The 55,405-nt window shown below is 68.0% G+C and carries 59 protein-coding genes (2 of these 59 running past the window's edge); 25 read left to right on the forward strand and 34 right to left on the reverse strand.

Going from position 1 to position 55,405, the window contains the following annotated elements:
- On the reverse strand, positions 1-1,620 hold the 5' portion of the coding sequence (ligD, locus tag GGR03_RS16585; protein ID WP_183209859.1) for a DNA ligase D. The gene continues 1,026 nt to the left of window position 1, outside the view; only the first 1,620 of its 2,646 coding nucleotides appear in the window; the start codon lies at positions 1,618-1,620; its stop codon lies off the left edge, out of view.
- A gap of 8 nt (positions 1,621-1,628) precedes the next feature.
- Complete coding sequence (ku, locus tag GGR03_RS16590; RefSeq protein WP_183209860.1) at positions 1,629-2,552, reverse strand: non-homologous end joining protein Ku; 924 nt, start codon at positions 2,550-2,552, stop codon at positions 1,629-1,631.
- A 223-nt stretch (positions 2,553-2,775) separates the two neighbouring features.
- On the opposite strand from ku, the gene GGR03_RS16595 reads away from it, so the two are divergent.
- The 4 genes from GGR03_RS16595 to GGR03_RS16610 all read left to right on the forward strand — a co-directional run bounded on the left by GGR03_RS16595 (position 2,776) and on the right by GGR03_RS16610 (position 9,680).
- Entirely contained in the window at positions 2,776-3,894 is a 1,119-nt protein-coding gene (locus GGR03_RS16595) for a metallophosphoesterase family protein (protein WP_210292164.1), read from the forward strand.
- A 1-nt stretch (position 3,895) separates the two neighbouring features.
- Positions 3,896-6,535: an ATP-binding protein gene (locus GGR03_RS16600; RefSeq protein WP_183209861.1), complete on the forward strand. Its 2,640-nt coding sequence runs from the start codon at positions 3,896-3,898 to the stop codon at positions 6,533-6,535.
- Positions 6,536-6,900: 365 nt separating this feature from the next.
- On the forward strand, positions 6,901-8,112 hold the full coding sequence (locus tag GGR03_RS16605) for a porin (protein WP_183209862.1): 1,212 nt from the start codon (positions 6,901-6,903) through the stop codon (positions 8,110-8,112).
- Positions 8,113-8,411: 299 nt separating this feature from the next.
- Complete coding sequence (locus tag GGR03_RS16610; protein ID WP_183209863.1) at positions 8,412-9,680, forward strand: hypothetical protein; 1,269 nt, start codon at positions 8,412-8,414, stop codon at positions 9,678-9,680.
- A 327-nt stretch (positions 9,681-10,007) separates the two neighbouring features.
- Here GGR03_RS16610 and GGR03_RS16615 read toward each other — a convergent pair whose 3' ends face one another.
- Positions 10,008-12,215, reverse strand: coding sequence for a lytic transglycosylase domain-containing protein (locus tag GGR03_RS16615; protein ID WP_183209864.1), 2,208 nt, complete (start codon positions 12,213-12,215; stop codon positions 10,008-10,010).
- 286 nt (positions 12,216-12,501) lie between these two features.
- On the opposite strand from GGR03_RS16615, the gene dapA reads away from it, so the two are divergent.
- From dapA to GGR03_RS16630, 3 genes are all read left to right on the forward strand, one after another.
- Positions 12,502-13,383 (forward strand): 4-hydroxy-tetrahydrodipicolinate synthase, encoded by an 882-nt coding sequence (gene dapA, locus GGR03_RS16620; protein WP_183209865.1) that lies wholly within the window; start codon positions 12,502-12,504, stop codon positions 13,381-13,383.
- An 85-nt stretch (positions 13,384-13,468) separates the two neighbouring features.
- Positions 13,469-13,939, forward strand: a complete 471-nt coding sequence (smpB, locus tag GGR03_RS16625) for an SsrA-binding protein SmpB (RefSeq protein ID WP_183209866.1) — start codon at positions 13,469-13,471, stop codon at positions 13,937-13,939.
- A 6-nt stretch (positions 13,940-13,945) separates the two neighbouring features.
- Positions 13,946-14,506, forward strand: a complete 561-nt coding sequence (locus GGR03_RS16630) for a redoxin family protein (protein ID WP_252920284.1) — start codon at positions 13,946-13,948, stop codon at positions 14,504-14,506.
- Between the two features lie 13 nt (positions 14,507-14,519).
- On the opposite strand, the gene GGR03_RS16635 is transcribed toward GGR03_RS16630, so the two are convergent.
- Complete coding sequence (locus GGR03_RS16635) at positions 14,520-15,209, reverse strand: uracil-DNA glycosylase (protein ID WP_210292165.1); 690 nt, start codon at positions 15,207-15,209, stop codon at positions 14,520-14,522.
- Positions 15,206-15,802, reverse strand: coding sequence for a LabA-like NYN domain-containing protein (locus GGR03_RS16640; RefSeq protein ID WP_183209867.1), 597 nt, complete (start codon positions 15,800-15,802; stop codon positions 15,206-15,208). The genes GGR03_RS16635 and GGR03_RS16640 overlap by 4 nt, the downstream gene beginning before the upstream one ends.
- Positions 15,803-16,027: 225 nt before the next feature.
- On the opposite strand from GGR03_RS16640, the gene rpoZ reads away from it, so the two are divergent.
- The 8 genes from rpoZ to recO all read left to right on the forward strand — a co-directional run bounded on the left by rpoZ (position 16,028) and on the right by recO (position 23,384).
- Positions 16,028-16,444, forward strand: coding sequence for a DNA-directed RNA polymerase subunit omega (gene rpoZ / locus GGR03_RS16645; protein ID WP_183209868.1), 417 nt, complete (start codon positions 16,028-16,030; stop codon positions 16,442-16,444).
- Positions 16,445-16,556: 112 nt separating this feature from the next.
- Complete coding sequence (locus tag GGR03_RS16650; RefSeq protein ID WP_183209869.1) at positions 16,557-18,776, forward strand: RelA/SpoT family protein; 2,220 nt, start codon at positions 16,557-16,559, stop codon at positions 18,774-18,776.
- A gap of 55 nt (positions 18,777-18,831) precedes the next feature.
- Positions 18,832-19,410 carry an orotate phosphoribosyltransferase gene (pyrE, locus tag GGR03_RS16655; RefSeq protein ID WP_183209870.1) on the forward strand — a complete coding sequence of 193 codons (579 nt, stop codon included), beginning with the start codon at positions 18,832-18,834 and terminating at the stop codon, positions 19,408-19,410.
- A gap of 112 nt (positions 19,411-19,522) precedes the next feature.
- Entirely contained in the window at positions 19,523-20,131 is a 609-nt protein-coding gene (locus tag GGR03_RS16660; protein ID WP_183209871.1) for a DUF2062 domain-containing protein, read from the forward strand.
- A gap of 85 nt (positions 20,132-20,216) precedes the next feature.
- On the forward strand, positions 20,217-20,951 hold the full coding sequence (lepB, locus tag GGR03_RS16665) for a signal peptidase I (RefSeq protein WP_183209872.1): 735 nt from the start codon (positions 20,217-20,219) through the stop codon (positions 20,949-20,951).
- Positions 20,939-21,652, forward strand: coding sequence for a ribonuclease III (rnc, locus tag GGR03_RS16670; protein ID WP_183210080.1), 714 nt, complete (start codon positions 20,939-20,941; stop codon positions 21,650-21,652). Before lepB ends, rnc begins: the two co-directional genes overlap by 13 nt.
- On the forward strand, positions 21,649-22,602 hold the full coding sequence (gene era, locus GGR03_RS16675; RefSeq protein ID WP_183209873.1) for a GTPase Era: 954 nt from the start codon (positions 21,649-21,651) through the stop codon (positions 22,600-22,602). The genes rnc and era overlap by 4 nt, the downstream gene beginning before the upstream one ends.
- Before the next feature lie 44 nt (positions 22,603-22,646).
- Entirely contained in the window at positions 22,647-23,384 is a 738-nt protein-coding gene (recO, locus tag GGR03_RS16680) for a DNA repair protein RecO (RefSeq protein ID WP_183209874.1), read from the forward strand.
- Between the two features lie 9 nt (positions 23,385-23,393).
- On the opposite strand, the gene GGR03_RS16685 is transcribed toward recO, so the two are convergent.
- Positions 23,394-24,626: an MFS transporter gene (locus tag GGR03_RS16685; RefSeq protein ID WP_183209875.1), complete on the reverse strand. Its 1,233-nt coding sequence runs from the start codon at positions 24,624-24,626 to the stop codon at positions 23,394-23,396.
- Between the two features lie 180 nt (positions 24,627-24,806).
- Between GGR03_RS16685 and panC the strand changes: the two genes are divergently transcribed.
- Together panC and panB are read left to right on the forward strand one after the other, a co-directional pair.
- On the forward strand, positions 24,807-25,676 hold the full coding sequence (gene panC, locus GGR03_RS16690; protein WP_183209876.1) for a pantoate--beta-alanine ligase: 870 nt from the start codon (positions 24,807-24,809) through the stop codon (positions 25,674-25,676).
- Complete coding sequence (gene panB, locus GGR03_RS16695; protein WP_183209877.1) at positions 25,673-26,491, forward strand: 3-methyl-2-oxobutanoate hydroxymethyltransferase; 819 nt, start codon at positions 25,673-25,675, stop codon at positions 26,489-26,491. Before panC ends, panB begins: the two co-directional genes overlap by 4 nt.
- Positions 26,492-26,527: 36 nt before the next feature.
- Here panB and GGR03_RS16700 read toward each other — a convergent pair whose 3' ends face one another.
- The 5 genes from GGR03_RS16700 to ygfZ all read right to left on the reverse strand — a co-directional run bounded on the left by GGR03_RS16700 (position 26,528) and on the right by ygfZ (position 29,654).
- The gene (locus GGR03_RS16700; RefSeq protein ID WP_252920285.1) at positions 26,528-27,154 is read right to left on the reverse strand and encodes a hypothetical protein; all 627 of its coding nucleotides are present in this window, start codon (positions 27,152-27,154) and stop codon (positions 26,528-26,530) included.
- On the reverse strand, positions 27,151-27,501 hold the full coding sequence (locus GGR03_RS16705) for a type II toxin-antitoxin system Phd/YefM family antitoxin (protein WP_183209878.1): 351 nt from the start codon (positions 27,499-27,501) through the stop codon (positions 27,151-27,153). Before GGR03_RS16705 ends, GGR03_RS16700 begins: the two co-directional genes overlap by 4 nt.
- 97 nt (positions 27,502-27,598) lie before the next feature.
- Positions 27,599-28,114 (reverse strand): tyrosine phosphatase family protein, encoded by a 516-nt coding sequence (locus GGR03_RS16710; RefSeq protein ID WP_183209879.1) that lies wholly within the window; start codon positions 28,112-28,114, stop codon positions 27,599-27,601.
- A 32-nt stretch (positions 28,115-28,146) separates the two neighbouring features.
- The gene (locus GGR03_RS16715) at positions 28,147-28,791 is read right to left on the reverse strand and encodes a YfbR-like 5'-deoxynucleotidase (RefSeq protein ID WP_183209880.1); all 645 of its coding nucleotides are present in this window, start codon (positions 28,789-28,791) and stop codon (positions 28,147-28,149) included.
- Entirely contained in the window at positions 28,788-29,654 is an 867-nt protein-coding gene (gene ygfZ / locus GGR03_RS16720) for a CAF17-like 4Fe-4S cluster assembly/insertion protein YgfZ (protein WP_183209881.1), read from the reverse strand. Before ygfZ ends, GGR03_RS16715 begins: the two co-directional genes overlap by 4 nt.
- 74 nt (positions 29,655-29,728) lie before the next feature.
- On the opposite strand from ygfZ, the gene GGR03_RS16725 reads away from it, so the two are divergent.
- Positions 29,729-31,066, forward strand: a complete 1,338-nt coding sequence (locus GGR03_RS16725; RefSeq protein ID WP_183209882.1) for a dihydroorotase — start codon at positions 29,729-29,731, stop codon at positions 31,064-31,066.
- Between the two features lie 38 nt (positions 31,067-31,104).
- The gene (locus tag GGR03_RS16730) at positions 31,105-31,641 is read left to right on the forward strand and encodes an ankyrin repeat domain-containing protein (protein ID WP_246368104.1); all 537 of its coding nucleotides are present in this window, start codon (positions 31,105-31,107) and stop codon (positions 31,639-31,641) included.
- 9 nt (positions 31,642-31,650) lie between these two features.
- Here the strand turns inward: GGR03_RS16730 and GGR03_RS16735 are convergent, their stop codons facing one another.
- From GGR03_RS16735 to GGR03_RS16750, 4 genes are all read right to left on the reverse strand, one after another.
- Positions 31,651-32,487 (reverse strand): hypothetical protein, encoded by an 837-nt coding sequence (locus tag GGR03_RS16735; RefSeq protein WP_183209883.1) that lies wholly within the window; start codon positions 32,485-32,487, stop codon positions 31,651-31,653.
- 67 nt (positions 32,488-32,554) lie between these two features.
- A complete protein-coding gene (locus GGR03_RS16740) occupies positions 32,555-32,815 on the reverse strand; it encodes a hypothetical protein (protein ID WP_163043408.1) in 261 nt (86 codons plus the stop codon).
- 104 nt (positions 32,816-32,919) lie between these two features.
- Positions 32,920-33,366: a TIGR02301 family protein gene (locus tag GGR03_RS16745; protein ID WP_183209884.1), complete on the reverse strand. Its 447-nt coding sequence runs from the start codon at positions 33,364-33,366 to the stop codon at positions 32,920-32,922.
- Between the two features lie 97 nt (positions 33,367-33,463).
- Positions 33,464-33,892, reverse strand: a complete 429-nt coding sequence (locus GGR03_RS16750; protein ID WP_183209885.1) for an NUDIX domain-containing protein — start codon at positions 33,890-33,892, stop codon at positions 33,464-33,466.
- A gap of 53 nt (positions 33,893-33,945) precedes the next feature.
- Here GGR03_RS16750 and GGR03_RS16755 point away from each other — a divergent pair, with 53 nt between their 5' ends.
- Complete coding sequence (locus GGR03_RS16755; RefSeq protein ID WP_183209886.1) at positions 33,946-34,704, forward strand: SOS response-associated peptidase; 759 nt, start codon at positions 33,946-33,948, stop codon at positions 34,702-34,704.
- 16 nt (positions 34,705-34,720) lie between these two features.
- Here GGR03_RS16755 and GGR03_RS16760 read toward each other — a convergent pair whose 3' ends face one another.
- Complete coding sequence (locus tag GGR03_RS16760; protein WP_183209887.1) at positions 34,721-34,903, reverse strand: hypothetical protein; 183 nt, start codon at positions 34,901-34,903, stop codon at positions 34,721-34,723.
- Positions 34,904-35,300: 397 nt separating this feature from the next.
- Here GGR03_RS16760 and cysS point away from each other — a divergent pair, with 397 nt between their 5' ends.
- Positions 35,301-36,827 carry a cysteine--tRNA ligase gene (cysS, locus tag GGR03_RS16765; RefSeq protein WP_183209888.1) on the forward strand — a complete coding sequence of 509 codons (1,527 nt, stop codon included), beginning with the start codon at positions 35,301-35,303 and terminating at the stop codon, positions 36,825-36,827.
- A 389-nt stretch (positions 36,828-37,216) separates the two neighbouring features.
- Here cysS and GGR03_RS16770 read toward each other — a convergent pair whose 3' ends face one another.
- On the reverse strand, positions 37,217-37,651 hold the full coding sequence (locus GGR03_RS16770; RefSeq protein ID WP_343058843.1) for a type II toxin-antitoxin system VapC family toxin: 435 nt from the start codon (positions 37,649-37,651) through the stop codon (positions 37,217-37,219).
- Positions 37,633-37,878 carry a type II toxin-antitoxin system Phd/YefM family antitoxin gene (locus GGR03_RS16775; RefSeq protein WP_183209890.1) on the reverse strand — a complete coding sequence of 82 codons (246 nt, stop codon included), beginning with the start codon at positions 37,876-37,878 and terminating at the stop codon, positions 37,633-37,635. Before GGR03_RS16775 ends, GGR03_RS16770 begins: the two co-directional genes overlap by 19 nt.
- A gap of 131 nt (positions 37,879-38,009) precedes the next feature.
- Between GGR03_RS16775 and pip (GGR03_RS16780) the strand changes: the two genes are divergently transcribed.
- From pip (GGR03_RS16780) to rarD, 4 genes are all read left to right on the forward strand, one after another.
- Positions 38,010-38,975: a prolyl aminopeptidase gene (pip, locus tag GGR03_RS16780; protein WP_183209891.1), complete on the forward strand. Its 966-nt coding sequence runs from the start codon at positions 38,010-38,012 to the stop codon at positions 38,973-38,975.
- A 63-nt stretch (positions 38,976-39,038) separates the two neighbouring features.
- Complete coding sequence (locus tag GGR03_RS16785; protein WP_183209892.1) at positions 39,039-39,509, forward strand: GFA family protein; 471 nt, start codon at positions 39,039-39,041, stop codon at positions 39,507-39,509.
- On the forward strand, positions 39,506-40,471 hold the full coding sequence (gene pip, locus GGR03_RS16790) for a prolyl aminopeptidase (RefSeq protein ID WP_246368105.1): 966 nt from the start codon (positions 39,506-39,508) through the stop codon (positions 40,469-40,471). The genes GGR03_RS16785 and pip (GGR03_RS16790) overlap by 4 nt, the downstream gene beginning before the upstream one ends.
- Positions 40,472-40,583: 112 nt before the next feature.
- A complete protein-coding gene (rarD, locus tag GGR03_RS16795) occupies positions 40,584-41,561 on the forward strand; it encodes an EamA family transporter RarD (protein ID WP_183209893.1) in 978 nt (325 codons plus the stop codon).
- Here rarD and GGR03_RS16800 read toward each other — a convergent pair.
- The 16 genes from GGR03_RS16800 to GGR03_RS16875 form a co-directional block, all read right to left on the reverse strand.
- Positions 41,531-43,081 (reverse strand): carbon-nitrogen hydrolase family protein, encoded by a 1,551-nt coding sequence (locus GGR03_RS16800; protein WP_183209894.1) that lies wholly within the window; start codon positions 43,079-43,081, stop codon positions 41,531-41,533. The genes rarD and GGR03_RS16800 overlap by 31 nt on opposite strands.
- Positions 43,082-43,193: 112 nt before the next feature.
- Positions 43,194-43,799, reverse strand: a complete 606-nt coding sequence (locus GGR03_RS16805; protein ID WP_183209895.1) for an LOG family protein — start codon at positions 43,797-43,799, stop codon at positions 43,194-43,196.
- 213 nt (positions 43,800-44,012) lie between these two features.
- Positions 44,013-44,771, reverse strand: a complete 759-nt coding sequence (locus tag GGR03_RS16810; protein ID WP_246368106.1) for an ABC transporter ATP-binding protein — start codon at positions 44,769-44,771, stop codon at positions 44,013-44,015.
- Entirely contained in the window at positions 44,728-45,516 is a 789-nt protein-coding gene (locus GGR03_RS16815) for an ABC transporter permease (protein ID WP_183209896.1), read from the reverse strand. Before GGR03_RS16815 ends, GGR03_RS16810 begins: the two co-directional genes overlap by 44 nt.
- On the reverse strand, positions 45,506-46,501 hold the full coding sequence (locus GGR03_RS16820) for an ABC transporter substrate-binding protein (protein ID WP_183209897.1): 996 nt from the start codon (positions 46,499-46,501) through the stop codon (positions 45,506-45,508). The genes GGR03_RS16815 and GGR03_RS16820 overlap by 11 nt, the downstream gene beginning before the upstream one ends.
- A 112-nt stretch (positions 46,502-46,613) precedes the next feature.
- On the reverse strand, positions 46,614-47,204 hold the full coding sequence (locus tag GGR03_RS16825; protein ID WP_183209898.1) for an energy-coupling factor transporter transmembrane component T family protein: 591 nt from the start codon (positions 47,202-47,204) through the stop codon (positions 46,614-46,616).
- The gene (locus GGR03_RS16830) at positions 47,201-47,875 is read right to left on the reverse strand and encodes an energy-coupling factor ABC transporter ATP-binding protein (RefSeq protein WP_183209899.1); all 675 of its coding nucleotides are present in this window, start codon (positions 47,873-47,875) and stop codon (positions 47,201-47,203) included. Before GGR03_RS16830 ends, GGR03_RS16825 begins: the two co-directional genes overlap by 4 nt.
- Positions 47,876-47,898: 23 nt before the next feature.
- Positions 47,899-48,462 (reverse strand): biotin transporter BioY, encoded by a 564-nt coding sequence (locus tag GGR03_RS16835; RefSeq protein WP_183209900.1) that lies wholly within the window; start codon positions 48,460-48,462, stop codon positions 47,899-47,901.
- Positions 48,463-48,608: 146 nt separating this feature from the next.
- On the reverse strand, positions 48,609-49,004 hold the full coding sequence (locus GGR03_RS16840) for a type II toxin-antitoxin system VapC family toxin (protein WP_183209901.1): 396 nt from the start codon (positions 49,002-49,004) through the stop codon (positions 48,609-48,611).
- A complete protein-coding gene (locus GGR03_RS16845; RefSeq protein WP_183209902.1) occupies positions 49,004-49,285 on the reverse strand; it encodes a type II toxin-antitoxin system VapB family antitoxin in 282 nt (93 codons plus the stop codon). Before GGR03_RS16845 ends, GGR03_RS16840 begins: the two co-directional genes overlap by 1 nt.
- 115 nt (positions 49,286-49,400) lie before the next feature.
- Positions 49,401-50,888, reverse strand: a complete 1,488-nt coding sequence (gene glpK, locus GGR03_RS16850; protein ID WP_183209903.1) for a glycerol kinase GlpK — start codon at positions 50,886-50,888, stop codon at positions 49,401-49,403.
- Positions 50,889-51,033: 145 nt separating this feature from the next.
- The gene (locus GGR03_RS16855; RefSeq protein ID WP_183209904.1) at positions 51,034-52,824 is read right to left on the reverse strand and encodes an ABC transporter substrate-binding protein; all 1,791 of its coding nucleotides are present in this window, start codon (positions 52,822-52,824) and stop codon (positions 51,034-51,036) included.
- Positions 52,825-52,912: 88 nt separating this feature from the next.
- Entirely contained in the window at positions 52,913-53,194 is a 282-nt protein-coding gene (locus GGR03_RS16860; RefSeq protein WP_183209905.1) for a DUF2160 domain-containing protein, read from the reverse strand.
- Positions 53,194-54,024 carry a carbohydrate ABC transporter permease gene (locus GGR03_RS16865; protein ID WP_335631207.1) on the reverse strand — a complete coding sequence of 277 codons (831 nt, stop codon included), beginning with the start codon at positions 54,022-54,024 and terminating at the stop codon, positions 53,194-53,196. The genes GGR03_RS16860 and GGR03_RS16865 overlap by 1 nt, the downstream gene beginning before the upstream one ends.
- A gap of 56 nt (positions 54,025-54,080) precedes the next feature.
- The gene (locus GGR03_RS16870) at positions 54,081-54,968 is read right to left on the reverse strand and encodes a carbohydrate ABC transporter permease (RefSeq protein ID WP_183209907.1); all 888 of its coding nucleotides are present in this window, start codon (positions 54,966-54,968) and stop codon (positions 54,081-54,083) included.
- 3 nt (positions 54,969-54,971) lie between these two features.
- Positions 54,972-55,405, reverse strand: the 3' portion of a protein-coding gene (locus GGR03_RS16875; RefSeq protein WP_183209908.1) for an ABC transporter ATP-binding protein. It continues 640 nt past the right edge of the window; 434 of the gene's 1,074 nt are visible here — the last part of the coding sequence; the start codon falls outside the window, past its right edge — the gene reads right to left on this strand; it ends in the stop codon at positions 54,972-54,974.

Consider the following 55,405-nt stretch of genomic DNA (forward strand, 5'->3'; position numbering starts at 1 on the left):
GACGCCGTGGCGGATCGAGCCGTCGGCGGTGATCTCGGCGAACTCGATCTCGGCGACCAGCACCGGCTCGACGAAGCGCGAGCCGCGCCGGACGTCCGTCGGCAGGGTCGTGAAGGGCGAGGTCATGCGCTTGTGCGCCGCAAGGCGCTCGGCGAGGTCCGCCATGTTGGCCTCGTCGAAACCCGTCCCCACGCGGCCGCGATAGGTGAGCTTGCCGTCTTCCATGACGCCGAGCAGGATCGAGGCGAAGGGCCGGCCGCGCTTGTCGGATGGGCGGAAGCCGCCGATGACGAATTCCTGCCGGCGCGAGCATTTGACCTTCAGCCAGCTGCGGGTGCGGCCCGAGCGATAGGGCGCATCGGCGCGCTTGGCGACGATGCCCTCGTGGCCGGCCCGGCATATCTTGTCGTGCACCGCCGGCCCGTTGCCGGTCACGTGGTCGCTGTAGAGCAGCGTGTCGGAGCCGGTCCGCTCGATGAGGTCGCGCAGCATCGCCTTGCGCTCGGTGAGGGGACGCTTGGTCAAATCCTCGCCGTCGAGCGTCAGCAGGTCGAAGCAGAAGCAGGCGAGGGGCCCGCCGTCGGAGAGGTTGTTCTGCAGGGTCGAGAAGTCGGTGCCGCCATTGTCGTCGAAGGCGACGATCTCGCCGTCGATCAGCGCGTTGCGGCAGTCGAGCGTGCTGGCCGCCTCGGTGATCGGTCCGAAGCGGTCGGTCCAGTCCTTCTCGTTGCGGGTGAAGCAGCGGACCTCGCCGCCGCCGACGGCGATCATCACCCGGTAGCCATCATATTTCATCTCGTGCAGCCAGTCGCGGCCGTCCGGCGCCTCGTCGACCAGCGTCGCCAGCTGCGGGGCGACGAAGCGCGGCAGCGGCAGGGGCTTGCCGGCGGGCTTCTTCCTCTTGGCGGCGGGGGCGGATTTCGCCGGCCTCTCGGCCGTCGTGGTCTTCGGGGCAGCAGCGCTCTTCCGCCCCTTCGCGGCCGGCTTGGGAGCCGGCTCTGCCGCGTCATCGTCCCGGGAATTGTCCCAGACCTCGTCGCCCTTGGCGATCGCGGCCATGGTGCGGCCGGTCTTGATGCTGGTGTCGGCGGTGAGGAGGTTGCGGCGGCGGTCGACCGCCTCGTCCTTCTCCTTGATCAGCAACCAGTTCTCGCGCTTCTCGCCCGGCCGGGGTTTCATCCGGATCAGCGCCCAGTTGCCGTTCATGCGCTGGCCGAGGATGCGCATCTTGAGATTGCCCTTCGCGAGGCCCTCGTCGGCATCTTCCAGCGGCTCCCATGTGCCCTGGTCCCAGAGCATCACGGTGCCGCCGCCATATTCGCCCTTCGGGATCGTGCCCTCGAATGTGCCGTAGTCCATCGGGTGGTCCTCGGTGCGGACCGCCAGGCGCTTGTCGGCGGGATCGAGGCTGGGGCCGCGGGTGACAGCCCAGCTCTTCAGGACGCCTTCCCACTCGATGCGGAAATCGTAATGCAGCCGCGTCGCATCGTGCTTCTGGACACAGAAGAACAGCCCGTCGGCCGCCTTGGCGGAAGCCTCCGAGCCGGAGGGTTCCTGCGTCTTCGAGAAGTCCCGCTTCTTTCGATAGGTGTCGAGAAGCGCGTCGCCGCGAGCCGCCATCGCCCGCCTCAGGCGCTCTTGCGGCGGGGTGCCGCGCTGCCCGACGGCGCCTTCTTGGCCTTGGCGGGCTCGGCGGACTTGGCCTTACTCGCCGCCGGCTTCCGCCGCGCACCAGCGGCCTTGCCGCCGGCATCGCCGCTACCGCCCTCGAGGCTCTGCTTCAGCGCCGCCATCAGGTCTACGACATTGCCCTTGGTGCGCGGCGCCGGCTCGTCGTCCTCGATCGACAGCGTCGCCTTGCCGCCCTTCTTGCGCTTCTCGGCGATGAGCGCCTTGAGCGCCTCGGTATAGTGGTTCTTGTAGGTCTTGGCCTCGAACTTGGCGGTCTTCTTCTCGATCAGCTGCGTGGCGACGGCGAGGAGATCCTCCTCAGCCCCGTCGTCGGAGATCTCGGCGAAGAGCGGCGCGGATTTGCGGATCTCGTCCTCGTAATGCAGCGTGCTGAGCAGCAGGCCGGAGCCGCAGGGGCGCAAGGCCACCAGATATTCCTTGCCGCGCAGCGCGAGCTGGCCGAGCCCCGTCTTGTGCGACTGGCGCAGCGCGTCGCGGATCACCCGGAAGGCGTCTTCGGCCAGATCATCCTGCGGCACGACGTAATAGGGCTTGTCGAAATACAGCGGCGGGATCGCATTGGAATCGACGAACTGCACCAGCTCAAGCGTCTTCTTGGTCTCCAGCTTGACGTTCTCGATCTCCTCGTCGGTGAGGAGCACGTATTCGTCCTTGCTGACCTCGTAGCCCTTGACGATCTCGTCCTTGTCGACCGGGCCGATCCCCTCGACGACCTTTTCGTACTGGATGCGCTTGCCGGACTTCTCGTGGATCTGCCGGAAGGCGATCGAGGCGCCGGAGGTGGTGGCCGAATACATCTCGACGGGGATGGACACGAGGGAAAGCCGGATCTGGCCTTTCCAGACGGGACGAGGCGCCATTCTTGAACTCCAGACACAGTGACTGCCGCAACGTGACTCAACGGCCTCGTCGCGGACTCGTTCCGGTTGCGTGACGGTCCCGAAAAGGCTTGGTAAAGACCGCCCGAAAGCGGTTGATAAGACTCATGTGGCCGCCCCCGAGCTTGCGATTTTCGGGGGGAGCGCCCAGCACGGGCATGGCCCGCGCGACGCAACCAGTGGATCAGGAACCGACGACCCTATCTTGACCAGGATTCTGCATACGGCCGACTGGCAGGTCGGCAAGCCGTTCGGCGGCTTCGAGCCCGACCGGCGCGGCGAGCTGCGCGCCGAGCGCTTCGCCGTGGTCGGGCGGATCGCGGATTTGGCGACCGCGCGCGGCTGCGACGCCGTCCTGGTCGCGGGCGATGCCTTCGACGACAACATGGTCAGCGACCGCGAGATCCAGCGCACGCTCGACGCGATGACGGCGTTCCGGGGTCCGTGGGTGATGCTGCCCGGCAACCACGACGCGGCGCTGGGCGTCAGCCTGTGGACGCGGCTGAAGCAGCGCGCCGGCCCGGCGCGGATCATCGTCGCCGACAGGCCGGAGCCGATCCTGCTCGAAGACCAGGGCATCGCCCTCCTGCCGGCGCCGCTGACCCGCCGGCACGAGGGCGCCGACCTCACCGCCTGGTTCGACCATGCCGAGACGCCCAGCGGGCTGGCGCGCATCGGCCTTGCCCACGGCTCGGTGCAGAACCGGCTGCCGGAGGCCGCCGAATCCGGCAACCCGATCGCCGACGACCGGGCGGCGCGGGCAAGGCTCGACTATCTGGCGCTCGGCGACTGGCACGGCTTCGTCGAGATCGCGCCGAAGACGGTCTATGCCGGCACGCCCGAGCCGGACCGCTATCCGGCCAACGCGCCGGGCCATGTGGGGATCGTCGAGATCAACGCGCCTGGTGCGGCGCCGCGCATCGAGCGGGTGCGCACCGCCCGCTTCGACTGGCGCACGCTGGCGCTGCGGCTCGACGGCGGCGTGGAAGCGGTGGACGAGGCGCTGTCGGCGCTCGCCCAGCCAGGCGAGACGGTGCTCGAACTCGTCCTCTCCGGCAGTCTGTCGCTGCGCGAGCGGGTGCGGCTAGAGGAGACGCTGGCGCTGTGGCGCGCGAAGCTCTTCGACCTGAGACTGGTGGATGCGGCGCTGATCGACGCCCCGGACGACGAGGATCTCGACCGCATCGACGTCGGGGGCTTCGTGCGCGTGGCGATCGAGAAGCTGCGGGCGCGGGCCGCCGATCCGGCCGATCCCGAGCGCGCCGCGGCGGCGCTGGCGCTGCGGCTCGCCTATGTCGAGCATCGCCGGCTGGGAGAGCGCTGAGATGTATCTGCGATCGCTCAAGCTCACCGATTTCGCCGGCATCAGCTCCGCCGAACTCACGCTGTTCGAGCCGGGGCTGAACGTCATCGTCGGGGACAACGAGGCCGGCAAGTCGACGCTGCTGACGGCGTTGCGCGCGGTGTTCTTCCAGCGCCACCGCGCCACCGGCGAGGCGGTCAAGGCGCTGGCGCCGTACCAGCGCCAGGCGCGGCCGGAAATCCATGTCGACTTCAAGCTGGCGGACACCGTCTATTCGCTGCGCAAGGCGTTCCTGCAGCGGCCGGAGGCGGAGCTCACCTGGCCGGGCGGCAGCCTGACCGGCGACGCGGTCGAGGAGCGGCTCGCCGAACTCTTCCGCTTCGCCCATCCCGGCCGCGGCGAATCCAAGCTGGATTCGCACCAGGGCGCCTTCGGCCTTCTGTGGGTGGAGCAGGGGCGCTCCAACACCGGCGGGCTCGACATCGGCGTCGGCAAGGATGCGGTGACGGCCTCGCTGGAGGGCGAGGTCGGGCAGATCCTCGGCGGCGAACGCGGCCGGGCGATGATCGGTGCCGCCAAGACGCTGCACGACCGGTTCTTCACCGACACCGGCCGCGTCGCGCAGGCCTCGCCGGTGCGGCAGGCCGAGCAGCTGATGGAAGACCTGCGCCGCGAACTGGCAACCAAGACGGCGGCACGGGCCGATTTCGAGGAAAAGCTGCAGCGGCTCGACGCGCGCCGCGCGACGCTGCGCTCCTACGAGCGGGACGACGCCGTCGCCAAGGCAGAGGCAGCGCTCGACGCTGCCGAGGAGCGGGCGCGGCAGGCAGCAGGGCTGGAAGGGGCAGCGCGCGAGGCCGAACGGGAACTGCAGCATTCTCTGGCCCGCCGCGATGGCGCAGCCGAACGCCTGAGGCACCGCGACCATTTGACCGCAGCTGCCGCCACGGCGCGGCAGGCGGCAGAGGCTGCTGCCGCTGCTCTCCTGGATATCCACAAGGCGCGCGACGGGGAACGCGCCGCGATCGTGGCGGCCGAGGCCGAGCGGGCGGCGGCCAAGCTCGCAGCCGAGGCGGCGGAAGCGGCGGACGACGCGCTGCGGCTCGGCATCGAGCGGGCGCGGATCGCAACCGAGGCCGAACGGCTGGACCGACGACTGCGGGAAGCCCGTGAGATCGAGACGCGGCTGGCTGCCTTGCAGGCAGAATCTGCCGGTCCCGCGATCGACGCTGCGGCGATCAAGGCGCTCGAAGCCGCCGAGCGCAAATGCCGGGACGCGGCGATCCGGCTGTCGGTGACGGCGCCGGTGCTGATCTTCGCGCCGTCCGCGGATCGCTCGGTGCGGGGTGCCGACGGCGCGGCAATCGCGGCGGGGGCGCCGTACCGCGTCACCGGACGCGAGAGCTTCGAGCTCGACGGGTTCGGCAGCCTCACGGTGGAGCCCGGCGGCGACGCTGCGATGCTGCGCCGCGAGTGCGATGCCGCCGAGGCCGCGCTTGCCGCGCTGCTCGGCCGCCTCGGCGCCGTCTCTATAGAAGAATCGCGGGCGCGCGCGAGCGCGGCCGAAAATCGGCGGATCGAGACGGCGACGCTGAAGGCGCAGGCCGCGGCGCTTCTGCCGGAGGGGCGGGCGGCAGCCGAGGCGGCGCTCGCCGAGCTTGCCACCACGCTGGCTTCGTCGCCGGCGCCCGCGCCGGACGGACCGCCGCCGAGCCCCGCCGATCAGGCCGCTGCGCGTGCCGCCCGCAATGCCGCGCGCACGCGGCTGGAGACGGCGACCGCGACGCTCGAGCGGATGCGCCGCGCGGCGAGCGACGGGCTCTCGACGATCGCCCGCGCCGAGGCCGACGACGCCCACCGGCGCGCCGAGGCCGAACGGCTGCGCCGCGAACTCGGCGAAGCCGAGGCGGTGCGGCCGCGCCCGGCGCTGGCCGAGGATCTGGCGGCCGCCGAGCTCGATCGGGCGGCGAAGGCCGCCGTGGTGGAGCGGCGGCAACGCGATCTCGCCGCTGTGGAACCGGAGACGGTGCGGCTGACGCTCGAGGCGCGGCGCCGGGCGCTGGCGGAGATTCGCCGCACCGTCGCGGCCTTGAAGGAAGAGACGCTGCGGCTGGAAGGCGAACTCGAGGCAACGGGCGCGACGGCGCTCGGCGAGGACGTCTCCCGGCTGGAGGGCGAAATCGGCGCCGGCGAGGCGCGGCTTGCGCGGCTGCGAATCGAGGCGGCGGCCGCCGCCATGCTGCACGCGACGCTGATCGCTGCCCAGCGCGAGGCGCGCGAACACTGGCTCGGGCCGATCAAGACGCAGGTCACGCCGTATCTGAAGCTGATCCATCCAGGCGCCGTGATCGAACTCGACGATTCGACGCTGGAGATCCGCAGCCTGCACCGCGCCGGCATCGAGGAAGACTTCAAGCGATTGTCCGCGGGCGCGCGGGAGCAGGTCGCGGTGGTGACGCGGCTTGCACTCGCCCAGGTGCTGAAGAAGGGCGGGCACCCGACGGCGGTCATCCTCGACGATGCGCTGGTCAATACCGACGAGAAGCGGCTGGAGCGGATGCATCTCGTGCTTCGCAAGGCGTCCGAGACGCTGCAGATCATCGTCCTGACCTGCCGCGAACGCGATTTCCGCGACTTGGGCGCTCCGATCCAGCGCCTCTGACGCAAAAGCGGCGAAAGCCGGCGAAACGCCCCTCGAATCGCCGGTATTCGGCCCCAATCCGCCAAACGGCAGGGTTTGGCGCAGCGGGCGAGGCCGCCGTCAGCACTGTCCCGGCCCCGGATTCCCCAATGGTTAACGAGGCATGAAGCGAAAAGTGGCTTCGGTGCAACAGGGGTGTGTCCAAAGGACCCCAGGAGCCTCAATGTGGCATTTAGGAGATTGCACCAAATCCGCTGCCGGGTAATGTCGCGTCAGAAAGAACGCAGGGCAACGCGCTTCGGACTTTCGAACAGGGGATGGGGCAGGGAAGGCTGTCCTTCATACAAGGCCCAACCCTAACCTATAAATTGACTGGAGGTCAGGACATGAACATTAAGAGCCTTCTTCTCGGCTCCGCTGCGGCCCTCGTCGCAGTTACCGGCGCCCGCGCTGCGGACGTCATCGTGCCGGTCGCGCCGGAGCCCACCGACTATGTGCGCGTCTGCGACGTGTACGGCAGCGGCTTCTTCTATCTTCCCGGCACCGAAACCTGCATGAAGATCGGCGGCTACGTCCGCTTCAAGTACATCGTCAACGGTGACCAGGCTTTCGACAACGACGAAGGCGACAACTACGACTCGTTCAGCCGCGTCCGCGTTCGTCTGAACTTCGACGTTCGTGAAGAGACCGAGCTCGGCACCCTGCGTGCTTTCGCTCGTCTGCAGGCCGAGAACACCGGCTCGAACGACGACGACTTCGAGATGGAGCAGGGCTATATCCAGCTCGGCGGCCTGACCATGGGTTATCTGGACTCGCTCTGGGTCGAGGGCTCGGGCCTTCTGACCGACACCGACTCGATCGTCGGCGACATCGACGTCAACCGCATCTCCTACACCTACGCGGCTGACGGCTTCTCGGCGGCTCTGTCGCTCGAAGACGACGACACGGGCGACTTCGCTCCGAACGTCGTCGGTCGTCTGGCCTACGAGGGCGGCTGGGGCTCGATCTTCCTCGCCGGTTCGTATGACGAGAACGGCTTCGGTGCCCGCAGCTTCGGCGATCTGATCGTCGACGGTTCGGATGCAGATGACGATGATGGCGGCTTCGCCCTGAAGGCCGGTGCTTCGCTCAAGGACCTCATCGCCACCGACTCCGAGTTCAAGGTTGAAGGTAGCTACGCCTTCGATCCGTCGTCCTACTCGACGATCGGCCTGTTCTCGGGCGATGTCGATGGCGCAGATTTCGCCTTTGACTTCGACGGCGACGGCGTCATCGACGACATCGACGGCTTCAGCTTCAACGACGACGTGCCGGTCGAGTGGCAGGCTGGTGCTGGCTACGCCCAGGCATTCGGCAAGCTCGGCGTCGCAGTGTCCGGTCTGTATGGTGAAACCTTCGACTTCACGGGTTTCAACCCCTTCACCGGCACCTTTGATAGCTTCGATGGCGGCGAGTACTACCGCTTCGTCGGTAACGTCGGCTACGAGATCACCAACAACTTCGACGTCCTCGCCGAAGTTTCCTACACCAACATCGACTTCGGCGGCGACGAAGTCGACCAGACGGCTGGCTTCCTCCAGTTCGTCCGCTCCTTCTAATCGATCGAGCCTCTAGTCAAAGGAAGCCCGGCGTTCGCGCCGGGCTTCTTTCGTTTGTGGGGTCTGCGGTCCCTGCAGTCTCGAATGGTCCGCCCTTGACGCCTGGTCTCTTTCGGTCACCGATGGCGGATGCTCGATACTCTGATCGACCTTCTCCCGTTCGTGCTGGTCGCCCTGGCGGCGGGCTACCTGTTTGGCCGCTTCGCCTGAGCGATCGGGGTGCGGCGGCGGAGAACGGTTGCCTCCCTCGCGCCAATCCCTAGCTTCGGGACATCGGGTTCGCCCAGCGGAGGGTTTCCATGCTGTCGTTTTTCGGAAAGGTCTTCCTGCTCCTCGCAGCAGCTTTCGGACTCGGCGCGCTCGCGGGCAAGCGCAAGAGGTCCGACGGGGCCGTACCGGAGCCGGTGGCGACGCCCGAGAAGCGGAATACGCCGCAGGCAGCGCCTTCGCCTGCCGCCGCGGTGGCAGCAGGGCCTGCCGAGTTTGCCCCCGTTCCGGCGACGGGATTGACGAACCCCCCATCCGGCGCGGCGCCCGAGCCCGAAATGCCGGCGGAACTGCCCGAACCAGTCGTGGCAGGCCCAGGCGGTCAGCCGGCGAAGAAGCCGCGCGCCGGCCAGCGCGAGGACCCGCTGGCGGCTAAGCATCGCGCGGCAGCCTTCGACCGCGACTTCCGGACGCTCGACTACCGATCCCTTTCCAAGGATGCGGCCGCTCGCGAAAAGGAGCGGCGGGCACGCCAGCATTCGAGCTGGCAGGCGAAGGATCCGGAAGCCCAAGCGCCATCGCCGCCGCTGCAGAATGCCCAGTTCTCGCAATTCGGCGGCAGCTTCGTATCAGCCGAGATCATCCGGGGCCGCAGCACCGAGCGGGTGCCGGATCTCATGCCGACCTTGCCGGGCGACGGCGCCGAGCCTTCGACTGCCGAGCCCCCGGCGCGTCGATCCCTCGCAGGTCCCGATCCCCGGGGACCGACACCGAAGCGCGAGGAGCGCAGGCACTTGCCGGAGGATCCGCTAGCGGCAAAGCACCGGGCTGCTCCCTTCGACAAGGATTTTCGCACGCTCGACTACCGCAAGCTGGGGTCGGGACCGCGGCCGGCGCCGTCGCCGACGGGGTCGAGCGAACAGGCGGGGCACGAGACGGCTGGCGCGGAGGTCGCCCCGGCGCACGCGGTCTTCCGGATTGCTGGCGCCGCCGGCACCGTGCCCGCCGTGGACGTCGACAATCCGGCAGCCGGCGGCGAGGCAGGCGGGCGTGAGCCGCCGGTGACGGGGGAGGCGGTGCTTGCCGAAGAGATCATGGTCCGCGAGCCTGCCCGGCTCGACGCGCCGCGGGCCGGTACGCCGGACGATCTGACCCGCATCGACGGCATCGGGACGAGCCTTGAGCGCCTGCTCTTCGAGAACGGCATCTACCACTATGACCAGATCGCCCGCTGGGGCGCCGGCGAGGCCCACTGGTTCGAGGCCAAAAGCGGGTTTCCGGGCCGCGTCACGCGGGAGCGCTGGGTCGAGCAGGCGCAGGCTTTGGTCGATGATCGCGCGACGCCGCGGGCGGTGGTTTAAGGGAAGGCGCCAACGTACCCGTGGGGAGAGCTTTGCCGCTCCCTCATTCCTGGCGCCATCCCGGGCTTGACCCGGGGATCCATGCCCGATCGCCGAACGCGTCAGATCCGGTACATTGAAGGCGGCTTTTCTTCCACGACGCGGCGGCGTCGGAGGAATGGGTCCCCGGGACAAGCCCGGGGATGACGCCGCTGAGAGGCGGGAGCCATGGTTGGCGCCGAGGCGGCGGTGGGCTCAGATCCGCTGGTCACGTGACAGCCCCCGCGATGCTGTGGTCTTAGCCAGCAGCATCTTACCTTCTTCGGCTGGCCTTCCGGCCGCGCGACCTCACCCGGTGCGGCCGAGGCGGAGGTCTTTTTCGATGTCGAATCCGGCGCCGAGCCGCATCTTGTAGACCTGGTAGTTCTCCATCACTCGCTGCACATAGCCGCGCGTCTCGGTGAAGGGGATGCGCTCGACCCAGTCTATGACCTGGTCCAGCGATTTGCCGCGCGGGTCGCCGAAGCGCTCGATCCATTCCCGCGCCCGGCGGGGACCGGCATTGTAGGCGACGAAGGTGAGCACGTAGGAGCCGTCGAAGGCGCTGATCTGCTCGCCGAGGAAATGCGCGCCGAGCGCGGCGTTGTAGCCGGGATCGCTGGTAAGCCGCGCCGGGGAATAGCTGACACCAACCTTGGCGGCGGTCGCCTTGGCGGTGCCGGGCATCAGCTGCAAGAGCCCGAGCGCCCCGGCCGGCGACTTGGCGGCCGGATTGAAGGCGCTCTCCTGCCGGGCGATGGCATAGGCGAGCGCCTTGCCGGAGGCCGAGATGTTGGCGCTCGCCGGGATGACGCCGATCGGGAAGGCGAGGGCGGGCGCGTCGATGCCGCGCCAATAGGCCTTCTTGCCGACCTCCAGCACGAGATGATGGTCGCCGCGGCGCTCGGCCATTACCGACAGGAGCGCCAGTTCGCCGGGGCTGGTCAGCTCGTCGGCCAGCGAACGGTACAGCCCGTCGGCCCGCCAGCTGGAGCCGATCTGCTCGAGCCGCTTGATCGCCCGCACCGCCTCGCGCTGCTCAAAACGCTGGCGATCGGCAGCGCTGGCGCTGGGGAACTGGATCGCGCCTGGTCGCCGGCCGAGCTTGGCGGCGGCGAGCTGGCCGTAATAGGTCGCGCCGTACTGCGCGGCCTTGGCATAGGATGCGCCGGCATTGCCGGGCCCGCCAGCCTCCGCGGCGCGCGCGAGCCAGTAATGGCCCCGCGACACCGACAGGGGTCGGCTCGAGGAGTCGAGAATCCGGGCGAAGTGGGCCGCGGCCGTGCGCGGGTCGTTGAGGAAGCGCAGCGCGATCCAGCCGGCGTGGAACTCCGCCTCAGCCGCCTCGGTGGCGCTTTCGGCCGAATGCGTCGCCGCGACGCGGTAGGCGAGCTGGTTCTTGCCGAGGTCGAGAAGATCGCGCGCGACGATGCGGCGATCGTTCCACCAGGCATCGGGATCGACCAGCGACGCGGCATCGCGCGGCGCGCGCATCAGGATCTCAGCGGCCTCATCGATCTTGTTCGACTTGCGGTAGCGCTCGACCAGCGCGTGCTGGTAGCCGGGGTCGGCGCGCTGCGCCTGCGGCACGGCGGCCAGCAGCTTGCCGGCATTGGCTTCGCCGCGAATGACGGCGGCGCGGGCGGCATAGAGCTGCTTCGCCCCCGCCATGTCGGCGACGCGCCCTGCATCCCCCACGCGGCGGGCGTAGAGCAGCTTGTCCATCCGGAATTTGTGGTCGGCGCGGGTGAGCAGCGTGCCGAAGGTCTTGAGCACCGCGCGTTCGGTCGCTTCGTCGAGCCGCTCCTCGCGCCAGACCTTGGCGATCAGCTGCTTGGCGCGGCCCGCTTCCCCGGCGGCGATGTAGGCCCTGGCCAGGGCCATCGCGCCCTGCGGGCTCTCCGGCTGGCTGGCCTGGAACGCCGCGATGACCTCGCGCGCCGGCGGCTCCTCGCGATAAAGCGCCTGCTCGCTGTTGACCCGCAGCGTCTTCATGCCGGGCCAGCCCTCGAGCTGGCGCGCGGCGAGGGCGATCTCGGCGGCCGGCACGCCCTTGCCGCCCCGCAATGCGATCGCCCAGGTGAGGATGTTGCGGTCGAGCGAGCCGGGCATCATGCCCTCGCGGATGCCGCGGGCCTTCGTCGGGTTGCCGTCTGACAGCGCCTGCAGGCCGTCCTTCAGCTCGCCGCGGATCGGGGTGACGGAGCCGATGCGCGGCGCCATGGCCGCGATCGACGCGGTGAAGGCGCTGGCATTCGCCGGCACCCCAGCCGTCGCTGCAGGCCGCAGCACGGGATTGGGTTGCGGCACCGTCACCGCCCGCCCGAACCGCCATGGATCGACGCTCACCGCGGCGCCCGGGGCGCTTGCAGCGACGCTGCCGACATGGCCGGGGCGGGCGGCCGGCGTCGGGCCCAGCAGGGGCAACGCCAACTCGTTGGCGATCGACTGTCCGGGCAGCATGGTGATCGCGAGCGCGCCGAGCAACAGGCGGCGTGCGGTGGTTCTGGCGGTCATGGCAAACCTTTCGGACAATCTCGTCATGGGGCGTCCGGCGAAAGGCCGGCCCGCTTGCCGGCGGGAATGGTTTGCAAATCTCTCACGAGCGCGATTAAAGCCCCGTTACCGGACGCCGTCGAGGGGCGCCGACAAACGCGCAGCCGTCTGTTCTTGTTTCGCTATCGCCGCTTCACTAAGGTGCCGCGCTGCCCGGAGACCGGGCGCTGCCGTGCCGGTCGCGGCCGGGAAGCAGGCGACAGCCGGATGGCGGCGCCTTCAGGCAAGTGTGGGAGTAGGGCAGGGCATGTTCAAGGGTTCGATTCCGGCGCTGGTCACGCCCTTCGCCGAAGACGGCTCGCTCGACGAGGCGGCGTTTCGCGCCTTCGTCGAATGGCAGATCGCCGAGGGCTCGTCGGGTCTGGTGCCGGTCGGCACGACCGGCGAGAGCCCGACGCTGACGCATGACGAGCACAAGCGCGTGGTCGAGCTCTGCGTCGAGACGACAGCCGGGCGCGTGCCGGTGATCGCCGGGGCAGGCTCCAACAACACCGCCGAATCGATTGATCTCGCGCGCTTTGCCGAGAAGGCCGGCGCGGACGGGCTGCTGGTGGTCACGCCCTATTACAACAAGCCGAACCAGAAGGGGCTCTACGCCCACTACGCCGCCGTGGCGAAGGCCGTGTCGCTGCCGATCCTGATCTACAACATCCCCGGGCGCTCGGTGATCGACATGACGCCGGAGACGATGGGCCGGCTCGCCGCGGACTTTTCCAACATCGTCGGCGTCAAGGATGCGACGGCCAAGCCGGATCGTGTGTCGGAGCAGCGCATCACCTGCGGCAAGGACTTCATCCAGCTTTCCGGCGAGGATGCGACGGCGCTCGGCTTCAACGCCCATGGCGGCCATGGCTGCATCTCGGTCACCGCCAACGTCGCGCCGCGTCTCTGCGCCGACATGCAGGCGGCCTGCGGCGCTGGCGACTACACCGCGGCGCTCGCCATCCAGGACCGGCTAATGCCGCTGCACAAGGCGCTGTTCATCGAGCCGAACCCGACCGGCGTGAAGTATGCCCTGTCGCAGCTCGGCAAGGTCGCGAACCGGCTGCGCTCGCCGCTGGTGCCGATCGACCGGGACACCGAGCAGGCGATCGACGCCGCGCTCCGCCATGCCGGCCTGGTCAATTGAAATCCGGCCGTCCGGGCGCATCTTAGGGCGATCAGGACACGGCAGACGGTAAAGGCACGGGCGGCACCACGCCCGGGGGAATTTGATGGCGAAGAAGAAGGCGGAGGGCTCGAACGTCGCGGCGGAGAACCGCAAGGCCCGCTACAATTACGAGATCATCGATACGCTGGAAGCGGGCATCATGCTCTCCGGCACCGAGGTGAAGGCGCTGCGCGCCGGCAAGGCCTCGATCGCGGAGGCCTATGCGACGGAGGAGGGCGGCGAGCTGTGGCTGATCAACTCCAACCTGCCGGAATATCTGCAGGCGAACCGCTTCAACCATGAGCCCAAGCGCCGGCGGAAGCTCCTGGTCCATCGCACCCAGCTCAACCGGCTGGCCGGCGCCGTGCAGCGCGACGGCATGACGCTCGTGCCGCTCAGGATCTATTTCAACGACAAGGGCCGCGCCAAGCTCCTGCTGGCATTGGCCAAGGGCAAGAACGCGCCGGACAAGCGCCAGACCATCAAGGAGCGCGACTGGGCCCGCCAGAAGCAGCGCATCATGAAGGAGGGGTGAGGCGAGGTGGCCGACTACCTGAGGCTGCCAGAGGGGCTTGCCCCACCGGCCGATGATGGCGGCGCGAACCATCTCGCCGGCATGGCCATGCCGAGCCTCGTGCTGCCCGCCAGCGACGGCGGTGCGGTTGACCTGTCCACGCTCGAAGGCCGCGTCGTCCTCTATGTCTATCCGGCGACCGGCAAGCCCGGCGCGAAGCTGCCGGAGGGCTGGGACGCGTTTCCGGGCGCCCGCGGCTGCACGCCGCAGAGCTGCAGCTTCCGCGATCACCATGCCGAGTTGCAGGCGCTTGGCGTTGCATCCGTCTATGGAATCTCCGCCCAGCCTGTCGCCGATCAGGCCGAGGCGGCGGAGCGCCTGCATCTGCCGTTCCTGCTGCTTTCGGACGAGGCCGGCGCCCTGCGCCAGGCGCTCGATCTGCCGTGGTTCAATCTCGGCGGCACGCTGTATCTGAAGCGCATGGCGCTGATCGTCGAGGACCGTCGGATCGCGAAGGTCTTCTACCCGGTCTTCCCGCCGGACCGGAGCGCCGCGGACGTGGTCGCCTTCCTCTCCGCCGGTCGCTGACCGGCGAACATGGTCAGCCGGGTTGCCGACCGAGAAACGCCGCGACCTTGTCGAATACGTCGACGAACATTGCCTCGGTGAGGCGGCCGGTATTCGTATTGTAGCGCGAGCAGTGATAGCTCGAGATCACCTGCAGGCCGCCGACCGCATGCGACGCGCCGTGGCCGAAGGGCGCGGCCGCGAGCCGAGCGCCGAGCGTGCGGACGGTCGAATCATGCGCGATCCGGCCGAGCGTCACGATGCAGCGAAGATTGGGAAACTCGGCCAGCGTCGCCTCCAGGAAGCGCCGGCAGGCGGCGATCTCGGCACCGACCGGCTTGTTCTCGGGCGGCACGCAGCGCACCGAGTTGGTGATAGCGGTGCGGAAGAGTTCCAGCCCGTCGTCGGTGCGCGCGGCAAAACGATCGTTGGCAAAGCCGAAGCGCGAAAGCGTCGCGTAGAGCAGGTCGCCGGCATAGTCACCGGTGAACGGGCGGCCGGTGCGGTTGGCGCCCCGCAGCCCCGGCGCGAGGCCGACCACCAGCAGTTCCACCGCCTCGCGACCGCCGACCGGCAGGAATGTCGGCACCGGCGCATTGTGCCAGAGCGGCTCGCGCGCCCGCCATTCCTGGCGGAAGGCAACCAGCCGCGGGCAGATCGGGCAGTCGCGGCCGGGCTCCGGCCTCTCGGAAGCCGTGGCGATCGTCGAAGGGCGAGGGGTCAATAGTCGTCGTCGCTCTCGGCCGCCTCGACGGCTTCGGCACGGCGCGCCAGCCGCGCCTCGCGCTCGGCCGGGGTGCGGCCGATCTCGGCGCGCAGCGTGCTCAGCTCGATGAAATGGTCGGCCTGGCGCCGCAGATCATCGGCGATCATCGGCGGGTTGGTCTGGAGCGTCGAGATCACCGAGACCTTGCGGCCGCGCCGCTGCAGCGCCTCGACCAGCGAGCGGAAATCGCCGTCGCCGGAAAACAGCACGAAGTGATCCACGGTGTCGGACAGTTCCATGGCATCGACGGCGAGCTCGATGTCCATGTTGCCCTTGACCTTGCGGCGCCCGGCGGAGTCGATGAATTCCTTCGCCGGCTTGGTGACGACGCGGTAGCCGTTATAGTCCAGCCAGTCGATCAGCGGCCGGATTGAGGAGTACTCCGAATCCTCGACCAGCGCCGTGTAGTAGTAGGCCCGCAGGACGTAGCCTTGGGACTGGAAATGCGCCAGCATCCGGCGGTAGTCGATGTCGAAGCCGAGGCCCCGCGACGTCGCGTAGAGATTGGCGCCGTCGATGAACAGCGCGATCTTTTCCCTCTCGTCGAACATCGATCCAAGCTTTCATTGCAGGTGGTGGTAGAGTGATCAGTGGTTGGCGCAGCGCGCCGGCGCTGCCCGTGATGCCCCGTTCGGCGCGACCATAGGCCGGGCGTGGATCGTTGCCAACCGGAGCCGGCGCGCAGGAATACGGCGAAGAGAGCTTGTACCGCGGCGCCGAAAAGTCTATGTCGGCGGCTTCATCTGTGAGATTTTTCGTTCAGTCAGGAGACAGGCATGGCCCGCGTCACCGTAGAAGATTGCGTCGACAAGGTCGAGAACCGCTTCGAGCTGGTTCTCCTGGCCAGCCATCGCGCGCGCCAGATCGCCCAGGGACAGCAGATCACGATCGATCGCGACAACGACAAGAACCCCGTCGTTGCCTTGCGCGAGATTGCCGACGAGACGCTGTCGCCCGGCGATCTGAAGGAAGATCTGATCCACTCGCTGCAGAAGCACGTCGAGGTGGACGAGCCGGAACCGGCGCCGGCACCGGCATCGGCCGAGATGCGCGGCATCACGAACGAGTCGCAGGCTGGCAAGGCCACTGCGGCCGGCGACGACGACGCGGTTACGTTCGACCACATGTCGGAAGACGAGCTGCTTGCCGGCATCGAAGGCCTGGTGCCGCCCGAGAAGACCGACGATTTTTGATCCGATTGTCCGCCCGGCCCTTTCGGTGCGGGCCCGGACAACCCTATATTGAGGGGCGTCGCCGTGTTCAGCGGGGCGCCCCTCTCCGTTTGCAGATTGTCTCCATAAGTCAATGATGCGGCAATACGAACTCGTCGAGAAGGTCGCCGCCTACAAGCCCGACCTCGACGAAGCGCTACTCAATCGCGCCTATGTCTACGCCATGCAGAAGCATGGCACGCAGAAGCGTGCGAGCGGCGACCCGTATTTCTCGCATCCGCTGGAAGTCGCGGCGATCCTCACCGAGATGCATCTCGACGAGGCGACGGTCGCTGTGGCGCTGCTCCACGACACGATCGAGGACACCGACGCCACCCGCAAGGAGATCGACCAGCTCTTCGGCCCGACGATCGGCCATCTGGTCGAGGGCCTGACCAAGCTGAAGCGGCTCGACCTCGTCTCCAAGCGCGCCGCGCAGGCCGAGAACCTGCGCAAGCTGCTGCTGGCGATCGCCGACGACGTTCGGGTGCTGCTCGTCAAGCTGGCCGACCGGCTGCACAACATGCGCACGCTCGGCCACATGGCGCCGGACAAGCGCGCCCGCATCGCCCAGGAGACGATGGACATCTATGCCCCGCTCGCCGGGCGCATGGGCATGCAGGACATGCGCGAGGAGCTGGAAGACCTCGCCTTCCGCTACATCAACATCGAGGCCTATGAGACGATCACGGCGCGGCTCGCCGAGCTGAACGCCCACCACGCCGACCGCATCGCCAGCATCGAGCAGGACCTTGCGGCCCTGCTGGCGGAAAGCGGCATCAAGGCCAAGGTCACCGGCCGCCAGAAGAAGCCCTATTCGGTGTTCTCGAAGATGCAGCGCAAGGCGCTGTCGCTCGAACAGCTGTCGGACATCTTCGGCTTCCGTGTGCTCGTGGAGACCGAGGAGGAGTGCTACCGCACGCTCGGCATCGTCCACCGGACCTGGCCGATGGTGCCGGGCCGGTTCAAGGACTACATCTCGACGCCGAAGCAGAACGACTACCGCTCGATCCACACCACCATCGTCGGGCCGTCCCGCCAGCGCGTCGAGCTGCAGATCCGCACGCATCTCATGCACGATATCGCCGAATACGGCGTGGCGGCGCACTCGCTTTACAAGGACGCCGAGGATGTCGAGGCGAAGGTCCATCTGTCGAAGGACTCCAACGCCTATGCCTGGCTGCGGCGGACCATCCAGCTGCTGGCCGAAGGCGACACGTCCGAGGAATTCCTCGAGCATACCAAGCTCGAGCTGTTCCAGGACCAGGTCTTCTGCTTCACCCCGAAGGGGCGCCTGATCGCGCTGCCGCGCGGCGCGACGCCCATCGACTTCGCCTATGCGGTCCATACCGATGTCGGGGACACCTGCGTCGGCTGCAAGATCGACGGCCGGATCATGCCGGTGGTCACCGAACTCGCCAATGGCGACGAGGTGGAGATCATCCGCGCCAAGGGCGCGACGCCGCCGCAGGCCTGGGAGAGCATCGCGGTCACCGGCAAGGCCCGCTCGGCCATCAGGCGCTCCGCGAGAGCCTCGATCCGCCGGCAATATTCCGGCCTCGGCCAGCAGATCCTCGATCGCACTTTCTCGCGGCAGGGCAAGCATTTCTCCCGCGACCAGCTGAAACCGCTGCTCGGCAAGCTCGGCCATCGCGAGGTCGAGGACGCGCTTGCGGCGGTGGGGCGTGGCGAGCTCAATTCGTCCGACGTGCTCAAGGCGGCTTTCCCGGATTTCCAGGACAGCCGCGTCACCCGCCGCCGGCCCCGCCGCGAGGAGGAAGGCTGGTTCAACCTGCGCACCGCCGCCGGCATGATCTTCCGGGTGCCGGGACGGGCCAAGTCCAAGGCCCGCAAGGAAGAAGCCGGTGCAATCCCCATTCGCGGCGTCGGCGACGACATGCCGGTGCGCTTCGGGCCGGACGGCGCCGTGCCGGGAGACCGGATCGTCGGCATCATCGAGCCGGGGCAGGGGATCACTATCTATCCGATCCAGTCGCCGGCGCTGACCGCCTATGACGAGGAGCCGGATCGCTGGGTGGACGTGCGCTGGGACATCGATTCCGAGCTGAAGGCGCGCTTTCCCGCCCGCATCACCATCTCCGCCCTCAACGAGCCGGGCTCGCTCGCGGAGATCGCCGAGACGATCGCGGCCAACGACGCCAATATCCACAACCTCTCGATGGTCGCGACCGCCACCGATTTCACCAAGATGGTGCTCGAGCTCGAGGTCTGGGACGTCCAGCACCTCAACCGGACGCTGAAACAGCTGCGCGCCAAGCCTTGCGTTTCCGAGGTGGTGCGGGTCAACGGTTGAGCCTGCCGCCCGGCCGTCGTATCGAGCGTCGGACGGGCAATGCGGAGCAGCGAACATGACGAACGAAGAGGTCCTGGCGATCTTCCGGGAGGCCGGGGCGGTCTTGGAGGGACATTTCATCCTGACCTCCGGCCTGCGCAGCCCGACCTTCCTGCAGAAGGCGCGGGTGTTCATGCATCCGCATCTGACCGAGCGTCTCTGCAAGGCGCTGGCCGAGCGCATCCGCGAGGAAGTGACGCCGCCGATCGACTACGTCGTCGGCCCGGCTGTCGGCGGACTGATCCCGGCCTACGAAACCTCGCGGCATCTGGGCGCCCCGGCGATCTGGGTCGAGCGCGAGGCAGGTACCTTCAAGCTCCGGCGCTTCGACGTGGCGCCCGGGGACCGGGTCGTCATCGTCGAGGACATCGTCACCACCGGCCTGTCGATCCGCGAGACCGTCGCCTGCATGCGGGACCTCGGCGCGGAAGTGCTGGCTGCCGCCTGCATCATCGACCGCTCGGCCGGCGCGGTCGATGTCGGGGTGCCGCTGATCGCGCTGGCCGAATATGCCGTGCCGGCCTATCCCGCCGACGCGCTGCCGCCCGAGCTCGCCGCAATTCCGCCGGTCAAACCGGGTAGCCGCACGCTATGAACCGGCAAGGCGGCTCTGCTTCCGGTCCTGAAGTCTTCTCCCCTCGGAACGATCCGGTATAGGGTTCGCTCAAGGTCGCCAGCAGCCACAGCAGACGAGGAATGCGAGCACAATGTTGTTCAGGCGTCGCCAGCCGCAGAACCTCGCATCGAGGATTCGCACGATCGTGTGGCCGCGGCGCTCCTACGCACGTTCCTTCGAGTATTTCCGCAAGCGCGTGCTGCGGCTGAACGCGACGCCGCATGCGATCGCGGCGGGATTTGCCGCCGGCGTCTTCGCATCCTTCACGCCGCTGATCGGATTCCATTTCCTGCTGGCCTTCGCCATTGCCTACATCGTCGCCGGCAACATGGCGGCGGCAGCCCTTGGAACGGCGGTCGGCAACCCGATCACCTTTCCGTTCATCTGGGGGCTGACCTACGAGGTCGGCCAGTTCGTGCTGCGGTCCGATCCGATCACCGGGACGGCACCGCGTGGGCTCGGCGCCGCCCTCGTGCACATGGATATCGCGTCGATCTGGACGCCCTTCGTCAAACCGATGCTGCTCGGGTCGCTGCCGGTGGGGCTGGCGGCGGGCGCGCTCGGCTACGGGCTCGTCTACTCGGCGGCGCGCAGCTTCCAGAAGCATCGTGCCCGGCGCATCCTCGCCCGGCGGCAGCCGCAATCGATCGCCCGCCTCGACGCGGCGACGGCGATGAGCCGGGGCTCCGGCGAAGTTTAACGGCGCGCGGATTGCCCCAATGGGGGGGAGCCGATAGAAGGCGCGATGCGGCGGGGCCGCGTTCAGGTGCGACGAAGGGCGAAAAATGGTCGAGCAGGCCGAACGGCGGGAACAGGGCGGCTTCGGCGAGACCGTGAAGGTCATCGTCCAGGCGCTGATCCTCGCGCTGGTGATCCGGACCTTCCTGTTCCAGCCCTTCTCGATCCCTTCGGGCTCGATGATGCCGACGCTGCTCGTCGGCGACTATCTGTTCGTCTCCAAATGGAGCTACGGCTACTCGCGCTATTCCATGCCGCTGTCGCCCGACCTGTTCGACGGGCGGATCCTCGGCTCGGATCCCGAGCGCGGCGACGTCGTGGTGTTCCGCAAGCCGCGCGAGGAAGACACCGACTACATCAAGCGCCTCGTCGGCCTGCCGGGCGACCGGCTGCAGATGCGCGAGGGCATCCTGTTCATCAACGGTCAGGCGGTGCCGCGCGAGGCGGTCGAGGATTTCGTCGCCGAGGACGGGACGCGCGTGCCGCAATATCGCGAGACGCTGCCGAACGGCGTTTCCTACATGACGCTCGATCTCAGCCCGAACTCCGCCGGCGACAACACGCGCGAATTCGTGGTACCCGACGGGCATTACTTCATGATGGGCGACAATCGCGACAACTCGCTGGATAGCCGCTTCGACGTCGGCTACGTGCCGTTCGAGAACCTGGTCGGCAAGGCCCAGATGATCTTCTTCTCGATCGAGGGAGACGTCTCGCCGCTGGAGATCTGGCAGTGGCCGACGGAACTGCGCCCGAGCCGCATCACGACATGGCTAAGCTGACGGCGGACCGGCCGCTCGACGAACTCGAAGCCCGCATCGGCATACGCTTCTCGGATCGCACGCGGCTCGAGCGAGCGCTGACCCATTCGAGCCTGCGTCCGGCAAGCGGCGGCAACGGGCGCAGCTACGAGCGGCTGGAGTTTCTCGGCGACCGGGTGCTCGGTCTGGTGATCGCCGAGAAGCTGTTCGCGATGTTTCCGCAGGCCGACGAGGGCGAATTATCGCTGCGGCTGAACGCGCTGGTGAGCGCGGAGACCTGCGCCAAGGTGGCGGACGAGATCGGGCTTTATGATTTCATCCGTCACGGCGGCGACCTGAAGAAGCTCAAGGGGGCTCGCACCAAGAGCATCCGGGCCGACCTCGTCGAATCGCTGATCGCCGCCATCTATCTGGGGGAAGGCCTCGACGCTGCGCGCGGCTTCATCGTCCGGCACTGGGCGGGACGCCTCGACGAGGCGGTGGAAGCCCGCCGCGATCCGAAGACCGCGCTGCAGGAATGGGCTCATACACGCGGCCCGATCACGCCGCGCTACGATATTGTCGAGCGCACCGGGCCGGATCATGATCCGCTGTTCACCGTCCGGGTGAGCGTGGAAGGCATCGAACCCGCGGACGGGAGCGGCCGGTCGAAGCGGCTGGCCGAACAGGAAGCCGCCACGGCGGTGCTCATCCGCGAATCTGTCTGGAAGGACACGAATTGACCAACGAATCGGACCGGCCGGAGGGCGAGGCTGTATCAGCCCCGGCGGCGGAACTGGCGCCGACGCGCTCGGGCTTCGTTGCGCTGCTCGGCGCGCCGAATGCCGGCAAGTCGACGCTGGTCAACCAGCTGGTCGGCACCAAGGTATCGATCGTCACCCACAAGGTGCAGACGACAAGAGCCATCGTGCGCGGCATCGCCATGCGCGACCGCACCCAGATCGTCTTCGTCGACACGCCCGGCGTCTTCGCGCCGAAGCGCCGGCTCGACCGGGCGATGGTCAAGACCGCCTGGACCGGCGCCAAGGACGCCGACATCGTGCTCGCCATCGTCGATGCCGAGCGCGGCCTCAGCGAGGATGTCGAGACGATCCTCGACCGGGTGCAGCACGTGCCGCAGACCAAGGTGCTGCTGCTCAACAAGGTCGACCGCATCAAGCGCGAGAAGCTGCTCGGCCTCACCGAGACGATCACCAGCCGCGTCGACTTCGCCAAGGTATTCATGATCTCGGCGCTGACCGGCTCGGGCTGCGACGACCTGATCGACTGGATCGCCAAGACGCTGCCCGAGGGTCCCTGGTACTATCCCGAGGACCAGATCACCGATTTGCCGCTGCGCCAGCTCGCCGCCGAGATCACCCGCGAGAAGCTGTATCTGCGTCTGCACCAGGAACTTCCCTATTCCTCGCATGTCGAGACGGAATTGTGGGAGACCCGCAAGGACGGCTCGGTGCGGATCGAGCAGACGATCTATGTCGAGCGCGACAGCCAGAAGCGCATCGTCATCGGCCACAACGGCGAGACGATCAAGGCGATCGGCCAGGCGGCGCGCAAGGAGATCATGGAGGCGGCCGACCAGACCGTGCACCTCTTCCTCTTCGTGAAGGTGCGCGAGAACTGGGGCGACGATCCGGAACGCTACCGCGAGATCGGCCTGGACTTCTCCAGCTGAGCCAAGAGAGGCGCCGGCGGATGGCGCGAGAGAACTGACCCGGCATGGAATGGCGTGAGGAAGCGATCGTGCTCGGCGTCAAGCGCCACGGCGAGACCAGCGTCATCGCCGAGGTGATGACGCGCGAGCGCGGCCGCCATCTCGGCCTCGTGCGGGGCGGGCGCTCGCGCAAGCAGCAGCCGGTGCTGCAGCCGGGAAATTCCGTCGAGGTGCACTGGCGGGCCCGGCTCGACGAGCACATGGGCACGTTCGTGCTCGAGCCGGTGGCCCTGCGCGCGGCGCGGCTGATGGAGGACGGCGTCGGGCTGAACGGCATCCAGCTCGTTGCGGCGCATCTGCGGCTGCTCGCCGAGCGCGACCCGCATCCGCGGCTCTATGACGGGCTGATGGTGATCGTCGATCATCTCGACACGCCCGACAAGGCGGCGGAGCTGATGCTGCGCTTCGAGATCGCGCTGCTTGAGGAGCTCGGCTTCGGCCTCGACCTCGAGCGCTGTGCCGCCACCGGCCAGCGCGACGACCTCGCCTATGTCTCGCCGAAGACCGGCCGTGCGGTCAGCCGCGATGCCGGCGCGCCCTGGCACGACAAGCTGCTGCCGCTGCCCGCGTTTCTCTCCCGCCAGGACACCGGGGCCGATGCGGCGAGCCTCGCCGATGCCTATCGGATGACCGGCTATTTCCTCGCCCGCCACGTCTTCGAGCCGCGCGGCATCGCCGAGCCCGCCTCGCGCGGCAGCTTTCTCGCCGCCATCGACAAGAGCCGGGCGAAACTCCTTCCGTAAGGCGGAAGCTCAGGCCGGCGCCAGCACGCCGCGCTCCACCGGGGCTTCGCGGATCGGCCAGTGGACGATCGCCGCGAACAGTCCGAGCGCCACGCCCAGCCACCAGACGACGTCGTAGGAGCCGTAGACTTCGTAGAGATAGCCGCCCAGCCAGACGCCGAGGAACGAGCCGATCTGGTGCGACAGGAAGACCAGACCGCCCAGCATGCCGAGATAGCGCGTGCCGAACATGATCGCGACGAGGGCGTTGGTCGGCGGCACGGTCGACAGCCACAACAGGCCCATGACGATCGAGAAGACGACGATGGTGGTCGGCGTGATCGGCGTCAGCAGGAAGGCCGTCACCGCGATCGAACGACCGATATAGATCAGCGCCAGGAAATGCGGCTTGGAATAGCGCTGGCCGATCAGGCCGGAGCTGATCGAGCCGATGATGTTGAAGAAGCCGATCAGCGCCAGCGCCGTCACCGCCCAGACCGGGGCGACGCCGACATCGGCGATGAAGGCCGGGAAATGCGCTGTGATGAACGCCACCTGGAAGCCGCAGACGAAGAAGCCGGTGGTCAGCAGCAGATAGCCCTTGGTGGCGAAGGCCTCGCGCAATGCAGCGCCCATGGTCTGCGCCATCTCGACCCGCGCGGCCCCGGCGCTCGCGGCGTTGCCACGCAGCGCATAGGCGAGCAGCGGCACGAGCAGCATCATCGCCGACAGGATCATGAGCGAATCCGACCAGCCATAGCTGTCGATCAGCGCCTGGCTGAGCGGCGCGAAGACGAACATGCCGGCCGATCCCGCGGCCGTGCCGAGGCCGAAGACGAAGGAGCGCTGCTCGGCCGAAACCCTGCGGGCGAAGGCCGCCAGCACGATGCCGAAGGAGCCGGCGGCGACGCCGAGCCCGACCAGAACGCCGGAGCCGATCACCAGCCAGAACGGCGTCGGCGCGACGGCGGTGATGGCGAGGCCCGCGGCGTAGAGGACGCCCGAGAGCACCAGCACGCGGGCGGTGCCGAACCTGTCGGCGATGGCGCCGAACAGCGGCTGGCCGAGGCCCCAGAAGAGGTTCTGCAGGGCGATGGCGAGAGCGAAATCCTCGCGGCTCCAGCCGTTGTCGGCCAGCATCGGAATCTGGAAGAAGCCGATCGCCGAGCGCGGCCCGAAAGTCAGGAGCGCGATCACGCAACCGGCTGAGATCGCCAGCCATGGCGCCGAGACGGTGCCTCTCGATCGCGTTGCCGCGTCCATGATGATTCTCCCCGCGTATGTTGATGCCATCCTATCGCCGCCGCGTGCGGTGCGACAACGCCTTGTGCTGATCGCAGGGATCAGCGCCGCGAATGGATCGCCGGGGTCGATGATCAGGAAAACCGTTCCCCGATGGCCGGCGGATGGTCTAGACAGCGCCAGGCCGAACGGGAGGACGCCTTGCAACGAATCGACCAGATCGCCGCACTACGCGCGGCGCTTGCGCCCATGCGGCGGGCCGGCGAGACGATCGGCCTGGTGCCGACCATGGGCTATCTGCATGACGGGCACCTGGCGCTGGTGGAACGCGCCTGTGCCGAGTGCGACCGCGTCGTGGTGACGATCTTCGTTAACCCGACGCAGTTCGCCCCCGGCGAGGACCTCGACGCCTATCCGCGCGATCTCGCCGGCGACCTGGAGCGGCTGTCGGCCTATCCGGTCGATTTCGTCTTCGCGCCGACGGTAAGCGAGATGTATCCCGAGCCGATGCAGGCCTTCGTCGCGGCCGAGCCGCTCGGCGACATACTGATCGGCGAGCAGCGGCCCGGGCATTTCCGCGGCGTCGCGACGGTGGTGACAAAGCTGTTCAACATCGTCCAGCCGGACCGGGCCTATTTCGGCGAGAAGGATTTCCAGCAGCTGGCGGTGATCCGCCGCATGGTTGCGGATCTCGCCATGGCCGTCGAGATCGTCGCGGTGCCGACGGTGCGCGAGGCGGACGGGCTGGCGCTGTCGTCGCGCAACGTGCGGCTGTCGCCGGAGGATCGCGCGGCCGCCGCCGTGCTGGCGCGGGCGCTGGACGAGGGCGCGGCGATGATCGGCGCCGGGGAGGGCGACCCGGATAGGGTGCTGGCGGCGATGCGGGCGACCATCGAGGCCGAGCCACGAGCGAATCTACGCTCGCTCGATCTGCGCGACCCGGCGACGCTGGCGCCGGTTACGCGCATCGGCGCGCGGCCGGTGGTGATGCTGGTGACGGCGAATTTCGGCGACGTGCTGCTGATCGACCAGCGCGTCGTCGAGGGAAATGACAAGGGAGTGACGCCATGAGTGCCGAGATCCGCAAGAAGCGGCTGACCGCGCCGGACATCAGGGCCCGCAAGGGCGCGACGCCCGTGGTCGCGGTCACCGCCTACAACGCCGTGATGGCGCGGCTGGTCGACCCCTATGTTGAGATCATCCTGGTCGGCGACAGCCTCGCCATGGTCGAGCACGGCATGGAGTCGACGCTCGGCGTCTCGCTGGAGCTGATGATCGCCCATGGCCGCGCCGTGATGGCCGGTGCGCCGGCGGCGCTGGTCGTCGTCGACCTGCCCTTCGGCAGCTACGAGGCCGGCCCGGCCGAGGCGTTCCGCACGGCGGCCCGCGTGATGGCCGAGACCGGCTGCGGCGCGGTGAAGCTCGAGGGCGGCGCCCACATGGCCGAGACCATCGCGTTTCTCGCCGAACGCGGCGTTCCGGTGATGGCGCATGTCGGGCTGACGCCGCAGGCGATGAACGCGCTCGGCGGCTTCAGGACGCAGGGCCATGACGAAGAGGGCCGCGCGGCGATCCTCGCCGATGCCCGCTCCGTCAGCGACGCCGGCGCCTTCGCCGTGGTGCTGGAAGGCATCGTCGAGCCGCTGGCCGTCGAGATCACCGCCGCCATCGCCGCCCCGACGATCGGCATCGGCGCAGCGGCAGCCTGCGACGGCCAGATCCTCGTGCTCGAAGACATGCTCGGCCTCACCGAACGCCCGCCCCGCTTCGTCAAGCGCTACGCCGAGTTGGGCGCGGCGGTGGAGAAGGCGGTCGGGGATTATGCGGAGGAGGTCAGGAGCCGGGCGTTCCCGGGGCCGGAGCATGTGTACAAGCCACGGGGGTGAGGGGCGAAGTTGCGCTCTCCGACTTCGGTCTGAACCTCAGGGGCCCATCCGGACGAAGACGGGGTCTTCCTCCGCGCCCTCGTCAGCGGTTTCGTCTGTCGCCAGCCTGATGGCCTGCCAGGCGGTGTCGGCGCCGCGAACGCCGAAGTCCTCGTCCATCCAGCGAATGAAGGTCCGCGTCCCCATCATCGTAAGGTCTGCGCGAACGGCCCTGACGGCATCGCGTGCGTCACGGTCGTCGACGATGACGATGATCTCTTCACCCAGCAGAAGCGCCTGCTTCAACACCTGGACGGCTGCAAGGAGGCTTCGTTCGCCACGGTCGTTCCACGATGGACGCAGATCGTCCGGCTTCCCAGCGCGCTCCCAGAGTCGCATTTCGCGGTCATATCGTGCGCCTTCGGCAGTCGCCAGGATTGTGAGCCTGGCGCGGTTCTTCGTCAGCCAGGCGCCGACATAGGTACGCGTCACGCGCCGCTGGTCTTTGCCTTCGCCGGGCTCGCGGGTGGCTTCTGCGACAACCATGTCGGTGATCGTCACCGCGCATCCCGGCTCGAACAGCCAGTCCAAGGCCTCGATGCACCCCAGCAGCGATAGCGGCGTGTTGTCCATAATCAGGAAGCGCGGGGTCCTGATATCGGAAGCGTCGGGACGGTCGATCACGGAACTCTTCGCCCGACCTTCTGGCGCACGGCGGCAAGTTCCGCTTCGACCGCGGCGTCGTTCGTCCCAGCCAGGGCATCGTCCGCCATTTGCCGGGCGGCGGTCCGGAAGTCCGTGACATCGTAGCCGAGCGGATCCGGAACATGCCGGACGGTGACCGCGCTGCGGGCAAGCAAGGATGGCGGCACGGCCTCCTTCGCGATGCGCTTCAGCCGGCAGAATTCCTCCACCGACAGCATGACGTTCCGCGGCTTGCCATGGGAAGTGATCACGGCGCCCTCGCGGGAGGCGGCCCGCTGAACGTCGCCGGTCTGTTTCTGAAGGTCGATCGACGTGAAAGCCTGCATGCGAGCCTCCTGATCTGAAGACGTATTATACGTCTTTCAGCATCCGGCGACAACGCGCTAACAGCGGTCGCTTCGCTTCAGCCCGTTATCGCGCCCCTCACAACACCAGCGGCAGCACGAAGGGCGTGCCGGAATACGCCTCTTCCCCGCGGCCGATCGAGCGGATCGCGTCGACCATGCGGCCGCCGCGGCCGAGGCGGTCGTCGGCGAAGGCGACGAGGCGGGCGTTGGGGGTGGCGGAGGGCGCGCGACGGCGCAGCTCTTCCGCGAGGGCCTGTTCGTCGAGGTCGGGGTTGATCGCCATCGCGGTGATGTAGGCGGCGGCGGTGGAGCGGCTGATCCCGGCGAAGCAGTGGATCGCCAGCGGCTTCTCGCGGTTCCAGCGTGCGCCGAATTCCAGCAGCTGGTCGATGTGGTGCACCGCCGGCGCGGTCATGCCGTCGATCTCCTCGACGATGTCGTTGAAGCCGAGGAAGAGATGCCGGTCCGCCGCGATCGACGGAGGGCGGGGCACCGGCGTATCGGCATTGATCAGCGTCACGAGGTCGAGCGCGCCGTGGTCGGCGACGGTCGTGTGAAGTTCGGCGAGGGAGGAAACGACGAGATAGGTCATGGGCTCACACTATGGGTCGCGACGGGCCGAAGTCATCCCCGCAAGGCGGCGCGTGCGACATCGTGTGCGCCGGCCCGACACTCTGCGTCGAGCGCGGCGAAGCGGGCGAGGAAGGCTTTTTCGGTGGCGGCGATCGGCACGGGCGTGAAGGCGGCGGGCTCGACCAGCTCGGCGGCCGGCCTGCCAAAGAAGGTTGCGGCTTCCTTGGCCGCGAAGCCCGCCAGCAGGACCGCCTCGTGATAGGCCGAGACGCGGTCGGCGGCCTTGATCGCCTTCTCCACACCGGCGGGCAGGGACGGCGGCAGGCCGAAGCGGAGATTCACCGCCGCCTGCAGGCGCTGCTCCACAAGCTTGTAGTCGCCGCCCATGACGCTCTTGAAGGGCGAGATCATGTCGCCGATGACGTATTCCGGCGCGTCGTGCAGGAGGGCGGCGAGGCACCAGCGCGGCTCGGCGCCGCTGGCGGCCACCAGCGTCTCGACGATCAGCGAATGCTGGGCGACCGAGAAGGCATGGTCGCCGCGCGTCTGGCCGTTCCAGCGGGCAACGCGCGCCAGCCCATGGGCGATGTCCTCGATCTCGACGTCGAGCGGCGAGGGATCGAGCAGGTCGAGCCGGCGGCCGGACAGCATGCGCTGCCAGACCCGGGCGGGCTTGCTCCCCGCCGTGCGGCTCATTCGGCGTCTCCGGCGGCGTCGGCCGTTGTGCCCGCAGCAACGGGTTCTGGCAGCGCGAAGCCGGCCCAGGGCGGCACGGTCGCGGTGACGCTGACGCCGTCCGCCGTCAGCTCGGCATCCGCCACCAGCGCGTCGGCCAGCTTGTCGATGCGGATCAGCGCGAAGCCGTCGCAGCCGGACGCCGAGAGCACCGTGCCGATCGTCCGGCCACCGGCTTCGATGTTCACCCCGGGGGTCAGGTGCCCGTCGGCCTCGACCAGCATCAGCCGGCGCCGCGCCGTGCCGCGGTGCTGCATGCGCGAGACGACTTCCTGGCCGACGAAGCAGCCCTTCTTGAAGGAGACGCCGCCATTCTGGTCGAGCAGCACGTCGTGCGGGAAGACTTCAGAACCGGGATAGTCGGTATCCGATTCGGCGATGCCGGCGCGGATCCGCAGCCGCTCGAAATCGGCCGGCTCCGCCTCGGCGGCGCCCTCCGGTGGGGCGCCGTAGACGCGCCAGACAGGATCGGGAAAGCGCTGGTCGCGCAATGCGTCGACTGCATCGAGGTCCTCGTCCCAGACCGCGTAGATGGGCTCGTCGCCGGGCTCGATCGCCACCTTGGTGCGCAGCCGGTAGAGCGCGAGACGCTTGGCGAAAGCCTCGACGGCCGCTTTGGCAATATCCAGCCGGAAGCCGCCCGGCACCCGCCCGATGAGGAACTCGAACAGGATCTTGCCCTGCGGCGTGAGCAGCGCGGAGGGACGCATCTCGCCTTCGGCCAGGCTGTCGAGATCGGCAGTGACCAGCGTCTGCAGGAAATGTTCGGCGGGCTCGCCGGTGACGAGGAGGGTGGCGCGATCCGCGAGGCGGGCGACGGGCATGGGGCAGCTCGCTTGTGTGACCAGGCGCATTTACGTAAGCCGGGCGCGCCGGCGGAACAAGCGGAGAGACGACGATGGCGACAACCTACGACACGCTGCTGACCGGCGGGACGGTGGTAAACCAGGATGGCGCGGGGATTCGCGACATCGGCATCAGCGGCGGGCGCATCGTCGCGATCGGGTCGCTGGACCCCGCATCGGCCGGCGCGGTCGTCGACTGCACTGGGCTGCACATCCTGCCGGGCGTGATCGACAGCCAGGTGCATTTCCGCGAGCCGGGCGCCGAGCACAAGGAGGATCTGGAGACCGGATCGCGCGCCGCGGTGCTGGGCGGCGTCACCTGCGTCTTCGAGATGCCGAACACCGACCCGCTGACCACCAGCGAGGCGGCGCTCGCCGACAAGGTCCGGCGCGGCAGCAAGCGCATGCATTGCGACTTCGCCTTCTGGGTCGGCGGCACGCGCGACAATGTCGCCGACATCCGCGAGCTCGAGCGCCTGCCGGGCGCCGCCGGCATCAAGGTGTTCATGGGCTCTTCCACCGGTTCGCTGCTGGTCGAGGACGACGACGGCGTGCGCGAGATCCTGTCGGCGACCCGCCGCCGTGCCGCCTTCCATTCCGAGGACGAGTTCCGCCTGCGCGAGCGCGCCGGGCTGAGGGTTGCCGGCGATCCTTCCTCGCACCCGGTCTGGCGCGACGAGATCGCGGCGCTGCGCTGCACCGAGCGGCTGGTCGCCATCGCCGAGGAGACCGGCGCGCGCATCCACGTGCTGCACATCTCGACGGCAGAGGAGATCGACTTTCTCGCCGCCCACAAGCGCAACGCCACCTGCGAGGCGACTCCGCATCATCTGACACTGACCGCCGACGACTATGCCAACCTCGGCACCAAGCTGCAGATGAACCCGCCGGTGCGCGAGTCCCGCCACCGCGACGGCGTCTGGCGCGGTATCGCGGCGGGCGTCGTCGACGTGCTCGGCTCCGACCACGCCCCGCACACGCTGGAGGAGAAGGCGAAGCCTTATCCTCAGTCGCCGTCGGGCATGACCGGCGTGCAGACGCTGGTGCCGATCATGCTCGACCATGTCGCCAACGGCCGGCTGAGTCTCGCGCGCTTCGTCGACCTCACCTCGGCCGGCCCGCAGCGCATCTTCGGCCTCGCCGGCAAGGGCCGCATCGCGCTCGGCTACGACGCCGACCTCACCATCGTCGACCTGAAGCGGGAATCCACGATCACGAACGACTGGATCGGCTCGCGCGCGCAGTGGACGCCCTATGACGGCAGGCGGGTCACCGGCTGGCCGGTCGGCACCTTCGTGCGCGGCAACCGCGTCATGTGGGAGGGCGAGATCGTCGAGGGCGGTGAGGGCCAGCCGGCGGAATTCGTCGAGACGCTGGCGCCGCTGCGCTGAGACGCCGGCGACCGGCATCAGTTTCCGAGGAGCATTCGATGACCGACGACGACGCTATGGATCCCGCCGCGATCGAGGAAGCCACACAGGCGCTGGCAGCCAGGGTCTTCGATGCCGCCCGCAACGGCGACAGCGAAGCGATGACGGCGTTCCTCGACCAGGGCCTGCCGGCGAATTTCCGCAACGACAAGGGCGACAGCCTGCTGATGCTGGCGAGCTATCACGGCCATGTGGCGCTGACCGAGCTGCTGCTGACGCGCGGCGCCGATCCGGAGCTGGTCAACGATCGCGGCCAGACGCCGCTGGCAGGCGCCGCGTTCAAGGGAGAGGCCGAGATCGCCCGGCTGCTGCTGGATCATGGCGCCAAGGTCGACGGGGCTGGCCCGGACGGGCGCACGCCGCTGATGATGGCGGCTATGTTCAACCGCACGGAGCTCGTCGACTGCCTGCTGGAGCGTGGGGCCGACATTGCCGCCCGCACCCCGGAAGGCACGACGGCGCGTGATGCTGCGGCGGTGATGGGCGCGGCGGACGCGATCGCGCTGCTCGACGCGCGGCTGGCCGGATCAGCCTAGCGGCAAACGTCAGTCGCCGCTGACGAAGAACGCCAGGCGGCCATCCGGCGTGATGCCGAGCCGGTAGAAATTGTAGCCGCCGAAATCCAGCATTCCCTGGTAGTCCCCGGCGGTCACAAGCTCGAAAAGCTCGACCTTCTGCGGCGCCGTCAGATCCTCGAGATGAACCTGGGTGAAATACGGCCAGACGAAAATCTCGTTCGGCGCGTTCGGCTCGACGCGGGCATGGCCGGCCTCGAGGATCTCCAGCATGATCGCCAGCGTCTCGACGCCGTCGCCGTCGCCGGAGCTGGCCTTGAGAAACTCGATCGGGTCGTCGATGGTCGGGCCGAAGCTGAGCACCGTGCCGTCCTCGCCGGTTTCGATATAGGGCCGCAGACGCTCGATCTCGCCGCTGCGCGCGATCTCGATCAGCCTGGACCGCAGGTCGCGCACCGGGCGCGGCAGGGACTCCTCCCCATAGGCGATGTCGGCGGCCAGTGGCTCGGCAGCTGCGGCGCCATCGCGGAACGGCGTCGGAGCGGTTTCGTCGCTGGTGGCGGGACGCTGGTCCGGCTGCGCATCATCCCCCTCGGCGGGGGCCGCAGCGTCGTCCGCTTCATCGGCGGGCGACAGCGGCACCTCGCCGGCGTCGGTGCCTTCGTGCACGGGAGATGACGGAAGCTGCGAAGGCGTGGTCGCAGGCGCGGCCCCCGGGAGCGGCGGCAGCGGCACGGCGATGATCCCCTCCCGGGAATCCGAGCGTCCCTCGCCGGGATCGATCCGCGAGAAGGCGGCAACGGGAGTTGCCGCGGCAAATACCGGCAGGACAAGAGCGATCGTCAGGACGAAGTTGGTACGGCGCACAGGCGTCAGCACCTTCAGAGGGCGGCTGCCGGCACGGCCGGCATGGGGGACGAAAACGGGCGGGCGATTACTGGATGGTCCGGTCCGAGCGGAATTCGCCGAACTCGATTCGCTGGCGCAGCGACTCGACCATCGTCAACACGTCGTCTTCGCCGTGCAGGCGGATCAGCTCGGTCAGCGCGGTGGTGATCGCGGTCTCGGCGAGGATCTCCGCCTCGATTCCGTCGGAGATGCCGTCGGCCCAGGCTTCGTTATGGTACTCGAACGCGACCTGCTTCTTCTCGGCCTGGATCAGCTCTTCCAGCTCGGCCCCGTGCAAATCGATCATCTGAACCCCTCAATTGCAGCCTTTCGGCTTCACGTCCCGTTAAGGTCCCTAGCACGATCCGGGCGCGAAAATCGTCGCACTCTTCCGAAATCGTTAACCCCACCTTAATTCCCGTACCTGACGCCGATCTCGCGCGCCAGCGCGGCGCCCTCGCTCTGATACCTGCTCACCGCCACCTGCGCTGCCGGCGTACAGTGCCGGTAGGTCGATTCGAATGCCCGATAGCCGCTGTTGAAGCTGGCCACGAGACGCCGGCGGTCCGCCTCGTTCGGCGCCTGCGCGACGATCAGCTCCTGCATCTTGACCCGCCAGAGATCCGCCTCGGCGTCCCCGCAGAGCCGGCGCAGGAAGTGCATCGAGCCCAGGATCGCGGCGAGACGGCCCATCGGCCGCATGTAGGGCGCGTCGCTCGGCAGCACCGCCGCCGTTTCCTCGGCGGCCGGAGCCTCGGCTTCCGCCGCCGGCGTCTCCGTCTGCGCCGCCGCCGTCCCGACCGGGCCAAGGACCACGGATGCCAGGACGAGCGCAGTGATGAGGGGGCGAACGCACATGCGAAAACTTTCCGATTTCGTTAACGCTTATGCAAGCGCCGGACGGCTCGAGCGCGAGATATGGTGCGCCATGCGCTCTTCCCGCAACAGCCGTAAATCAGTGAATGAGCGTGGCGTTGACGGCCTTCTCGACGATCTCCCCGAGGCCCGGCGTGGTGCGCTGGACACGTTCGGCGTCTTCGATCTCGTCGAGGGTGAGGAGATGCAGCCGCGCCGCGTCGTCCCCGGCCTGCGGCACGGATTCGAACGGCAGGGCCCCGGCGAAGACCGCGATCACGGCATGGAACTGCCCGCCGATCGCCTCGTGCAGCGTGACGAAGCGCAGCGGCCCGGTCGTCAGCCCCGTCTCCTCGGCCATCTCGCGCCGCGCCGCCACCTCCAGCCGCTCGCCGAAGTCGACGCCGCCGCCCGGCAGGCTCAGCCGCCCCGCGTAAGGGTCGCGGCGGCGCTCCACCAGGAGGATCCGGCCGGCGCGCGACAGGCAAACCGAAACGCCGAGCAGCGGGCGGGTGGGGCGATCGAGCATAGGATACCTCTGACGATTGACTTCCGGTGCCGGCTGCGGCTCAAACGCTGTCCATGTGCGGACGCTTCACCCTGACGGCTCCACCCGATGCGGTCGCCGAGCTGCTGGCCCTCATCGATCTGGACCCATATCCGCCGCGTTACAACATCGCGCCGACCCAGCCGATCCTGATCGCGATCGGCGGCGAGGCGGAGCGGCCCGGCGCCAACCGGCCGAACCGCAGGGCGCTGCTGGCGAGATGGGGGCTGATCCCCGGCTGGGTCAAGGACGTGAAGAGCTTTCCGCTGCTGATCAATGCGCGAGCCGAGACCGCGGCGGACAAGAACGCCTTCCGCGGTGCCATGCGCTATCGCCGCTGCCTCGTTCCCGCGTCCGGCTTCTACGAGTGGCGGCGGCAGGGCAAGGCGAAGTCCGAGCCGCATTTCCTGAAACCTGCCGACGGCCGGCCCTTCGCCTTCGCCGGACTGATGGAGACCTGGCACGGCCCCGACGGCGGCGAGATCGACACCGCCGCGATCCTGACCACGGCGGCCTCGGGCCGTATAGCGGCGATCCACGACCGGACGCCGATCGTGGTGGATCAGGACGACTACGCGCGCTGGCTGGATTGCCGGGACTACGACCCGGCAGCGGTGGCGGACATTCTGGCACCGCCGGAAGACGGTTTCTTCGACATCGTCCGGATATCCGACCGCGTTAACAAGGTCGCCAATACCGGGCCCGACGTGCAGGCGCCGCTCGATGAAACCGCCGAAGCCCCGCCGGCGGCAGCGACCCCGCCGGACGGCGAGGCGCAGGGCAGCCTGTTCTAAGGGCGCAGGCGGCCGATTACTCCGCCGGGATCATCGCCGGAAAGGTCTCGTCGCGCTGCAGCTTCGGCGCCTTGGCCTTCAGCCAGGACTGGCTGGCGGCGGCGATGGCCGGGATGCCGATGGCGCGATAGTTCTTGGCAAGATCGACCTCCTGCTCGCGTTCGCGCTTCGATTTGAACTCAACACTCTTGGTAATCATGGCCATGGGTCCGTGGGCTGCTGGGAGGATGATCCGGCACTGCGATTGCGCCAGATTATGGGCAGAAGCGATTACGGAACTGACGCCGCTAAGCCGTTGTGTCGCTAAGCGGATTGGCGTTGCATTCCTGTCACATCGCCGGGGGTCGCCACGGGCACGAATTTTTGCCGGCTCACCATTTTGCGGAGATTTCGTGCAAAGGCCCGCCGCAAGCACGTCATGGCTCGCGGGAATCACACTTGCGAGAGCGGACCCGCGCATTTGTCAGGCGGCCCGTTTGGCGCTAGCCAGAGCCCGCTGGCGGGTGAGGGCGTCATGGCGACGACGCCACCACGGCAGCAGTTGAACGAGGCAGTGCGCCCCGACGGCGCGCGGCACAGACGATCGAGGCAGACCGATGGATGACGGCTTTCGCGGCCTGACGCTCTGGAACACGATGACGCGGCGCAAGGAGGAATTCCGCCCGCTCGCCTGGCAGGATTCCGGCATAGCCGAGGCTGACCGGCGGGTGCGCCTGTATGTCTGCGGGCCGACCGTCTACGACTTCGCCCATATCGGCAACGCCCGCCCGGTCATCGTCTTCGACGTGCTGTTCCGGCTGCTGCGCCACCTCTATGGCGACGAGGCCGTCACCTATGTGCGCAACATCACCGACGTCGACGACAAGATCAACGCGCGGGCGGCGCGCGACTATCCCGACCTGCCGCTGAACGCCGCGATCGCGGCAGTGACCGCGAAGACCGCCGAGCAGTTCCATGAAGACGTCGCCGCACTCGGCTGCCTTCCGCCCACCGTCGAGCCGCGCGCCACCGACTACGTCGCCGGCCGGGCCGACGGGCAGGACATGGTCGCGATGATCGCCACGCTGATCGAGAAGGGCCACGCCTACCAGGCCGGCGGCGAGGTGCTGTTCGACGTCACCTCGATGCCGGACTACGGCAGGCTCTCCAACCGCAAGCTCGACGAGCAGCGCGCCGGCGCGCGGGTGGCCGTCGACAGCCACAAGCGCAATCCCGGCGACTTCGTGCTGTGGAAGCTGTCGGCCGAGAACGAGCCGGGCTGGGATTCGCCCTGGGGCCGCGGCCGGCCGGGCTGGCACATCGAGTGCTCGGTGATGAGCGGGGCGCTGCTCGGCGAGGAGTTCGACATCCACGGCGGCGGGCTCGACCTGATCTTCCCGCACCACGAGAACGAGATCGCCCAGTCGCGCTGCGCCCACGGCACCGACACGATGGCGCAGATCTGGATGCACAACGGCTACCTGCAGGTCGAAGGCCGCAAGATGTCGAAGTCGGACGGCAATTTCGTCACCATCCACGACCTGCTGCACACGGAGAATTTCGGCGGGCGGAAGTGGCCGGGCGAAGTGCTGCGCCTGGCAATGCTGATGACGCATTACCGCGAGCCGATCGATTTTTCCGTGAAGCGGCTGGAGGAGGCGGAAGCCATCCTGACGCGTTGGCGCCGGATCGCCGCCGAGGAAGGGGCTGCGGCGACGGCTGCGGACCCGGCATTTATGCGAGTCTTGGCTGACGATCTGGATTTCGGCGGCGCGCTGCAGGTCGTGCATGCGCTGTTCAATCAGGGGCGATGGGCGGAGCCGGGTGCCACGACTGACGCGAGCGCCGGTTCATTCGGATTCGGTCAGGACTCCAGCGGGCTCGTCGCGGACGATCAAAGGCAGGTCGGGGCCTCTGCCGCTTTGGCGTGCCTGGCACTCGTCGGCATCGATCTCGTCGTTTCCAACGCGGTATCGGACGACGTCCGGGCGATCATCGACAAGCGCCTCGAGCTCCTGCGCGCCAAGAACTTCGCCGCAGCCGACCGCATCCGCGACGATTTGTTGGGGCAGGGTATCCAGCTGAAGGACGGCAAGGACCCCGAAACCGGCGAGCGCATCACGACCTGGGAAGTGAAACGCTAAAATCGCCAGATGCCGCAGCGGGAAACGGGGCGGCTATCCCCGACCTCCCCTCTCGGCGTCATCCCCGGGCTTGACCCGGGGACCCATTCCTCCGCGTTGACCCGGGCATGCCGCGCGAGAAAGGGCGGTTCTCCGGCACCGTCGAGCTGCAGAACCGGCCCGCTCCGCCACCGTCGGTGAACGGCCTATCCATCCCATGGACGTCATCCTCGGGCCCCGTCCCGAGAATCCAGTCAGCGCCGTTCACGCTGCGGGCGGCGACGTGCCTCTCTGCCACGCATGCGCCGTTGCCGGTGGGACAAGAGCTCACGGTTGAGCTCCGCTGGGGAAACGCGGGGAAGAGAGACGGTACCCGCACCTCGCCACGGCGGCGACGCTGTTGCGCCCGCCTAGAGCGTTGCGTCGATTGCCTGCACGTGGCCCTGGGCGCCATAGGCAAGGATGGCTCGGTCGGCGGTCAGAAGGGGCATGTCATGGCACCTGGCCGTGGCGACGATCAGACGGTCGGACGGATCGCTGTGGAACGAGCCCGGCAAGCTCACGCTGTCTACCGCGACACGGGCATCCAAGGCGAGGAGTCGCATCCCACCGTCGCCGAGCAGCCAGGCGAACCATCTGCCGAGATCCTGGCCGACGCTGAGGCGGCCCTTGGAGACGAGCATCGCGATTTCCCAGAGCGTCATGGCAGCGATGCCGGCCGCGCCACTGCCTGAACCCCACTCCGCCTCTATTCGCGCTCTCGTCTTTGGCCCCATCCGTGTATCGCCGTTCAGGTACCAAACGAGGCAATGCGTATCGAGCAAGCTCAACGAAGCGCTTCCCAATCCGAGGGATCCGCCGCCGGTTCGATCAGGTCGTCAGCGTAATGGATCGTACCCTTCATCGAGCCGAACAGCGATGGACGGGGACTGTCCGTCTCTGCCGGCACCAGCCGCGCTACTGGCTTGCCATGGCGGGTGACGATCACCGGTTCGCCGCTGGCGTTCATCGCGTCGATCAGCTTGAGGCAGTCGGCCTTGAACTGGGTCGCCGTCACTGTCTTGTCGACCATGTCCATCCTCATGGAAAGTGTACAGAAAATATAGCCATTTTCAGCCATGGCGGCAAGTTCGGCGGACTGAGACGAATTGAGGCCAGCCGGCTCCCGTGCAAAATCCGGCTATCCGCCCTACAAGCCAAGGCATGACCGACTCCTTCCGCAAGCCCTATCCCGCCATCGAGCCCTACCAGACCGGTCGACTCGATGTCGGCGACGGCCACCAGATCTATTACGAGCTCTGCGGCAATCCCGATGGCCTGCCCGTGGTGTTCCTGCATGGCGGGCCCGGCAGCGGCGCCTCGTCGCAGCACCGGCGGCTGTTCGATCCGGCGAGATACCGCATCCTGTTGTTCGACCAGCGCGGCTGCGGGCGCTCGACGCCGCTCGGCTCGCTGGAGGCGAACACCACCTGGCATCTCGTCGCCGACCTGGAGCGGCTGCGGAACCTCACCGGAGCCGATCGCTGGCTGCTGTTCGGCGGCTCCTGGGGCGCGACGCTGGCGCTGGCCTATGCCGAGCGCCATCCGACGCGGGTCAGCGGCATGATCCTGCGCGGCGTCTTCACCGGCCGGCGTTCCGAGCTCGACTGGTTCTACGAGGCCGGTGCCAACCGGCTGTTCCCCGATCGCTGGGAGAATCTGCTCGGGCCCATCCCCGAAGCCGAGCAGGACGATCTGCTGGCCGCCTATGCGCGGCGGCTCAACGATCCCGACCGGGCGGTGCGCGCCGAGGCGGCACGGGCCTGGACCGGCTGGGAGTCTGCCACGGTCACGCTGCGCACCGGCCGCGGCGGCGAGGGATCGTCTTCCGGCCCGGTCTCGGACGGCACCATCGCCTTCGCGCGCATCGAGAACCACTTCTTCTCGCACGACCTCTGGCTGGAGGAGGGCGAGCTGATCGCCAACATCGACCGGCTGCAGGACATCCCGGCGGTGATCGTCCAGGGCCGCTACGACGTGGTAACGCCGGCGATCACCTCCTGGCAGCTGGCACAGGCCTGGCCGCGCGCCGACTACCGGATGGTGGAGGGCGCCGGCCATGCCTTTGCCGAGCCGGGCATCCTCAACGAATTGCTGGCGGCGACGGACCGTTTCGCCGGCAAGTCCTGAGGCTGGCGGGGGGCGGGCCCCGCACTAAGATCACCTGAGCTGTTTCAACGGAGCCCGACCGACATGACTTTCCATACCGGTGGCTGCCAGTGTGGCGCCGTGCGCTTTCGCGTCGAGGGCGACCTCGGCAAGGCGTCGATCTGCCATTGCCGCATGTGCCAGAAGGCCTTCGGCAATTTCTTCGCGCCGCTGGTCTCGGTGCCTGACGGCGCGCTGACCTGGACGAAGGCCGAGCCGACGCGCTTCCGCTCGTCCAACCATGTCGTCCGCGGCTTCTGCCCGTCCTGCGGCACGCCGCTGACCTACGAGGCGCCGGACGGCGTGGCGCTGGCGATCGGCGCCTTCGACGACCCGGCCACGATCGCACCGACGCTCCAGTATGGCGTCGAGGGCAAGATCGCCTATGTCGACAGACTGCATGAGCTGCCGGGCCGGGCGTCGGAAGACGACGCGGAGGCGCTGGAATTCCTGCGCACGCTCGTCTCCTTCCAGCACGCCGACGCTCCGGACGCCGACGAGCAGGCAAGGGCATGAGCATGCAGCACGGCGAACTGCGCGGCCTCTATCCGGAGATCGAGCCCTATGAGCAGGGCATGCTGGATGTCGGCGACGGCCACCGGATCTACTGGGAGCGCTGCGGCACGAAGGGTGGCACCCCCGCCGTATTCCTGCATGGCGGGCCGGGCGGGGGCGCCTCGCCGGTGCATCGCCGACTGTTCGACCCGTCGCGCTACGACGTCCTGATCTTCGACCAGCGCGGCTGTGGCCGCTCGACCCCGCACGCCTCGCTCGAGGCCAATACGACCTGGCACCTGGTGGACGATATCGAGCGGCTGCGTTCCCTGGTCGGCGTCGAGCAATGGGTGGTCTTCGGCGGGTCCTGGGGCTCCACGCTGGCGCTGGCCTATGCCGAGACCCATCCCGATCGGGTGAGCGCGCTGATCCTGCGGGGCATCTACACGCTGACGAGGGCGGAACTCGCCTGGTACTACCAGTTCGGCGTCTCGGAGATGTTCCCGGACAAATGGGAGCGCTTCCTGGCGCCGATCCCGGAAGCCGAGCGCGGCGACATGATGGCCGCCTATCGCCGCCGCCTCGTCGGCGAGGACAAGGCGGCGCAGGCCGAAGCCGCGCTCGCCTGGAGCCTGTGGGAGGGCGAGACGATCACGCTGCTGCCGGACGAGTCGGTCGGCGGGCAGTTCGGCGATGCCTCCTTCGCGCTCGCCTTCGCGCGAATCGAGAACCATTATTTCGTCCATGCCGGCTGGCTTGAAGAAGGCCAGCTGCTGCGCGATGCACACAGACTGCAGGACATCGACGGGGTAATCGTCCATGGCCGCTACGACATGCCATGTCCGGCGCGCATCGCCTGGGAGCTGAGCAAGGCCTGGCGGCGGGCCGGGTTTCATCTGGTGGAGGGCGCCGGCCATGCCTTCTCCGAGCCCGGCATCCTGCATCACCTGATCGAGGCGACGGACCGTTTCGCCGACGGCTGAGGGCGGCCGCACCCATCAACGATCGTGATTACAGCGATAAGCTGAATTCGGGTGGCGGTGCGCCGCGGGTCTGCTAGACCGCAGGGATCCTCAACCACCATCAGGTCTTGCCATGCCAGCGGCCGAAACCGCACAGCGTCAGGGATTCACCTACGCCCTCGGCGCCTTCGCGATCTGGGGCCTGATCCTGCCGATCTACATGAAGCTCCTGGCGGACGTCTCGCCGCTGGAGATCGTCGGGCACCGCATCATCTGGGCAATCCCCTTTGCCCTGCTGATCCTTTGGTGGCAGGGGCTGCTGGGCGGGGTCTGGCGGCACTTCACCGACCTGCGGACGGTAGCGCTGGCGACGATGACGGCGATGCTGATCTCGGTGAACTGGGGCACCTATGTCTACGCCATCGTCGCCGGCCACGCGGTCGAGGCGGCGCTCGGCTACTACATCAACCCGCTGGTCAACGTGGTCCTCGGCGCGCTGGTGCTGGGCGAGCGACCGAACCGCATCCAGTCCATGGCCATCGGCCTCGCCGCGATCGGCGTCGCGATCCTGACGGTCAAGGCGGGCGGCCTGCCGTGGATCTCGCTGATCCTCGCGGTGACCTTCGGCACCTATGGCCTGCTCCGCAAGATGGTGCCGGTCGGCGCCTCGGAAGGCTTCTTCCTGGAGGTGGCGATCCTGGCGCTGCCGTCGGTACTGGTGATCGCGTTCTTCCTGCCGGGCGAGGGCCACTTCCTCCGCAATGGCTGGGAGACCGCGATGCTGATCGGGGCGGGGCCGCTGACGGCGATCCCGCTGATCCTCTATGCCGCCGGCGCGCGGCTCCTGCATTACTCGACGATCGGCATCCTGCAATACGCCGTGCCAACGCTGATCTTCCTGACCGCGGTCTTCGTCTTCGGCGAGCCGTTCAGCGTCTGGCAGCTGGTCGCCTTCGCCTTCATCTGGGCAGCGCTGATCCTCTACACGGTAGCGCTGTTCCGCTCGACGCGCGCCGAACGGCGGGCGCGGCAGGCGCCCGTGGCGGGAATGCCGGCTGAAGCGCTGCTGGCCGGGGCGGCTCAGCCGCCGTCGGACCAGCGCGTGCGGTAGAGATCGAGCCGCCGGTCGCGCAGGTTGCGGACGGAGCCCTCGTAGCGGGCCCAGTTGAGCGTCGCCAGGTTGAGATCGGCGACGGTCACCATCTCGACGTTTTCCGACGTCTCCGCGGCGATGCCGTCGCGGGCAAAGGGGAAGTCGCAAGGGGTGAAGATCGCCGACTGGGCGTATTCGATGTCGAGATTGTCGACATTGCCGAGATTGCCGGTCATGCCGGAGGTGACGACGTAGCACTGGTTCTCGATCGCGCGCGCCTGGCAACAATAGCGCACCCGAAGATAGCCGTGGCGGGTGTCGGTATTGAACGGCACGAACAGGATCCGTGCGCCCTGGTCGGTGAGCCGTCGGGCGACCTCGGGAAACTCCGAATCGTAGCAGATCATCACGCCGATCGGCCCGCAGTCGGTCTCGATCGTGTCGACCCGGTCGCCGCCCTTGATCTGCCAGTACTGGCGCTCGTTGGGAGTCGGGTGGATCTTCTCGCGCACATGCACCGAGCCGTCGCGCAGGAACACATAGGCGACGTTCTGGATCGCCCCGGCCTCGGTGCGGGTCGCGTGACTGCCGCCGATGATGTTGATGTTGCGGCGGATCGCCATGTCGGTCATCCGCTGGACGAAATCCGGCGTGTGCTCGGTCAGGCGCGCGATCGCCGCCTCCGGCTTCAGCTCCTCGGCCTCGCAGGACAGGAGCATCAGCGTGAAGAGCTCGGGGAAGACGACGAAGTCGCCGCCATATTCGGAGGCCACCTCGACGAAATATTCGACCGCGTCGTAGAAATCCTGCGGCTTGGCGATGCGCCGCGCCTTCATCTGCACGGTGACGACGCGCACCACGTCGGGGTTGCCGCGATTGACCGGCTGATCGGCGCGCGAGGGATCGTAATAAGGGTTACGCCAGACCATCAGCGCCGCAAAGCCGCCGGACGCCTCGTCCTTCGGATAGTAGCCCTCCAGCAGGCGCACCGGCTCGAAGCCGGCCGCCAGATGGAAGGAGGCCACCGGATCCTTCACCTCGCCCGCACGGATCGCTTCCAGATAGGCCTCCGCCGAGGCAAAGCGCCTGGCGTTGCGGCGATAGCCGGGCATCCGGCCGCCGAAGGCGATGCCCTTGAGGTCGAGATCCTGGCAGAGCCGGCGCCGCGCATCGTAGAGCCGCTTGCCGATCCTGAGGCGCCGCCGGTCCGGATCGACGCAGATCTCGGTGCCGTACAGCCACTCGCCGCGCCGGTCGTGCATCGCCGCATAGCCGCCGCCGGTGACCTCGGCCCAGCTGTGCTGGGCGAGCGCCTTTTCCTCGGCGAGGATCATCGTGGCGGCATAGCCGACGATGTCGCCCTCGTAGACGACGACGAACTGGCCCTCGGGAAAGGCCGAGAGCTGGCCGAGGATCATGCCGCGCGTATAGCCCGGCTCCTCGCGGAACACCTTGGACGAGAGCGCGATGATGGCGTCGACATCGCTCTTCGTCGCGATGCGGACTTCGATCTTCGGGGTCGAGCGCTTTTCGGCCATGGGTGGGCGGGTCCTTGTCGCGATTCGCGGAAGCGGGGAGTGCGGCGGTTGCCGCACCACCGCATCTAGGCCGCTGGCGGCGTACCGCAACCGAAAGACCGAAATGCCCGGGCTAAAGCCGCTCGATGATCTCGGCGCGACCCTCGTCTGCTTCGGGCACGGCGATCGCCGACAGCCGCGGCACGATGTCGGCGACGTCGTCGATGACGATCGGCTGCACCTGATGCGCGCTGTGGATGAAGCCCTCGTCCCTCATATGGTCGAAGAGCCGGGCGAGTGGATCCCAGAACCCGCCGACATTGGCGATGACGATCGGCTTGGCGTGCCGGCCGAGCTGGCTCCAGGTCATGATCTCGACCAGCTCCTCCAGCGTGCCGATCCCGCCGGGCAGCGCCACGAAGGCGTCGGAGCGCTGGAACATCAGGTGCTTGCGCTCGTGCATGTCCTCGGTCACGACGAGTTCGTCGAGCCGGTCGAGCTCGCGCTCCGTCGCCTCCATGTCGATGAGGAAGCGCGGGATGATGCCGGTGACCTGGCCGCCGGCGGCGACGACGCCGTCCGAGACCGCACCCATGATGCCGCGCGTGCCGCCGCCATAGACCAGCCGCATGCCGGCCTCGGCCATGTCGCGGCCGAGCTGCCTGCCGCTTTCGACATAATGGGGATCGCGCCCGGCGGAGGACCCGCAATAGACGCACACGGAACGAATCTGATTCATGGGGTCGAAAGTCGGCTGCGGGGGCGGGAAGGTCAAGCGGGGATGGGCAGTGGACGATAGGGGCCCGAGGATGACGCCGTCAGGGAGGGAACGGCTGTACCTGCACTGTGCGCCGGGAGATGCCGCGAGTGGAAGCGCGGGGGACGCTCGGAGAGAAGCAGAAGGATGCTCGGGCAGGAGCAGCAGAAGCATCGTGCGCAGAAGCAGCCGCCCCTACAGCACCCCCGGGAACAGCCGGTCCAGTTCGGCGAGCTCGCGCTCGCGCCAGGCGGCGTCGCGGGCGGGGCGGGGTGTCGTGATTTCGTGGATGCCGTGCACCGTGGCGGGGCGGGGCGTCAGGAAGACGATGCGGTCGGACAGTTCCACCGCCTCGCGCTGATTGTGGGTGACCATCAGCGCGGTGGTCGGGCGGGCCGACCAGACCGTCGTCAGGAGCGTGCGCAGCCGGCTGGCGGTCATCTCGTCGAGCGAGACGAAGGGCTCGTCGAGGAGGATCAGCGACGGTTCGACGGCAAAGGCGCGGGCGAGGGCGGCGCGACGGGCGAGGCCGAGCGATAGTTCGCCGGGAAAGCGCGAGCGCATCGTGTCGAGGCCGAGGATGGCGAAGAGGTCCGAGAGGTCGGCGCCTTCAAGCTCGGGCGGCAAAGCGAGGCGGACATTCTCCTCGACGGTGCGCCAGGGCAGGAGGCGCGGCTCCTGGAACACCGCCGCGATGCGGGGCGTCGCGCCCGGCAGCCTCACATGCCCCTCGAATTCCGTGTCGAGGCCGAGCACGATGCGCAGCGTCGTCGTCTTGCCGCAACCGGAGGGGCCGATCAGCGTCGTGAAGCTGCCGGCGGGCACGGTGAACGCGACGTCGTCGATCGCCTCGAGCAGGCCGCCATCTGCGCCGCGGAACGCCTTGTTCCGGATCGCGATGTCGAGAGGGTCAGCGGCGCCAGCGCGTGGCACGGGCTTCAAGCGGTTGGACAAGCAGGAACTCGATCATGAGCATGACGGCCACGAAGGCCAGCGTATAGGCGAGGATGGAGGCGACGTCGAAGAGCTGGAAATAGAGGTGGATCTGGAAGCCGACGCCGTTGGAGCGGCCGAGCAGCTCGACCACCAGCGCGATCTTCCAGATCAGCGAGAGGCCCGACCGGGAGGAGGCAGCAAGATAGGGCTGCAGCTGCGGGATGATGACGTGGCGGAGCGTTTTCATCCGGCCGAAGCGGTAGACCGAGGCCATCTCCGCCAGCTGGCGGTCGAGCGCCCGGGCGCCCTCGCGCATGGTGACGACGACATTCGGGATCTTGTTGACGGCGATCGCCCCAATCGCCGCGATCTCGTTGAGGCCGAACCAGATATAGGCCAGCACGATGACCACCAGCGCCGGGATGTTGAGGAAGAGGATCAGCCACGGGTCGAAGAAACGGTTGGCCTGCCGGCTCATGCCGAGCGCGACGCCGATGATCGAGCCGAAGACCATCGCGAGGAGGAAGGACGCCGCGACCCGGAACAGCGTCATGCCGAGATGGAAGAACAGCTCGCCGGTGAGCGCGTCGCGCCAGAAGGCCGCGGCGACGGCGGCCGGCGAGGGCAGGACGCGGCTGTCGGCGAGCGACGCGGCGACCCACCACACGGCCAGCAGCACCGCCAGCGAGAGGATGACGATCAGGCTGGGCAGCGCCCGGTTCTCGGCCCGGCCGGGACCGGCAGCAGCAGCATCAAGCGCCATTCTTGCGCCCGGTGAAGTAGGTCCCCTCGACGAGCTCCGGGGACGGGCCGACCAGCCGCTCGCCGCCGATCTCGGCCAGCAGCCGATAGAGCGCACGGGTGTCGGCGATTTCGTCTTCCGCGCTGCGCGTCGGGATGCCCTCGCGGTAGCGGTCGCGCAGCGTTGCCAGGGTCTTCTCGTTCTCGGCCTTCACCAGCGGCGCGAGCTTCACCCATTCCTCGTCGGAATCGCGCAGGAGCGTCTTGGTTTCGGCGTCGGCAGCGAGGAAGGCTTCGATCGCCTTCGGGTGATCTTCCGCGAAACTGTCGCGGAACACCCAGCCTATCGCCGCGACCGGGCCGGCGGTGCCCATCGCCATCGCCGCCTCCGTACCGGAGATCAGCGTGCGAAAGCCCTGCGCCTCGAGGCGGGCGGCGTAGTGCCAGTAGTTGAGCACGGCATCGAGCTCGCCGCTTTCCGCCTTGGCCGTCAGCAGCGGCGGCGCGCCATAGACGATCTCGTTCTCCGCCGCGATGTCGAGGCCGTCGCGTTTGGCCAGCGCCTGGATCAGCAGCCAGTTCTTGTCGAGCGGCCCGCCGGCGACGCCGAGCGTCCTGCCGCGCAGATCAGCGAGCGCCTCCATGCGGCTGTCGCCGGGCACCATGATCGAGCCGACCGAGGTGGAATAGGGCGCGAAGGTGAAGTCGGCGCCGGCCGCGCGTTGGCGCGAGACCCAGAGCCAGTCCGAGACGATCATGTCGACCGCGCCCGCCTGCAGCGCCACGTTGGAAGGGTCCTCGCCGGCGAACGGCACCAGCTCGACATCGACGCCGTGGCGCACATCGATGCCGTTGCGGGTCATCGCGTCGAGTTCCCAGTTCACCGTGCCGTATTGCAGGATGCCGACCCGCAGGGTCTCGAGAGCCGCCGGCTGCTGCGCCGACGCGCAGAGCGTCGAGACGAGGAGAGCCAGCGAAGCAGCGAGTGTCGCGTGAAGCCATCGCATGAACGATCCTTTCGAAATCGTCGTGGCGTGCCCGCAAGCTTTCTAGCGCGGACCCCGCCCCGCCGTCTCGCTTTCGGGAGCGTTTGGCAAGACATAGGGAATATTTCCCGCCTCAGGAACGCGCGTCGATCGCCTCGGCGATCTCGTCCGCCATCTTCAAGAGACGAACGATCACCGGCACGGCCAGCGCGACGATATTGCGGTCCTGGCCGCGGGCGCGCTGTGCCTCGCGCACTTCGTCGGCGATGGCAGAGACGGCCGGAATGAAGCGGATGGCGAGCGACAGCGCGAGGCTCACCTTGGTGACGTCGACGCCGACGCGGCCGAGCGGCCCGAGCGCCCACTCGATCACCGCGACGAGCTCGGCGGTGCGCGTCGTCAGCGTCACCAGCGAAGCCGCCAGGATCAGCGCGGCGAAGCGCAGGACGAGGAGCAGCGCCGGTTCGAGCCCGACAAGCCAGAGCTGCACGGCGAACAGGATGCCGAGGATCCACAGCGCCGGGCGGATCTGCGCGAAGGCGACGCGCGCCGGGATCCGGGCCAGCGCAAAGGCGGCGAGAGTGATAGCGAGCGCGGCCGCGGCGAGGGCGACGTCGTCCACCGCGAAGAGTAGCGTGCCGAGGCCGAGCAGCAGCGCCAGCTTGGTGCCGGCGCGGGCGCGGTGCACGGGGCTCGTCCCCGGCCGGTAGAGCCCGGCGATCATCCGGCGATCACCCGGTAGGCGGCGATGGCCTCGCGCGGAGCCGCGTCGGCGACGAGCCGGCCCGCCTCGAACACCAGCACGCGGTCGAAACCGGCGAGCAGATCCAGGTCGTGGGTGACGAAGACGACGTGCTGGTCGAGCGCGGCGACGGCGTCCATCACCCGGCGCGTGTTGCGCAGGTCGAGCAGCGTCGTCGGCTCGTCCATGACCAGCCAGGCCGGTTCGGTCACCATGACCCCGGCCAGCGCCACCATCTGGCGCTCGCCGCCGGACAGCTCATGCGCCAGCCGGTCCTCGAAGCCGGCGAGGCCGAAGCGCTCCAGCGCCGCCTGCACGCGCCCGGCGATCGCTGCCTTGTCGAGGCCGCGGCCCTTCAGCCCGAAGGCGAGGTCCTCGCCGACGGTGGGATAGACGATCTGGTTGTCCGGGTTCTGGAAGACGAAGCCGACGCGGCGGCGCACCTCCTTGCCCTTCGCCTTCGTGTCCAGCCCGTCGACGCTGACGTCGCCCGTCGCCGGCAGGACGAGACCGTTGAGCAGCCGGGCGAAGCTGCTCTTGCCCGAGCCGTTGGCGCCGATGATGCCGACGCGGCGCTCGGCGAACGTCAGGTCGAGATCGGACAGGACGATGCGTCCGGCCCGCTCGACCGAGACGCCGCGAAGGACGATCACCGCAGGGCCGGACGCATCGCGCCTCAGGCCGAGCGGGCGCGGCGTGGCGCGATCAGTGGATAGGCGCGCCGCACCGCGACGATCACCGCCGCGGCGACGCCGGCCTTGATCAGGTCGCCGGGGATGAAGGCGACGGCCGAGCCGATGAAGGCCTCCCGAAGCCCCATGCCGGACATCGCCGAATACCAAGGCACGCCGATCGCATAGATCACGCCGATGCCGCCGAGCACGGCGACGGCGAAGGCGAGCGGGAAGGACAGGCGCGTCCAAAAGCGCTCGGTCAGCCAGCCGATGACGAAGCTCGCCGCGACCCAGCCATAGATGAAGCCAGCCCAGGGCCCGACGAAGGGTGCCAGGCCGCCGCGGCCGCCCGAGAGCAGCGGCAGGCCGACGGCGACCAGCGCCAGGAAAAGCAGCATGGCGAGGACGCCGCGCCGCGCGCCGAGAATGCCGCCCATCAGCATCGGCCCCATCGACTGCGCGGTGATCGGAATGCCGAGCGCCGGGATCATCAGGGGCGGAAAGGCGCCCAGCACCGCCATCAGGGCGGCGAAAAGGGCGATGAAGACGATGTCTCTGGTGGTCATGGCGGGTCTCTTGCGGGCGGGAAGGCGTCACAGCTGCAACGGGTCCGAATGCGGCACGTCAAGCGGATCGGGCGACAAAGGTCAACGGCGGATGCGCGTCGCGCCGGCTGCCGTCCGTTGCAGCGTCCTCTCCGCGTCTGCGCGGCTCAGGCGGCCGCGATGTCGGTGTGGGCGAAGTCGTCGCCCTTATAGAGCAGCGGAACGTCGAAATGCCGGGCGCAGGCATAGGCGAAGCAGTCGCCGAAGTTCAGCCCGGCTTTGTGCCGGCCCTTGCCGAAGCGGGCATAGGCCTCGACTGCGAGGGCGGCAGCCTCGGGCGGGATCGCGACGATGGCGATGTGCATCTCAATCAGATAATCCAGAACGGCCGCCTGCGCGTTTTCCAGCTGCCAATCGACGCGGCGGGAGCAGGAAATAACCGTCTCCCAGATCACCGTGGGTGATACGAGCAGCCTGTCGGCCGACTTCATTCGCGCCAGGATCGTTTCGGCATCCTCCTCCTCGAGCACCAAAGCGCAAAGGGCCGAGGCGTCAACGAACATCAATCATCCTCGTAGAGGCTGTCGATCCATTCTTTCGTCACCGGTAGTCCCGGGCCGCCCGCCGGATACCTGGCGCGGATCGTGCGCGCGACCCTCAATCCGTTGTCGACGTAAGCCTGCGTCTGCGGGTCGACTTTCGACGGTTTCAATTCCGTCGCCGTGTTCCGCTCCAACTCAGACCGCAACGCCTGGCGCACTGCCTCGGTCTTGCTGGTCTTCTTGAGCTTGGCGAGGCGGTCGGCGAGTTCGCCGACCTCGCGGTCCTTGACGTAGAGCGGCATGACGGCCTCCGGATGGATATCCTCAAGGTAATGGGGGGATATCCCGTTGTCTAGCGGTAGGAGGTGACCGGTTGCGCATACACGCGGCGCAGCCTCAGGGCCGCGATCGCTCGACTTACGATGTCAGCGTCCGCCGTACCGCATCGGCCCAGCCGGTCAGCTTGCGGCCGCGGGTCACCGCGTCCATCTGCGGTGTGAAGCGGCGTTCGAGATGCCAGCGCTGGGCGAAGCCCGCCATGTCGGGCCAGACGCCGGCCTTCTGTCCGGCGACCCAGGCGGCGCCCAAGGCCGTCGTCTCCAGCACCACCGGCCTGTCGACCGGCGCGTCGAGAATGTCGGCGAGGCGCTGCATCGTCCAGTCCGACGCGACCATGCCACCGTCCACCCTGAGGATCGTGTCGGAGGCGCCCGACCAGTCTCGCCGCATGGCGGTGAGAAGGTCGGCGGTCTGGAAGCACACGGCCTCGAGCGCGGCCCGGGCCAGTTCGTCGGGCCCGGTCTTGCGGGTCAGGCCGTAGATCGCGCCGCGGGCCTCGGCGTCCCACCACGGTGCCCCGAGGCCGGTGAAGGCCGGCACCATGTAGACATCCTGGGCTTCGTCGGCCCGCGCCGCCATCGGGCCGGTCTGCTCGGCCCGGTCGACGATCTTCAGACCGTCGCGCAGCCACTGCACCGCCGCGCCGGCGACGAAGATCGAGCCCTCGAGCGCGAAGGCGGTCTTGCCGGCCAGGCGATAGGCGATCGTCGTCAGCAGCCGGTTGTGCGAGGTAATGCGCTCGGCGCCGGTGTTGAGCACGGCGAAGCAGCCGGTGCCGTAGGTGGATTTCACCATGCCGGGTTCGAAGCAGGCCTGGCCGAGCGTCGCCGCATGCTGGTCACCAGCGACGCCGCGGATCGGGATCGCCGCGCCGAACAGCGAAGCGTCGGTGGTGCCGAATTCGGCGTCGCAATCCTCGACGCTCGGCAGCAGCGCGCGCGGCACGCGAAGGAGCCGCAGCAGCTCGTCGTCCCAGTCGTTGGCCGCGATGTCGAACAGCATCGTCCGCGAGGCATTGGTGGCGTCGGTAGCGTGGACGCGGCCGCCGGTGAGGCGCCAGAGCAGGAAGGAGTCGACGGTCCCGAAGGCGAGCTTGCCGGCCTCGGCCTTCGCCCGCGCGCCGTCGACATTGTCGAGCAGCCAGGCGATCTTGGTGCCGGAGAAATACGGATCGACGATGAGACCGGTCTTCGCGGTGATCGCCGGTTCGCTGCCTTCGGCGACGAGGCGCTGGCAGATCTCGGCGGTGCGCCGGTCCTGCCAGACGATGGCATTGTGGATCGGCTTGCCGGTGGCGCGGTCCCAGATCAGCGTCGTCTCGCGCTGGTTGGTGATGCCGAGCGCGGCGATGTCGGCTGCCGACAGCGAGGCGTCGGCGAGCGCCGAGCGGACGGTCGCGACCACCGACGACCAGATGTCTTCCGGATCGTGCTCGACCCAGCCGGAGCGGGGGAAATGCTGCGGGAATTCCTCCTGGCCCATCCCGACGACCCGGAAACCGTCGTCGAAGACGATGGCGCGGGAGGAGGTCGTGCCCTGGTCGATGGCGAGGACGTAGCCGGACATTGGCAGCTCCTGAGAATACGGGTGACCCTGTCCCGGAAGTGCAGCCTCGAACGGGCGCAGGAGCAGGGGAAGGCGCATCTGCGGCGCCGATACGAGAAGGCCGGGAACGTCCCGGCCTTCTGTCTTCTCTCGTGGCGTCCGCCGCTTACTGGGCGGGCGCGGCCGCCGGCGTCGCCGAGGTCGTGTCGCCCTCGGTCGGGGCGGTCGCGGTGGCGTCGGCCCAGCTCTTCACCAGCTCGTCGTAATTGACGGTGATCGGCTGTTCCTTCTCGTTCTCGACGGCTGGCTGGGGCGCCAGCGTGCCGTTCGCCTTGGCCTGCTCGACCCAGTATTCCATGTCATGCTCTTCGTTGAGCTTCGGGCCGATGTCGCCCTGGATGCCGGCCCGCTCGAGCCGCTCCATGATGCTCTCCTGCTCGGCGCAGAGCGTGTCCATGGCTTCCTGCGGCGTCTTGGCGCCGGAGGCCGCGTCGCCGATCGCCTGCCACCAGAGCTGCGCGAGCTTCGGATAATCCGGCACGTTGGTGCCGGTCGGCGACCACTGCACGCGGGCCGGCGAGCGGTAGAACTCGATCAGCCCGCCGAGCTCGGGCGCCCGGTCGGTGAAGCTCTGGTGCCGGATCGAGCTCTCGCGGATCAGCGTCAGCCCGACATGGCTCTTCTTCACGTCGACGGTCTTGGAGGTGACGAACTGGGCGTAGAGCCATGCGGCCTTGGCGCGGTCGTCAGGGGTGGACTTCATCAGCGTCCAGGACCCGACGTCCTGGTAGCCGAGCTTCATGCCCTCCTTCCAGTAGACGCCGTGCGGCGAGGGGGCCATGCGCCATTTCGGCGTGCCGTCCTCATTGACCACCGGCAGGCCTTCCTTGACCGCGTCCGCGGTGAAGGCGGTGTACCAGAAGATCTGCTGGGCGACCTTGCCCTGCGCCGGCACCGGCCCTGCCTCGGAGAAGGTCATGCCCTGGGCCTCGGGCGGGGCGTAGGCCTTCAGCCAGTCGAGATACTTGGTGATGGAATAGACCGCCGCCGGGCCGTTGGTGTCGCCGCCGCGCGCGACGCAGGAGCCGACAGGCTGGGAGTTCTCGTTGACGCGGATGCCCCATTCGTCGACGGGGACGCCGTTCGGGATGCCCTTGTCGCCGTTGCCGGCCATCGAGAGCCACGCATCGGTGAAGCGCCAGCCGAGCGAGGGGTCCTTCTTGCCGTAGTCCATGTGGCCGTAGACCGGACCTTCGCCCATGTCGCGGCCGGTGAAGAACTCGGCGATGTCCTCATAGGCCGACCAGTTGACCGGCACGCCCAGCTCGTAGCCGTACTTCTCCTGGAAGTCGGCCTTGTTCTTCTCGTCGTTGAACCAGTCGTAGCGGAACCAGTAGAGGTTGGCGAACTGCTGGTCGGGCAGCTGGTAGAGCTTGCCGTCCGGCGCGGTGGTGAAGGACGTGCCGATGAAGTCGTCCAGGTCGAGGCCGGGATTGGTGACGTCCTTGCCCTCGTTCTCCATCCAGTCGGTGAGGCTGCGTGCCTGCTGGTAGCGCCAGTGCGTGCCGATCAGGTCGGAATCGTTGACATAGGCGTCGTAGATGTTCTCGCCGGACTGCATCTGCGTCTGCAGCTTCTCGACGACGTCGCCCTCGCCGATCAGGTCGTGGGTGACCTTGATGCCGGTGATCGCGGTGAAGGCCGGGGCCAGCACCTTCGACTCGTATTCATGGGTGGTGATGGTCTCCGACACGACCTTGATGTCCATGCCCTGGAACGGCTCGGCGGCGTCGATGAACCACTGCATCTCCTGTTCCTGCTCCTCGCGGGACAGGGACGACATGTCGCCGATCTCGCCGTCGAGGAACGACTTCGCCGCCTCCATGTCGGCAAAGGCCGGGCTGGCGCCGAGCGTGATGGCGAGGGCCGCCGTCGTACTCATCAGTATGCGTTTCATGTTCACAATCCTCCCAGATGGAGCCGGTCGGTTGGTTGGCTGACCCGCGTCGACCGGTCGAGACGCGGCAGGGGCAGACGCCGTCTCGTCAGACGAGACGGAAGACGAGAAGAAAGAACCCGGCACAGACGGCGAGCGCGTACCAGAGCGAGAGGTCGGTGGCCCACAGCCAGCCGAGACAGATGAAGGCGGAGCCGAGCAGAGAAACGAACAGCCGGTCGCCGCGGGTGGTCTCGAAGCGCAATATGCCGACGCGCGGCGACCCGCCCGGCACGGCATACTCCCACACGCCCATGGCGGCGATCAGCGCGAAGATCACCAGGAAGAAGATCGCGGTCGGCCACGTCCAGGCCATCCAGGAAAAGTCCATCACACCCTCCCCAGGGCAAAGCCCTTGGCGATGTAGTTGCGCACGAACCAGATGACGATCGCGCCGGGGATGATGGTCAGCGCCCCGGCGGCGGCGAGGACGCCCCAGTCCATGCCCGACGCCGAGACGGTGCGGGTCATGATCGCCGAGATCGGCTTGGCGTCGGTCACCGTGAGGGTCCGCGCGATCAGGAGCTCGACCCAGGAGAACATGAAGCAGAAGAAGGCGGCGACCCCGATGCCGCTGGCGATCAGCGGCGTGAAGATCTTGAAGAAGAAGCGCGGGAAGGAATAGCCGTCGATATAGGCGGTCTCGTCGATCTCCTTCGGCACGCCGGACATGAAGCCTTCGAGAATCCACACCGCCAGCGGCACGTTGAACAGGCAGTGCGCCAGCGCCACGGCAATATGCGTGTCGATCAGGCCGAAGGCGGAGTAGAGCTGGAAGAACGGCAGCGCGAACACCGCCGGCGGCGCCATGCGATTGGTCAGAAGCCAGAAGAACAAATGCTTGTCGCCGAGGAAGCGGTAGCGCGAGAAGGCGTAGGCCGCCGGCAGCGCCACCGCCACCGAGATGATCGTGTTCATCACCACGTAGATGATCGAGTTGATGTAGCCGTTGTACCAGGACGGATCGGTGAAGATCACCGCGTAGTTGCGCAGTGTCGGGTTCTGCGGCAGCAGCGTGAGGCCGCTCAGGATCTCCTGATTGGTCTTGAAGCTCATGTTGACCAGCCAGTAGATCGGCAGGAGCAGGAAGACGATGTAGATCGCCGGGATCAGTGCCTTCCAGCGGAAATGCCCGGTCTTCGCCCGCGCGCGTTCCTTCAGCGCCGTCTCCGAATGGGCCGCAGCGGGCAGGCTGCGATGGGCGGTCGCCTGGTCGCTCATTCCGGCGCTCCCTTCATCGGCTGGTCGGTGCCGGCATTGGTCATCACCGTGTAGAACACCCAGGACAGCGCCAGGATGATCAGGAAGTAGACCAGCGACATGGCCGCCGCCTCGCCGAGATTGAACTGGCCGATCGCCAGCTTGACGAGGTCGATCGACAGGAAGGTCGTGGAGTTGCCCGGGCCACCGCCGGTGACGACGAAGGGCTCGGTGTAGATCATGAATGAGTCCATGAAGCGCAGCAGCACGGCGATGAGCAGCACGCGGCCCATCTTCGGCAACTGGATGTAGCGGAACACCGCCCAGCGCGAGGCGCCGTCGATCTTCGCTGCCTGGTAATAGGCGTCGGGGATCGACACGAGCCCGGCATAGCAGAGCAGGACGACGAGGCTCGTCCAGTGCCAGACATCCATCAGGATGACGGTCACCCAGGCGTCGAAGGGATCCTGCACGTAATTGTAGTCGAAGCCCATCGCGGTCAGCGTGTAGCCGAGCAGCCCGATGTCGGTGCGGCCGAACACCTGCCAGATCGTGCCCACGACGTTCCACGGGATCAGCAGCGGCAGCGCCATCAGCACGAGGCAGACCGGCACGAAGATGCCTTTCTTCGGCATCGACAGGGCGACGAGGATGCCGAGCGGGATCTCGATGGCGAGGATGATCGCCGAGAAGATCAGGTTGCGCTGCAGGGCGTCGTGGAAGCGCGACGAGGTGAGAATGTCCTGGAACCAGCTGGTGCCGGCCCAGAAGAACTGGTTGTTCCCGAACGTGTCCTGCACCGAATAATTGACCACCGTCATCAGCGGGATCACCGCCGAGAAGGCGACCAGCAGGAGCACCGGCACGACCATGAACCAGGCTTTGTTGTTCCAGGTCTTGTCCATGTCTCAGGCCCTCTCCACCAGCCAGGAATCGGCGTAGACATTGAGTGCGTGTGGCGCGAAGCGGACCGCCGCATCGGCGGGGATGGAAGCGCCTTCCGGCACGATCGCGCTGATCGGGTTGCCCGACAGCGTCGCCCGTACGATCCGTTCCGAACCGACGTCCTCCACCTTCGTGACGCTCACCGGAATGCCGTCGCCGCTCGGCACGATCTCGACGAATTCCGGCCGGATCCCGAGCTCGGTCTTCTGTCCGGCGGAGACCGGGGCGAGCCCGGCCAGCGCGATCCGCGCATCGGCGATCACCGCTTCGCCGGCCTCGAGCCGGCAGGGCAGGACGTTCATGCCGGGCGAGCCGATGAAATAGCCGACGAATGTATGCCGCGGCCGCTCGAACAGCTCTTCGGGCGTCCCGATCTGCACGACCTCGCCATCGTACA

Origin of the sequence: Aurantimonas endophytica (assembly GCF_014196845.1) — a bacterium.
Classification (GTDB): Bacteria; Pseudomonadota; Alphaproteobacteria; order Rhizobiales; family Rhizobiaceae; genus Aurantimonas; species Aurantimonas endophytica.

Coding starts and splice junctions, on each gene's coding strand:
- ku (WP_183209860.1), bottom strand. CDS start 2,552: ATGGCGCCTCGTCCCGTCTGGAAAGGCCAGATCCGGCTTTCCCTCGTG.
- GGR03_RS16600 (WP_183209861.1), top strand. CDS start 3,896: ATGTATCTGCGATCGCTCAAGCTCACCGATTTCGCCGGCATCAGCTCC.
- GGR03_RS16605 (WP_183209862.1), top strand. CDS start 6,901: ATGAACATTAAGAGCCTTCTTCTCGGCTCCGCTGCGGCCCTCGTCGCA.
- GGR03_RS16610 (WP_183209863.1), top strand. CDS start 8,412: ATGCTGTCGTTTTTCGGAAAGGTCTTCCTGCTCCTCGCAGCAGCTTTC.
- GGR03_RS16615 (WP_183209864.1), bottom strand. CDS start 12,215: ATGACCGCCAGAACCACCGCACGCCGCCTGTTGCTCGGCGCGCTCGCG.
- dapA (WP_183209865.1), top strand. CDS start 12,502: ATGTTCAAGGGTTCGATTCCGGCGCTGGTCACGCCCTTCGCCGAAGAC.
- smpB (WP_183209866.1), top strand. CDS start 13,469: ATGGCGAAGAAGAAGGCGGAGGGCTCGAACGTCGCGGCGGAGAACCGC.
- GGR03_RS16640 (WP_183209867.1), bottom strand. CDS start 15,802: ATGTTCGACGAGAGGGAAAAGATCGCGCTGTTCATCGACGGCGCCAAT.
- rpoZ (WP_183209868.1), top strand. CDS start 16,028: ATGGCCCGCGTCACCGTAGAAGATTGCGTCGACAAGGTCGAGAACCGC.
- GGR03_RS16650 (WP_183209869.1), top strand. CDS start 16,557: ATGATGCGGCAATACGAACTCGTCGAGAAGGTCGCCGCCTACAAGCCC.
- pyrE (WP_183209870.1), top strand. CDS start 18,832: ATGACGAACGAAGAGGTCCTGGCGATCTTCCGGGAGGCCGGGGCGGTC.
- GGR03_RS16660 (WP_183209871.1), top strand. CDS start 19,523: ATGTTGTTCAGGCGTCGCCAGCCGCAGAACCTCGCATCGAGGATTCGC.
- lepB (WP_183209872.1), top strand. CDS start 20,217: ATGGTCGAGCAGGCCGAACGGCGGGAACAGGGCGGCTTCGGCGAGACC.
- rnc (WP_183210080.1), top strand. CDS start 20,939: ATGGCTAAGCTGACGGCGGACCGGCCGCTCGACGAACTCGAAGCCCGC.
- recO (WP_183209874.1), top strand. CDS start 22,647: ATGGAATGGCGTGAGGAAGCGATCGTGCTCGGCGTCAAGCGCCACGGC.
- GGR03_RS16685 (WP_183209875.1), bottom strand. CDS start 24,626: ATGGACGCGGCAACGCGATCGAGAGGCACCGTCTCGGCGCCATGGCTG.
- panB (WP_183209877.1), top strand. CDS start 25,673: ATGAGTGCCGAGATCCGCAAGAAGCGGCTGACCGCGCCGGACATCAGG.
- GGR03_RS16705 (WP_183209878.1), bottom strand. CDS start 27,501: ATGCAGGCTTTCACGTCGATCGACCTTCAGAAACAGACCGGCGACGTT.
- GGR03_RS16710 (WP_183209879.1), bottom strand. CDS start 28,114: ATGACCTATCTCGTCGTTTCCTCCCTCGCCGAACTTCACACGACCGTC.
- GGR03_RS16715 (WP_183209880.1), bottom strand. CDS start 28,791: ATGAGCCGCACGGCGGGGAGCAAGCCCGCCCGGGTCTGGCAGCGCATG.
- ygfZ (WP_183209881.1), bottom strand. CDS start 29,654: ATGCCCGTCGCCCGCCTCGCGGATCGCGCCACCCTCCTCGTCACCGGC.
- GGR03_RS16725 (WP_183209882.1), top strand. CDS start 29,729: ATGGCGACAACCTACGACACGCTGCTGACCGGCGGGACGGTGGTAAAC.
- GGR03_RS16730 (WP_246368104.1), top strand. CDS start 31,105: ATGACCGACGACGACGCTATGGATCCCGCCGCGATCGAGGAAGCCACA.
- GGR03_RS16740 (WP_163043408.1), bottom strand. CDS start 32,815: ATGATCGATTTGCACGGGGCCGAGCTGGAAGAGCTGATCCAGGCCGAG.
- GGR03_RS16745 (WP_183209884.1), bottom strand. CDS start 33,366: ATGTGCGTTCGCCCCCTCATCACTGCGCTCGTCCTGGCATCCGTGGTC.
- GGR03_RS16750 (WP_183209885.1), bottom strand. CDS start 33,892: ATGCTCGATCGCCCCACCCGCCCGCTGCTCGGCGTTTCGGTTTGCCTG.
- GGR03_RS16755 (WP_183209886.1), top strand. CDS start 33,946: ATGTGCGGACGCTTCACCCTGACGGCTCCACCCGATGCGGTCGCCGAG.
- GGR03_RS16760 (WP_183209887.1), bottom strand. CDS start 34,903: ATGATTACCAAGAGTGTTGAGTTCAAATCGAAGCGCGAACGCGAGCAG.
- cysS (WP_183209888.1), top strand. CDS start 35,301: ATGGATGACGGCTTTCGCGGCCTGACGCTCTGGAACACGATGACGCGG.
- GGR03_RS16775 (WP_183209890.1), bottom strand. CDS start 37,878: ATGGTCGACAAGACAGTGACGGCGACCCAGTTCAAGGCCGACTGCCTC.
- pip (WP_183209891.1), top strand. CDS start 38,010: ATGACCGACTCCTTCCGCAAGCCCTATCCCGCCATCGAGCCCTACCAG.
- GGR03_RS16785 (WP_183209892.1), top strand. CDS start 39,039: ATGACTTTCCATACCGGTGGCTGCCAGTGTGGCGCCGTGCGCTTTCGC.
- pip (WP_246368105.1), top strand. CDS start 39,506: ATGAGCATGCAGCACGGCGAACTGCGCGGCCTCTATCCGGAGATCGAG.
- rarD (WP_183209893.1), top strand. CDS start 40,584: ATGCCAGCGGCCGAAACCGCACAGCGTCAGGGATTCACCTACGCCCTC.
- GGR03_RS16800 (WP_183209894.1), bottom strand. CDS start 43,081: ATGGCCGAAAAGCGCTCGACCCCGAAGATCGAAGTCCGCATCGCGACG.
- GGR03_RS16805 (WP_183209895.1), bottom strand. CDS start 43,799: ATGAATCAGATTCGTTCCGTGTGCGTCTATTGCGGGTCCTCCGCCGGG.
- GGR03_RS16815 (WP_183209896.1), bottom strand. CDS start 45,516: ATGGCGCTTGATGCTGCTGCTGCCGGTCCCGGCCGGGCCGAGAACCGG.
- GGR03_RS16820 (WP_183209897.1), bottom strand. CDS start 46,501: ATGCGATGGCTTCACGCGACACTCGCTGCTTCGCTGGCTCTCCTCGTC.
- GGR03_RS16825 (WP_183209898.1), bottom strand. CDS start 47,204: ATGATCGCCGGGCTCTACCGGCCGGGGACGAGCCCCGTGCACCGCGCC.
- GGR03_RS16835 (WP_183209900.1), bottom strand. CDS start 48,462: ATGACCACCAGAGACATCGTCTTCATCGCCCTTTTCGCCGCCCTGATG.
- GGR03_RS16840 (WP_183209901.1), bottom strand. CDS start 49,004: ATGTTCGTTGACGCCTCGGCCCTTTGCGCTTTGGTGCTCGAGGAGGAG.
- GGR03_RS16845 (WP_183209902.1), bottom strand. CDS start 49,285: ATGCCGCTCTACGTCAAGGACCGCGAGGTCGGCGAACTCGCCGACCGC.
- glpK (WP_183209903.1), bottom strand. CDS start 50,888: ATGTCCGGCTACGTCCTCGCCATCGACCAGGGCACGACCTCCTCCCGC.
- GGR03_RS16855 (WP_183209904.1), bottom strand. CDS start 52,824: ATGAAACGCATACTGATGAGTACGACGGCGGCCCTCGCCATCACGCTC.
- GGR03_RS16860 (WP_183209905.1), bottom strand. CDS start 53,194: ATGGACTTTTCCTGGATGGCCTGGACGTGGCCGACCGCGATCTTCTTC.
- GGR03_RS16870 (WP_183209907.1), bottom strand. CDS start 54,968: ATGGACAAGACCTGGAACAACAAAGCCTGGTTCATGGTCGTGCCGGTG.